We start from the raw sequence: 56,485 nt of genomic DNA, 5'->3' as shown, positions 1-56,485 counted from the left end.
TCTTCCGGCTGGTCATGGACTACGTCTTCCAGTTCGCCCGCTCATGGCAACCCGGCAAGGCGATGGTGGTCGTTCTGGAGGCCACCTACACTGTCACCGATCCACCGCTCAAGCTTCTGCGGCGGTTCATTCCGCCGCTGCGTCTCGGCGGCGTGGCGCTCGACCTGTCCTTCTTCGTACTGATGATCATCGTCTACATCCTGATCACCGTCGTGAGCCGGCTGTGAACGATACGGTCTTGCCGAATGCCGACGACTACGTTGAGGTGAAGAGATGCCGTTGACCCCCGAGGACGTGCGGAACAAGCAGTTCACGACCGTCCGCCTCCGAGAAGGCTATGACGAGGACGAGGTCGATGCCTTCCTCGATGAGGTCGAAGCCGAACTGACCCGCCTGCTCCGCGAGAACGAGGACCTGCGCGCCAAGCTGGCCGCGGCCACCCGCGCCGCCGCGCAGAACCAGCAGCAGGGCGGCATGCGCAAGGGCCCCGAGGGCGGCCCCCAGGACCAGCGCGGTCCCGGAGCCCCCGTGCCCGCCGCAATATCTGGTCCGCAGCCGGTGCCGCCGCAGCAGCAGATGGGCGGCCCGATGGGCGGTCCCCCCCAGCTTCCCGGTGGTGCCCCGCAGCTGCCCGCGGGCCCCAGTGGGCACGGCCCGCAGGGCGGTCCGCAGGGTCCGGGCCAGATGGGCCAGGGCCCGATGGGTCCCGGTCCGATGGGCCAGGGCCCCATGGGCCAGGGTCCGATGGGCCAGGGTTCGATGGGCGGCCCGATGGGCGGTCCCATGGGCGGCCACGGTCCGCAGATGCCCCAGCCCGGCCAGGGCCCCGGTGGCGACAGCGCCGCCCGTGTCCTCTCGCTCGCCCAGCAGACCGCCGACCAGGCGATCGCGGAGGCCCGTTCCGAGGCCAACAAGATCGTGGGCGAGGCCCGTTCGCGCGCCGAGGGCCTCGAGCGTGACGCCCGTGCCAAGGCCGACGCCCTGGAGCGGGACGCGCAGGAAAAGCACCGCGTCGCGATGGGCTCGCTTGAGTCCGCCCGCGCCACGCTTGAGCGCAAGGTCGAGGACCTGCGCGGCTTCGAGCGCGAGTACCGCACGCGTCTGAAGTCCTACCTGGAGTCGCAGCTGCGTCAGCTGGAGACCCAGGCCGACGACTCGCTCGCCCCGCCGCGCACCCCGGCGACCGCCTCGCTGCCGCCGTCCCCGGCGCCTTCGATGGCCTCGGCCGGTGCGGGTGCCCCGTCCTACGGCGGCAACCAGTCCATGGGCGGCAACCCGGCTCCGGGTGCCCCGTCCTACGGCGGGCAGCAGCAGATGTCGCCCGCGATGACGCAGCCGATGGCGCCGGTGCGGCCGCAGGGCCAGCCGCCGATGCAGCAGGCTCCGTCCCCGATGCGCGGCTTCCTCATCGACGAGGACGACAACTGACGGGCCACACCACGCCATAGGCGTCGGCAGCGTTCAGGGCGGAGCCCCCGGATTCCCGGGGGCTCCGCCCTTTTGTGTCTCCTGTCACGAGGGCGGACCGGGTGGGTGCGGCCCACGGTGGCGCGCGGGACATGACGAAGGCCCGGTCCCGCCAAGCTGCTTGGCGGGGCCGGGCCTTCGGTCGTCCGGGGTTACGCCTTGCGGAGGCGGAACGTCAGGTTCAGGGAGGCGTCCTTGACCGGCTCTCCGTAGCTGTCGTCCGCGTCGCCGGAGGCGAAGTCCGTGGCCAGGACCTCGTCGGCGATGAGGGCGGCGTGGTCCGTGAGGGCCGTGACCGTGGCCTCGTCCGCCGACGTCCAGCGCAGCGCGATGCGGTCCGCGACGTCGAGGCCGCTGTTCTTGCGGGCCTCCTGGATCATGCGGATCGCGTCACGGGCGAGGCCCGCGCGGCGCAGCTCGTCCGTGAGCTCCAGGTCGAGGGCGACCGTGGCACCGGAGTCGGAGGCCACCGACCAGCCCTCGCGCGGGGTCTCGGTGATGATGACCTCATCAGGGGCGAGCGTCACCGTCTCGCCGTCGACCTCGACGGACGCCGTGCCCTCGCGCAGGGCGAGGGAGAGCGCGGCCGCGTCGGCCTCGGCGACGGCCTTGGCCACCGCCTGGACGCCCTTGCCGAACCGCTTGCCCAGGGCCCGGAAGTTGGCCTTGGCGGTGGTGTCGACCAGGGAGCCCCCCACTTCGGAGAGCGAGGCGAGGGAGGAGACGTTGAGCTCTTCGGTGATCTGGGCGCGCAGTTCGTCGCCGAGGGCGTCGAAGCCGGTGGCGCCGACCAGCGCGCGGGACAGCGGCTGGCGGGTCTTGACGCCGGACTCCGCGCGCGAGGCGCGGCCGAGCTCCACCAGGCGGCGGACCAGGACCATCTGCCGCGAAAGCTCGGGGTCGATCGCGGACAGGTCGGCCTCGGGCCAGGTGGCCAGGTGCACCGACTCCGGGGCGTCCGGGACGACGGGGACGACCAGGTCCTGCCAGACGCGCTCGGTGATGAACGGCGTCAGCGGGGCGAGCAGGCGCGTGACCGTCTCGACGACCTCGTGCAGGGTGCGCAGCGCGGCGGCGTCGCCCTGCCAGAAGCGGCGGCGCGAGCGGCGGACGTACCAGTTGGAGAGGTTGTCGACGAAGACCGAGAGGAGCTTGCCCGCGCGCTGGGTGTCGTAGGCCTCCAGGGCCTGTGTCACCTGGTCGGTGAGCGCGTGCAGCTCGCTGAGCAGCCAGCGGTCCAGGAGCGGGCGGTCGGCGGGCGCCGGGTCGGCGTCCGAGGGGGCCCACTTCGACGTGCGGGCGTACAGCGCCTGGAAGGCGACCGTGTTCCAGTACGTCAGGAGCGTCTTGCGGACGACCTCCTGGATCGTGCCGTGGCCCACGCGGCGGGCCGCCCACGGCGAGCCGCCCGCGGCCATGAACCAGCGCACCGCGTCCGCGCCGTGCTGGTCCATCAGCGGGATCGGCTGCAGGATGTTGCCCAGGTGCTTGGACATCTTGCGGCCGTCCTCGGCGAGGATGTGGCCGAGGCAGACGACGTTCTCGTAGCTCGACTTGTCGAAGACGAGCGTGCCCACCGCCATCAGCGTGTAGAACCAGCCGCGGGTCTGGTCGATGGCCTCCGAGATGAACTGCGCCGGGTAGCGGCTCTCGAAGAGCTCCTTGTTCTGGTACGGGTAGCCCCACTGCGCGAACGGCATCGAGCCCGAGTCGTACCAGGCGTCGATGACCTCCGGTACGCGCACCGCTTCGAGGGCGCAGCCCTCGTGGGTGCAGGTGAAGGTGACGTCGTCGATGAACGGGCGGTGCGGGTCGAGGGCGTTCTGGTCGGTGCCGGTCAGCTCGGTGAGCTCCGCGCGCGAGCCGACGCAGGTGAGGTGGCCCTCCTCGCAGCGCCAGATGGGCAGCGGGGTGCCCCAGTAGCGGTTGCGGGACAGCGCCCAGTCGACGTTGTTGGTCAGCCAGTCGCCGAAGCGGCCGTGCTTGACCGAGTCGGGGAACCAGTTGGTCTTCTCGTTCTCCTCAAGGAGGCGGTCCTTGATGGCCGTGGTGCGGATGTACCAGGACGGCTGCGCGTAGTAGAGGAGCGCGGTGTGGCAGCGCCAGCAGTGCGGGTAGCTGTGCTCGTACGCGATGTGCCGGAAGAGCAGGCCGCGGTCGTCCAGGTCCTGGGTGAGCGTTTCGTCGGCCTTCTTGAAGAAGACGCCGCCTACCAGGGGGACGTCCTGCTCGAAGGTGCCGTCCGGGCGGACCGGGTTCACCACGGGCAGGCCGTAGGAGCGGCAGACCTTGAGGTCGTCCTCACCGAAGGCGGGGGACTGGTGGACGAGGCCGGTGCCGTCCTCCGTGGTCACGTAGTCGGCGTTGACCACGTAGTGGGCCTCGGCGGGGAACTCGACGAGCTCGAAGGGGCGCTGGTAGGTCCAGCGCTCCATCTCGGTGCCCGTGAAGGTCTGGCCCGTGGTCTCCCAGCCCTCGCCGAGGGCCTTCTCCACCAGGGGCTCGGCGACGACCAGCTTCTCCTTGCCGTCGGTCGCGACCACGTAGGTGACGTCCGGGTGGGCGGCTACGGCCGTGTTGGACACCAGCGTCCAGGGAGTCGTCGTCCACACCAGGAGGGCGGCCTCGCCCGCGAGGGGGCCGCCGGTGAGCGGGAAGCGGACGTAGACGGACGGGTCGACGACCGTCTCGTAGCCCTGCGCCAGCTCGTGGTCGGACAGGCCCGTGCCGCAGCGGGGGCACCAGGGGGCGACGCGGTGGTCCTGGACGAGGAGGCCCTTGTTGAAGATCTCCTTCAGGGACCACCAGACGGAGTCCACGTACTCCGGGTTCATGGTGCGGTAGGCGTCGTCCAGGTCGACCCAGTAGCCCATGCGGGTGGTGAGCTCGGCGAAGGCGTCGGTGTGGCGGGTCACGGACTCGCGGCACTTGGCGTTGAACGCGGCGATGCCGTACGCCTCGATGTCCTTCTTGCCGTTGAAGCCGAGCTCCTTCTCGACCGCCAGCTCGACGGGCAGGCCGTGGCAGTCCCAGCCGGCCTTGCGCGCCACGTGGTAGCCGCGCATGGTGCGGAAGCGCGGGAAGACGTCCTTGAAGACGCGGGCCTCGATGTGGTGGGCGCCCGGCATGCCGTTGGCGGTGGGCGGGCCCTCGTAGAACACCCACTCGGGGCGGCCCTCGGACTGCTCCAGGCTCTTGGCGAAGATCTTCTGCTCGCGCCAGAAGTCGAGCACGGCGTGCTCGAGGGCGGGCAGGTCGACCTGGGCGGGTACCTGGCGGTACTGCGGCGGCGTCATATCGCGCTTCCTCCGGCGGACGTGCGTTCCGTTCCGTCGGAGGGACGAGAGCCTTGTCGCGCTCCCGCGGTACCACCCTCCTTGGCCGTCGTGCGCAGGTCGCGCGCCGGACGGCCCCCTCATTGGGGTCGCGATGCCGGTTCTACTCGCCGCCGCCCGGCCCGGTGGGCGCTTGGCTGCGGCTTTCTTCCGGCGGCTCCGGGGTGATCTTCACGTCGCGCTCGCCCCCGGGCTCTCACCGTCCCCGGGTCGCTCAAGGCTGCGTACGCCGCTACTCGGCCCCATCCACGCTTCTCGCTCCAGCCAGTGTACGGCGCCCGGGGAGGGGCGGCCGACTGGTTTTCGGCGGGCGCCGTGGGGTGCGGGGCGCGGGAGCCGTACTGACCCGAATGGCGAGACGTGCGCCGACGCGTCCCGGTGCGCCCCGGACGGCGGATTACGGGGCGGGGAGCTGGGCACAACGCATGAAGGCTCGCCGCGCGGCGCCCGTGGGGCGGGTGCATCGGGCGGCGTGCCCCGTTGCCGCGGGCGTGGAGTCGATTTATCGTCCCAGCACGATTCGCGAGCAAGATCACAATATGTGAAGGGGCCGCGGCCATGGTGGCGAAGAAGACCGCCGTACAGCAGTCGGCGTCCAGCAGATCCACAGGCGCGGAGGGCGGCGGAGCGGCCGCGGGAGCGGGCGGCAAGGCCGCTCGCGCGGTGAAGTCCGTACGGGCGGGCAAGGCGGCGGGCGCCGCGGCCGACGGCCCCAAGAAGACCGTGGCCAAGTCCTCCGGAGAGGCGTCCGCGGGGAAGGCCGCCGCGGGGAAGACGGCCGCGGGCAAGAAGGCGGCCACCGCCAAGAAGACGCCAGCTAAGAAGGCACCCGCCGAGGAAGCGGCTCCCCAGAAGGGTGCCGCCAAGGCCACCAAGGCCACTAAAGCCACCAAAGCCGCCTCTAAGAAGACCGCTGCTGCGAAGACCACCTCTAAGAAGACCGCTGCCACGAAGGCCGCCCCTACGAAGGCCGCCGCCACCAAGAGCGAGGCCAAGGAGGCCGCCGTCAAGAAGTCGGCGGCCAAGAAGACGGCCGCCGCGAAAGAGGTGGCTTCCGAGGCGGGGTCCGGCCAGGTGGCACCCGCCTCCGCTGCGTCCAAGAAGACGGCGGCCGGCAGCAGGACCGCCGCGAAGGGCCCAGAGGCCAGGAAGCGTACGGCCAAGAAGACGGCCGCCCCCGCGGCCGAGGATGCGGCTCAGGCCGCGGAGACGACGGGAGCCACGACGGTGGTTGCGAAGAAGACTCCGGGCACGGCGACGACGGCGCGGCAGCCGGGAGCGGTGCCGAAGGCGCGGGCGGCCGCCGCGCCCGGCGAGCTCGCGGTGCGGCCCGGCGAGGAGCCGTGGACCCCGGCCGAGGTCGCCGAGGCGCGGACCGAGCTGATGGCCGAGTCGATGCGGCTGCGGGCCGAGATCGAGGCGTCCGAGACGTCCCTCGCGGGCCTGATGCGGGACTCCGGGGACGGCGCGGGCGACGACCAGGCGGACACCGGCACGAAGAACATCACGCGCGAGCACGAGATGGCGCTCGCCGCCAACGCGCGGGAGATGCTGGAGCAGACCGAGCGCGCCCTGGAGCGCCTGGACGCGGGCACGTACGGATTGTGCGAGAACTGCGGCAACCCGATCGGCAAGGCGCGCATGCAGGCCTTCCCGCGCGCGACCCTGTGCGTGGAGTGCAAGCAGAAGCAGGAGCGGCGCTCCTGAGGGCCTCCTGGGCACGCTGGCCCGTACGCGTGTGCCGTACCCTCGTCCCCAGTCAGGTACCTAGGTTGAGGGACTCACGTGGCAGAGGCGGAGCGCATCATCGGTACGCCGGATATCCCTGAGACGGCGGGGGACGAGCCCGAGCGGGCGGAGCGGCCCGGCTCCGAGGAGCCGGCGGCGGACGAGCCGAAGCCCAAGGGCAAGCGCAAGATCGCCGTGCTGTTCGGGGTGGCGCTGTTCGCGTACGCCCTCGACCTGATCAGCAAGATGATCGTGGTCGCCAAGCTGGAGCACCACGAGCCGATCGACGTGGTCGGTGACCTGCTGCGCTTCAACGCGATCCGGAACGCGGGCGCCGCCTTCGGCATGGGCGAGGCGTACACGATCATCTTCACGGTGATCGCCTCGGCCGTGATCGTGGTGATCGCCCGCCTGGCGCGCAAGCTGTACAGCCTGCCCTGGGCGATCGCGCTCGGCCTGCTGCTCGGCGGCGCGCTCGGCAACCTCACCGACCGGATCTTCCGCTCGCCCGGCGTGTTCAAGGGCGCGGTGGTCGACTTCATCGCGCCGAAGGGCTTCGCGGTCTTCAACCTCGCCGACTCCGCGATCGTCTGCGGCGGCATCCTGATCGTGCTGCTTTCCTTCCGCGGCCTCGACCCGGACGGGACCGTGCACAAGGACTGACCCGCTCCGCGGGGCCGTGCACAGAGCCGTGCGCGGGGCCTTTGGTACGGCAGTGTCGGACCCCTCCTGCATACTCGTGGGGTGAGCACGATTCCCGAGATCCGTACCCTGCCCGTGCCCGACGGCCTGGAGGGCGAGCGCGTCGACGCCGCCATCTCGCGCATGTTCGGGTTCTCCCGTACGAAGGCCGCCGAGCTCGCGGCCGCCGGCAAGGTGCTGGTCGACGGCGCGGTCGCCGGCAAGTCCGAGCGCGTGCACGGCGGCGCCTGGCTGGAAGTGGAGATGCCGCAGGCGCCCGCGCTGGTGCAGATCGTCGCCGAGCCCGTCGAGGGCATGGAGATCGTGCACGACGACGAGGACATCGTCGTGATCGTGAAGCCCATCGGCGTCGCCGCGCACCCGAGCCCCGGCTGGACCGGCACCACCGTGATCGGCGGCCTCGCCGCGGCGGGGTACCGCATCTCGACGTCCGGCGCCGCCGAGCGCCAGGGCATCGTGCACCGCCTGGACGTGGGCACCTCCGGCCTGATGGTCGTCGCCAAGTCCGAGCGGGCGTACACGTCGCTGAAGCGCCAGTTCAAGGAGCGCACGGTCGACAAGCGGTACAACGCACTGGTGCAGGGCCACCCCGACCCCATGAGCGGCACGATCGACGCCCCCATCGGCCGCCACCCGAACCACGACTACAAGTGGGCGGTCACCGCCGAGGGCAAGCCGTCGGTCACGCACTACGACCTGGTGGAGGCCTTCCGCTCCGCCTCCCTGCTCGACATCAAGCTGGAGACGGGCCGCACCCACCAGATCCGCGTCCACATGGCCGCCCACCGCCACCCGTGCGTCGGCGACATGACGTACGGCGCGGACCCCACGATCGCCAAGCGCCTGGGCCTGACCCGCCAGTGGCTGCACGCGGTGCGCCTCGGCTTCGAGCACCCCGGGGACGGCCAGTGGGTGGAGTTCGAGAGCACCTACCCCGACGACCTCCAGCAGGCCCTCGACCGGGTGCGGGCGGAGAGCCAGTGACCGCGGTGACCTGCCGGGTCGCGGCGGGCCAGGAGGACCTGGAGGCCTGCTTCGCGGTGCGCAAGGAGGTCTTCGTCACCGAGCAGGGCGTGCCCGAGGACCTGGAGTACGACGCGTACGACGCGGGGGCGGTGCACGTCCTCGCGGTGCGCGGCGACGACGGGAGCCCGGTCGGGACGGGGCGGCTGCTCACCGGCGAGGCGGCGGCCGTGAAGAACGGCGGGGACGCGGGCGTGGGCGCCCTGGGCCGCCTCGCCGTGCTGCGCTCCGCGCGGGGGCTCGGCGCGGGCGCCGCGCTGGTGGGGGCCATCGAGGCCGAGGCGGGCCGCCTCGGCCTGCACGCGGTCGACCTGCACGCGCAGACGCACGCCCTGGGGTTCTACGAGCGGCTGGGGTACGAGGTGTACGGTCCGGAGTTCCCCGACGCCGGAATCCCGCACCGGGCCATGCGGAAGGCGCTGCGCTAGCGTTTCGCGGTCAGCGCTGCGCTGGCTGCGCCTCGTGACGTCGTTGAGCGTCCGCGGGCCGCGCCGCGCCCTGCCGTTGAGCGGCCGCGGGCTCGTCGTGGCTGGTCGCGCGGTTCCTCGCGCCCCTTTGGGGCGCGGCCGTACCGCCTTGCGGCCGAGCGGGGAAGTGGGTGGTTTGCCCTATTTGCCGCGATCCATGGCACAGTTGGGGTCCTGATCGCCCAAGCCCCGGCCCCCGGAGTGCCCCATGGACCAACTGGCGCTGCTGCTCGTCCTGTTGCTGGGGGCCGTGGTGACCGTGCCGCTGGGGGACCGGCTCGGCCTGCCCGCGCCCGTCCTGATGACGCTCGGGGGCATCGTCCTCGCCTTCCTGGACTTCGTGCCCAACGTCGAGATCCCGCCGGAGTTCATCCTTCCGCTGGTGCTTCCGCCGCTGCTCTACGCCGCCGTGCAGCGCACCTCCTGGCGGCAGTTCGCGGCCAACATCCGGCCCATCCTGCTGCTCGCCGTCGCCCTGGTCTTCGTCACGACGGCGGCGGTCGCGGCCGTCGCGCACGCGGTCGTGCCGGGCCTGCCGCTCGCCGCGGCCCTCGCGCTCGGCGCGCTCGTCGCCCCGCCCGACCCGGTCGCCGCCACCGCCGTCGCCGGTTCGCTCGGGCTGCCCCGCCGCCTGGTGTCGATCCTGGAGGGCGAGGGGCTCTTCAACGACGTCACCGCCATCGTGCTCTACCACGTGGCCATCGCCGCCGCCGTCAGCGGCACCTTCTCCTGGCCGTCGGCGGCGGGCCAGCTCGTGCTCTCCGCGGTCGTCGCCGTCGCCGTCGGGCTCGCCCTCGGCTGGCTCACCAACAAGCTCATGGGCCTGCTCGCCGACGCCGTCCTGCAGACGGGCCTGACCCTGCTGGTGCCGTTCGTCGCGTACGTACTCGCCGAGGAACTGCACGGCTCCGGCGTCCTCGCCGTCCTGACCACCGCGCTCTACCTCGCCGAGCACGCCGTCGACGCCGACGACGTGCTCGGCCGGATCACCGGCCAGTCCTTCTGGCAGATCGTCGACACCCTCGTCACCGGCGTCGCCTTCGGGCTCATCGGGCTCGAACTGCACAACGTCTTCGGCACCTCCGAGGGCCGCGAGTGGCAGATGCTCGGCTGGGGCGCGGCGGTGGTGGCGGTCGTCGTCGGCGTCCGCCTGCTGTGGCTGCTGCCCGCGACCTGGCTCGCCAAGCGGCTGCACCAGCGGCGCGACGTCGACGAGGAGATCCCCACCACGTGGCGCGAGACCGTCGTCATGTGGTGGTCGGGGATGCGCGGCGTGGCGTCGGTCGCGCTCGCCCTCGCCATTCCGCTCAAGACGGACGACGGGGCGCCGTTCCCGGGGCGCGACGAGGTCGTCTTCATCGCCTTCTGCGTGATCATGGCGACGCTCGTCGTGCAGGGCCTCACCCTGCCGTGGCTGGTCAAGCGGCTCGGCGTGCGGGCGGACACCGACGCCGAGCGGGCCCTGGAGCGCGCGCTCGCCCTGCGGGCCGCCAAGGCCGCCAAGGCCCGCCTGCGGGAGATCGAGGAGGTCGAGGAGCTGCCCGAGGAGCTGTCCGAGCGCCTCCTGCGCGGCGCCTTCGACATCGGCGCCCGCATCAGCCCGGACATCGTCGACGACGAGCGGCGCGAGCGGTACGCCAAGCGCGCCGACCGCTTCAAGGCGGTCCAGCGCATCCAGCGCGAGATGATGTCGGCCGCCCGCCACGAGGTCCTCGCCGCGCGCAGCGAGCCCGGCTCCGACCCGGAGGTCGTGGACCGGGTGCTGCACCAGCTCGACGTGCGCAGCCTGCGCTGACGCCGGACGCCGGACGCCCTGGCGCCCGCGCGGGCCGCTGGTTCAGCGCTCAGCCACGTCCGGTGCGCGGTACCGGCGGCGGCGCCGGGCGCCCGGCGCCAGCCCCGTCCGCCCCGCCAGCCCCGTCCGGCGGCAGCTCCGCCCACGCGGTGTTGACCCGCGGCAGCGCGTACGGATGGTGCTCGGCCAGCCAGGCCACCAGCTGCTCACGGACCGCGACCCGCACCGCCCAGATGTCGTCGGCGTCCTTGGCGGTCATCAGCGCGCGCACCTGGATCGTGTTCGGCGTGGTGTCGGTGACCGCGAGGCCCCAGTCCCGGCCGTCCCAGGCGGCGCAGTCGCGCACGACCTCGTGCAGCTTCTCGCGCATCAAGGCGAGCGGCGCCGTGTGGTCCAGGTGGAAGAAGACCGTGCCGGTCATCTGGGCGCCGCCGCGCGACCAGTTCTCGAACGGCTTCGAGGTGAAGTACGAGACGGGCATCGTGATCCGCCGCTCGTCCCAGGTGCGCACGGCGAGGAACGTCAGCGTGATCTCCTCGACCGTGCCCCACTCGCCGTCCACGACGACCGTGTCGCCGATGCGCACCATGTCGCCGAACGCGATCTGCAGCCCGGCGAAGAGGTTGCCGAGCGTGGACTGCGCGGCGATGCCCGCGACGATGCCGAGGATGCCCGCCGACGCGAGCAGCGAGGCCCCGGCCGCCCGCATCGCGGGGAACGTGAGCAGCATCGCGGCGGCCGCCACCACGCCGACCACCGCGGCGACGACCCGCTGGATGAGCGTGACCTGCGTACGGACGCGGCGCACCCGGGCCGGGTCGCGGTGGACCGTGGCGTAGCGGGCGTACGAGGCCTCCACTATGGCCGCCGAGATCCGCACGGCGAGCCAGGCCACCGAGCCGATGAGCACCAGTGTCAGGAGCCTGCCGATGCCCGCGGAGTGGCTCTCGGCGATCTCCGCCTGTCTGTACGAGCCGCGCAGCAGCGCGGCGCACAGGACGAGTTGCAGCGGCAGGCGGCAGCGGCGCAGCAGGTTCCACAGCGCGCGCTCGGGCTGCCGGTCGCCGGCCCGGCGCAGCGCCGAGTCCACCAGCCAGCCGACGGCCAGGGTGAGCACGACCGAGGCGCCGACCACGATCAACGGGCGCAGGACGTTCTCCATGCCTTCGAGGGTAGGGGGACCCGACGGCGGAGCGCAGGGGGAGGCCCGGTGCTCAAGTGGCACGATGGGCTCATGAACATCGTGCTTTTCCATTCGACGTACGGGCTGCGGCCCGCGGTGCGCGCGGCGGCCGACCGGCTGCGCGAGGCGGGCCACCAGGTGTGGACCCCCGACCTCTTCGAGGGGCGCGTCTTCGACACCGTCGAGGAGGGCATGGCCCACCAGGAAGAGCTCGGCCGGGACGAGCTGCTGAAGCGGGCGGTCCTGGCCGCGGCGCCGTACTCCGAGCGGGGCCTCGTCTACGCGGGCTTCTCCTTCGGGGCCTCGGTCGCGCAGACGCTCGCCCTCGGCGACGACAAGGCGCGCGGCCTGCTGCTCCTGCACGGCACGTCCGACATCGCGGAGAACGCCTCGGTGGACGACCTGCCGGTGCAGCTGCACGTCGCCGAGCCCGACCCGTTCGAGACCGACGACTGGCTGAGCGCCTGGTACCTCCAGATGGGCCGGGCCGGGGCGGACGTCGAGGTCTACCGGTACGCCGGGGCCGGGCACCTGTACACCGACCCGGACCTCGACGACTACGACGCCACGGCCGCCGAGGCCACCTGGCGGACGGCCCTCGGGTTCCTGGAGACCCTCTAGCGGCTCCCTCTCACCGCACCCTCGGCCAGGGCCGCGCGCGGCCCTGGCCGTCGGCGTGTCAGCGCACCGGCGCGTGCACCCGCTCGACCTTCTGCGTGCCGCTGAGCGTGCGGTACGAACGCGCCCAGGACGACGTCGCCTTGGGGTCCTTGCGGTCGGACACGACGTAGTAGTCCATCTGCGAGCGCTCGGCGGTCACGTCGAGGACGCCGTAGCCGTGGGAGTCCATGTCCAGCCACTTCACATGGCGGTTGGCGGCCTTGACGGCGGCGGCCGCGACCAGCGACAGCGTGTGCGGCGGCACCTTCAGGTAGTCGTCGATGTTGTCGGACGTCACGGACGTGACGACGAACTCCGTCGCGGCCGTCGGCGAGGCCGGGTACGTGGCGGCCGTGACCGGCACGTCGTTGGCCCACGCCATGTGGATGTCGCCCGTCAGGAACACGGTGTTCCGTACGCCCTTGTCCCGCAGGTGCCCGATGAGCTCCTTGCGGTCGTGCGTGTAGCCGTCCCACTGGTCGGTGTTGACGGCCAGGCCCTCCTTGGGCAGGCCGAGCAGCTTCGCGAGCGGCGCCAGGAGGTACGCCGGGAGCGAGCCGAAGGCGACCGGCGAGATCATCACCGAGGTGCCGACGAGCTTCCAGGCGGCGTCGGACGAGGCCAGGCCCGCCTTCAGCCAGTCGAGCTGGGCGCGCCCGGTGAGGGTGCGCTCGGGCGAGTCCACGGCGCCGCTGCCCGGCTTCACCTGCTGGGAGCGGAAGGAGCGCAGGTCGAGCAGGTGCAGATCGGCGAGCTTGCCGAAGCGCAGCCTGCGGTAGACGGTGCCCTCGGTGGACGGGCGCACCGGCATCCACTCGAAGTAGGCCTGCTTGGCGGCCGCGACGCGCGCCGCCCAGGGGCCCTCGGTCTCCGGCTGGTGGTTCTCCGCGCCGCCCGACCAGGCGTCGTTGGCGACCTCGTGGTCGTCCCAGATGGCGATGACCGGGTGGGTGGCGTGCATCGCCTGCGCGTCCGGGTCGGTCTTGTGGGCGGCGTGCCGCACGCGGTAGTCGGCGAGCGAGACGATCTCGTGCTTCGGCTGGTGCTCGCGCACGAGGCCGCGGGTGGAGGCGTAGCCGCCGGACGCGTACTCGTACACGTAGTCACCGAGGTGAAGGACCGCGTCGAGCTCGGAGCGGGCCGCGAGGTGGCGGTACGCGGAGAAGTAGCCCGCCTCCCAGTTGGAGCAGGCGACCACGCCGAAGCGGACACCGGGCGCGGCGGCGTCGTGCGCGGGGGCGGTGCGCGTGCGGCCCACGGGGGAGTGCACCGTGGACCCGCCCTCTACGGAGAAGCGGTAGTAATAGGTGCTCGCCTGGTTCAGGCCCCTTACATCGGCCTTGACGGTGTGGTCGCTGGCCGCCTTCGCGGTGGTCGAGCCCCGGCCGACGACCCGGGTGAACCCCTTGTCCTCGGCCACTTCCCAACTCACCCGCACGTCAGGACCCTTGCCGGAGCCGGGCAGCGCGTCCGGGACCGGAGTGACGCGCGTCCACAGCAGGACGCCGTCGGGCAGCGGGTCCCCGGAGGCGACGCCGTGCAGGAAGGCGGGCCCCTCGGCGGCGTGCGCGGGCAGGGCGCCGGCGAGCGGGGCGGCGAGGGCGGCGGTGGCGGCCGCGGCCTTGACGACCGTGCGGCGGCGGGGCGTGAGCGCGGCGGCCCGGGGTCTCTCGGAATCCTCGGCGGGCGCGGCGGAGTTGTTGTCTATGCGACTGGTCACGAGGACGAACCCTACGCACCAGTAACGGCGAAGAGCGGGCGCCCCTCGAAAAGTTCGCCCGCTCTTCCGCAAGTCGTCTACTGCGCTTGCGTGATGAATCCCGGTCAGATGGCTCCCGGTCAGATGACTCCAGGTCAGCCCTTGAGCGCGGTGTTCACGGCCTTGTCGAAGTCCTTGACCGTCATCGGCGCGTTGCGGCCGTCGCCGCCCTTGAGCTGCTTGCCGTCCATGACGAACGCCGGGGTGCCCTCGACGCCGTCCTTGTTGTCCTGGAAGGCCTGCGACATCTCCAGGGCCCAGCGGTCGTACGTGCCGTTGTTGACAGCCTTCTTGAAGGCCGCGCTCTTCTTGAGCTCGGGCACCTCGCCCGCGACCTTGATCAGGTACGAGTCGTCCTTGAACTTGTCGTCCGACTCGGCCGGGTGGTTGTCGGCCGAGAACAGCGCCTTCTTGTAGGCGAGGAAGGCGTCCGGGGAGACGTTGAGGGCGGCGCCGAGCGCGCTCATCGCGTTGCGGGAGCCCTCGCCGGGGAAGTTGTTGTCGAGGAAGGTGGCGCCGACGAACTGGACCTTGTACTTGCCGTCCTTGATGTCCTTCTCGACGGTCGGGCCGACGCTTTGCTCAAAGCTGGCGCAGATCGGGCAGCGGGGGTCCTCGTAGACCTTCAGGGTCTTCTTGGCGCTGTCCTTGCCGATGACGACGGTCGTGCCGTTCTTGCCCGACGTGTTGGCGGGCTTGACCAGCTTCTGGTCCTTGGCGTCGTCCCAGTACCCGGGCTTGTTGTTCTGTACGACGGCGTAGCTGATGCCGCCCGCGATGGCGAGGACACCGACGATGGAGGCGCCGACGAGGATCGACCGCTTGCGCTTGTCGCGCCTGCGCTCGGCTTCCTGCTGCGCGCGGATCCGCTCGCGGGCCGCCTGCTTCGAGGCCTGGCTGTTGCGCTTGCTCATGGTGGTTCTCCGTGGGTGTGAAGGGTGTGGACGTGCGTACTCAGGCGACAGCGGCCGAGTACGGCGGTCCACGCCGTCCCACGTGGTGCACGAGCAGCCGGGTGCGCGCGGCCTTGGCGCGGGGCGCGGGCCGCGGCGCGCGCCCCGCGGGGGCGAGGTGGCCCGTGACCGCGGCGACGGCGATGAGCAGCGGCCGGAAGGTGGCGGCGGCCACCGCGCGGAGCAGCTGGGCGACGGCGCGCTCGCCGCGGCTCAGCCAGGCGGCGGCCAGCAGCCCCACGCCGATGTGCGCGCCGAGCAGCAGCCAGGCCGCGCCCGGGTCGGCGTCGGCGAGCAGCACGGCGGCCTGGCTCTCGCCGCCCGCCACGCGGGCCAGCGGGGTGCCGACGCTGCCGCCGCCGCACAGCACGTCGAAGCCGACGCTGCGCAGCGGTCCGGCGACCGGGCCGCCCGCCTGGCCGTAGCAGACGTGCTGGCCCGTGGTGAAGACCGTGTCGGCGGCGAGCTCCAGCGGGACGAGCAGCGCGGCGATCTTGCCGAAGCCGCGCTCGCGCCCGGCGAGGGCGTAGGCGATGACATAGACCCCGGCCGTGATCGCCAGGCAGGTGGTCAGCGGCAGCGGGGCCCGGGACAGCAGGATGTGCGACGCGGCGGACAGCAGCACGACGAGCGTCGTGAACAGTGCCGCGCGCACCACTCTGATCTGGGTCCCTGATATGTCCATCGCGCAAGCGAGTGTGCCATGAGCCGTCGTAAGAGACCCCTAAAGGGTCCCTATGAATCGCACGACGGCCCGGGCGGCCCCGCCCTCGCCCCCTACAGCCCCGGAATCCGCCCGTTGCGGAACAGGTCGACGAAGATCTGGTGGTCCGCGCGCGCCCGGGTGCCGTAGTCGTGCGCGAAGTCCACGAGCAGGTCCGCGAAGCCCTCCTCGTCGGCCGCGATGGCGGCGTCGATGGCCCGCTCGGTGGAGAACGGCACCAGGTCCGAGTGGCCGCTCTCGTCGTCCGCCGCCGCGTGCATCGTGGCGGTGGCCCGGCCGAGGTCGGCGACGACGGCGGCGATCTCCGCCGGGTCGTCGATGTCCGACCAGTCCAGGTCGACCGCGTACGGCGACACCTCGGCGACGAGCTGGCCCGCGCCGTCAAGATCGGTCCAGCCGAGCCAGGGGTCGGCGTGCGCCTGCAGGGCGCGCTGCGAGATGACCGTGCGGTGGCCCTCGTGCTGGAAGTAGTCCCGGATCGAGGGGTCCGTGACGTGCCGCGAGACCGCCGGGGTCTGGGCCTGCTTGAGGTAGATCACGACGTCGTTCTCAAGCGCGTCGCTGTTGCCCTCCAGGAGGATGTTGTACGAGGGCAGCCCGGCCGAGCCGATGCCGACGCCGCGGCGGCCGACCACGTCCTTCACGCGGTAGGAGTCCGGGCGGGTCAGGGAGGACTCCGGGAGCGTCTCCAGATAGCCGTCGAAGGCGGCGAGGACCTTGTAGCGGGTGGCGGCGTCCAGCTCGATGGAGCCGCCGCCCGGGGCGAAGCGGCGCTCGAAGTCGCGGATCTCCGTCATCGAGTCCAGGAGCTCGAAGCGGGTCAGCGAGCGGGCGGCGCGCAGCGCGCCGAGCAGCGGGCCCTGGGCGGTGTCCAGCGTGAAGGGCGGCACCTCCTCGCTCTTGGCGCCGGTGGCCAGGTCGTGGATCCGCGTGCGGTAGGCCGCCGCGTAGGTGCGCACCAGGCCGGTGATCTGCTCGTCGCTCAGCGCCTTCGTGTACCCGATCAGGGCGAGCGAGGCGGCGAAGCGCTTGAGGTCCCAGGTGAAGGGGCCCACGTACGCCTCGTCGAAGTCGTTCACGTTGAAGATCAGGCGGCCCTGGGAGTCCATGTACGTGCCGAAGTTCTCCGCGTGCAGGTCGCCGTGGATCCACACCCGGCCCGTGCGGTCGTCCACGTACGCACCGGTGTGCTGCTCGCGCTCCAGGTCGTGGTAGAAGAGGCAGGCCGTGCCGCGGTAGAACGCGAAGGCGGACGCCGCCATCTTGCGGAACTTCACGCGGAACGCGGCGGGGTCGGCGGCGAGCAGTTCGCCGAACGCGGTGTCGAAGACGGCGAGGACCTCTTCGCCGCGCTGCTCGGCGGTGGGCTGCGGGACCGGCATCGGGGGGTGCCTCCTGGTGCATGACATACGGGACAGATGTTCCGTCCTGTTCCAACGCCCGACCGTACTCCTGAGTGCCCGGCCGTTGTCAGCGCCCCGGACTAGACTTCCACGCTGTCCCCCCAGACTGCCCGCAGCCTGTCGCCCCGTGTTTCCCTTGGAGGCCAACGCCGTGTCGAAGCCGCCGTTCACGCACCTGCACGTGCACACCCAGTACTCGCTCCTGGACGGCGCGGCCCGGCTGAAGGACATGTTCCAGGCGTGCAACGACATGGGCATGACGCATATCGCCATGTCGGACCACGGCAACCTCCACGGCGCGTATGACTTCTTCCACACCGCCCAGAAGGCGGGCGTCACGCCGATCATCGGCATCGAGGCCTATGTGGCACCGGAGTCCCGGCGCAATAAGCGCAAGGTCCAGTGGGGCCAGCCGCACCAGAAGCGGGACGACGTCTCGGGCTCGGGTGGCTACACGCACAAAACGATCTGGGCGGCGAACAAGACGGGCCTGCACAACCTCTTCAAGCTGTCCTCGGACGCGTACGCCGAGGGCTGGCTCCAGAAGTGGCCCCGCATGGACAAGGAGACGATCTCCCAGTGGTCGGAGGGCCTGATCGCCTCCACCGGCTGCCCCTCCGGCGAGCTCCAGACCCGTCTTCGCCTCGGCCAGTTCGACGAGGCCCTGAAGGCCGCATCCGACTACCAGGACATCTTCGGCAAGGACCGCTACTTCCTGGAGCTGATGGACCACGGCATCGAGATCGAGCGCCGGGTCCGCGACGGCCTCCTGGAGATCGGCAAGAAGCTCGGCATCCCCCCGCTGGTCACCAACGACTCGCACTACACGTACGCGCACGAGGCGACCGCCCACGACGCCCTGCTCTGCATCCAGACCGGCAAGAACCTCTCGGACCCGGACCGCTTCCGCTTCGACGGCACCGGCTACTACCTGAAGTCCACGGACGAGATGTACGCCGTCGACTCCTCGGACGCCTGGCAGGAGGGCTGCCGCAACACCCTCCTGGTGGCCGAGCAGATCGACACCACCGGCATGTTCGAAAAGCGCGACCTCATGCCGAAGTTCGACATCCCGGAGGAGGGCTACACCAACACCACCTGGTTCAAGGAGGAAGTGCGGCGCGGCATGGCCCGCCGCTATCCCGGAGGTGTCCCCGAGGACCGCCAGAAGCAGGCGGACTACGAGATGGACATCATCATCCAGATGGGGTTCCCGGGGTACTTCCTCGTGGTCGCCGACTTCATCATGTGGGCCAAGAACAACGGCATCGCGGTGGGCCCGGGACGAGGCTCCGCGGCCGGTTCGATCGTGGCGTACGCCATGGGCATCACCGACCTCGACCCGATCGAGCACGGGCTGATCTTCGAGCGGTTCCTCAACCCCGAGCGCGTCTCCATGCCCGACGTCGACATCGACTTCGACGAGCGCAGGCGCGTCGAAGTGATCAGGTACGTGACCGAGAAGTACGGCGCCGACAAGGTCGCCATGATCGGCACGTACGGCAAGATCAAGGCGAAGAACGCCATCAAGGACTCCGCGCGCGTCCTCGGCTACCCCTACGCCATGGGCGACCGGCTCACCAAGGCCATGCCCGCCGACGTCCTCGGCAAGGGCATCGACCTCTCCGGTATCACCGACCCCAAGCACCCGCGCTACAGCGAGGCGGGCGAGATCCGGTCGATGTACGAGAACGAGCCGGACGTGAAGAAGGTCATCGACACCGCCAGGGGCGTCGAGGGCCTGGTCCGGCAGATGGGCGTGCACGCCGCGGGCGTGATCATGTCCAGCGAGCCCATCATCGAGCACGCCCCGATCTGGGTGCGGCACACCGACGGCGTCACCATCACGCAGTGGGACTACCCGCAGTGCGAGTCGCTCGGCCTGATCAAGATGGACTTCCTGGGCCTGCGCAACCTCACGATCATGGACGACGCCGTCAAGATGGTGGAGGCCAACAAGGGCATCAAGCTGGAGATGCTCTCCCTGCCCCTCGACGACCCCAAGACGTACGAACTGCTCTGCCGCGGTGACACGCTCGGCGTCTTCCAGTTCGACGGCGGCCCGATGCGCTCGCTGCTCCGCCAGATGCAGCCCGACAACTTCGAGGACATCTCCGCCGTCTCGGCCCTGTACCGGCCGGGCCCGATGGGCATGAACTCGCACACGAACTACGCCGAGCGCAAGAACGGCCGCCAGGAGATCACCCCGATCCACCCGGAGCTCGAAGAGCCCCTGAAGGAGACGCTGGGCCTCACCTACGGCCTGATCGTCTACCAAGAGCAGGTCCAGAAGGCCGCCCAGATCATCGCCGGGTACTCGCTCGGCGAGGCCGACATCCTGCGCCGCGTGATGGGCAAGAAGAAGCCCGAGGAGCTGGCGAAGAACTTCACCATCTTCCAGGAGGGCGCCCGGAAGAACGGCTTCTCGGACGCCGCGATCCAGGCCCTGTGGGACGTCCTGGTGCCGTTCGCCGGATACGCCTTCAACAAGGCCCACTCCTCCGCGTACGGCCTGGTCACGTACTGGACCGCGTATCTGAAGGCGAACTACCCGGCCGAGTACATGGCCGCGCTGCTCACCTCGGTGAAGGACGACAAGGACAAGTCGGCCGTCTATCTGAACGAATGCCGCCGCATGGGCATCAAGGTGCTCCCGCCGAACGTGAACGAGTCGGTCCACAACTTCGCCGCCCAGGGCGACGACGTGATCCTCTTCGGCCTCGAAGCGGTCAGGAACGTGGGCACGAACGTGGTGGACGCGATCATCCGCTCGCGCAAGGCCAAGGGAAAGTACGCCTCCTTCCCTGACTACCTGGACAAGGTGGAGGCCGCCGCCTGCAATAAGCGCACCACGGAGTCGCTGATCAAGGCCGGTGCCTTCGACACCATGGGGCACACCCGCAAGGGCCTGACCGCGCAGTACGAACCGATGATCGACAACGTGGTCGCGGTCAAGCGCAAGGAGGCCGAGGGCCAGTTCGACCTCTTCGGCGGGATGGGCGACGAGTCCGGCGGCGACGAGCCCGGCTTCGGCCTCGACGTGGAGTTCTCCGAGGACGAGTGGGAGAAGACGTATCTGCTCGCCCAGGAGCGGGAGATGCTCGGTCTGTACGTGTCCGACCACCCCCTGTTCGGCCTGGAGCACGTCCTCTCGGACAAGGCGGACGCGGGCATCGGCCAGCTGACCGGCGGTGACTTCTCCGACGGCGCGGTCGTCACCATCGGCGGCATCATCTCCGGCCTCCAGCGCAAGATGACCAAGCAGGGCAACGCCTGGGCCATCGCCACCGTCGAGGACCTCGCGGGCTCGATCGAGTGCATGTTCTTCCCGGCCACCTACCAGCTGGTGTCGACCCAGCTGGTCGAGGACGCCGTCGTCTTCGTCAAGGGCCGCCTCGACAAGCGCGAGGACGTGCCCCGCCTGGTCGCCATGGAGATGCAGGTCCCCGACCTGTCGAACGCGGGCACCAACGCGCCGGTCCTGATCACCATCCCGACCGTCAAGGTGAGCCCTCCGATGGTCACGCGTCTCGGCGAGATCCTCAGCCACCACCGGGGCAACAGCGAGGTGCGGATCAAGCTCCAGGGGGCGCAGAAGACCACGGTGCTCCGGCTCGACCGGCACCGCGTGAAGCCCGACCCGGCGCTCTTCGGCGACCTGAAGGTGCTGCTCGGCCCGTCCTGCCTGGCGGGCTGAGGCTGAGACTGGCCGGCTGAGACCCGGCGGGCCGCGCGGCCCGCGGCTCAAGGGCGAACTGAGGGGCGCACCCGGATCGGGTGCGCCCCTCAGCTGTGCCTGAGCCCGTGTCAGTTGTGGCCGAAACGGCGCTCGCGGTGCTTGCGGGCGACATCACCCGGGTTCGCCGCGGCGGCGGACTTCGCCTCGGCCTCCATCGCGGACGACCGGGCCTGCTCCGAGCCCTGCTGCGCCGCCGCCCGCTGCTGCTGGCCGCCCTGCTTGCGATTCTTGTTCTTGGCCATATTGATCTTCCTCCTGCGAAGGATCGGGGGGCCAGGACGGGACCAGACTCACATAATCGAACCAAGCTCGCATTTCGGGCAATCACCGTGCGTAATGCGGGTCACCGGGGGGTACGGAGCCGATACGCCACGCCGAAGATCGAGTTCGGGCCGTTAACCTCCGCGAGGTCGGGCAGACTCGAAGGAAACCCGAAGTGACTTCCAGTCCCCGGTTCTCGGCCACGGCGCGGAGGGGCCTTCCGGGGGAGCCGCGGGACCCTTCAGGCACAGCCAAGGAAACCGGGAGAGCCGGGTTCATCCGGCGAACCCGGGCAGACCATGGAAAGAGGGTGGATCGCATGGACCGCTGCGTCGTCCTGGTGGACGCCGGGTATCTGTTGGGAGCCGCCGCGAGCCTCCTCGCGGGCGAGCCGTCCCGGTCCCGGATCACCGTCGACCACACCGCCCTCATCCAGGGGCTGCGCGAGCGCGCCGAATCCGACACCGAGCAGCCCCTGCTGCGCATCTACTGGTTCGACGGCGCCCCCGACCGCGTGCCGCAGCCCGAGCACCGCAGGCTGCGCGTCATGCCGCGCGTGACCGTCCGCCTCGGCGCCCTGACCCGCAGCGACGGCCGGTGGGCGCAGAAGGGCGTGGACGCCGCCATGCACGCCGAGCTGACCGAGCTCGCCCGCAACCGCGCCTGCTCGGACGTCGTGCTCGTCACCGGCGACGGCGATCTGCTGCCCGGCATGATGGCCGCCAAGGAGCACGGCGTCGCCGTCCACCTGTGGGCCGTGCAGGCGGCCGACGGCGACTACAACCAGTCCGAGGACCTCGTCGCCGAGGCCGACGAGCGGCGCGTGCTCGACCGCGTCTGGATCACCAAGGCCGTCCGCGCCAAGGAACTCGGCGGCGTCTGCGCGCCCCCGCCCGCCCCGCGCCCGGAGATCGCCGCGATCCTCTCCGCGCCCCTGCCCGAGTCCGCGCTCACCGCCGCCCCCGAGCCCGCCGAGCAGCCCGCCGCCCCGCACGCGGTCGCCGCCCCGCGCGCCCAGGAGAACGGCGACCGGGCCGCCAAGGGCGTCCCCACCCCCAAGGACCTCGCCGCGCTGCGCGGCCCCGGCCCCGTCCAGACGGGCAAGGAGCAGCCGAGCGCCACCCTGCGCTGGTCCTCCGACAAGGGCTGGATCGACCGCCCCGGCACCCCCGCCGAGTCCGCCGAGGCCGCGGCGCTGCCCACGCTCGCCCAGCTCACCACGGCCGAGCAGCGCTGGGCCGACCGCGAGGAGGACATCACCACGGTCGGCGGCGATCCGTACGAGGTGGGGCAGGTCTTCGCGCGCCGCTGGATGGGGCGCCTGCCCGAGCAGCACAACCTGCAGAAGCTGTCCACGATGTACCCCCGCATCCCCCACCGCATCGACGGCGAACTGCTGCGGTACGCGGCACGCTTCGGCCTCCTCGCCCACAAGGACGACCAGATCGACGAGCACGACCGGTACGCGATCCGTGCCGGATTCTGGCGCGAAATCGACGTACGGACCGCCGCGGAGCACGTGCCCGCGGCGGAGTAGACGCCTTCGGAGCGGCGGAGTAGACGCCTTGGAAGGGCCCGCGCCACGCCCGGCCGGGGGGTGAGACACGCCCCGCGCGCCCCGCCGGACACCCGACCCCGTACCCTCGTCCTTCGTGAGTACGCGCGCGGCACAGGCAGTCCGAAGGGGGCTCCGGCAGGGGCACGGCAGTGATGCCGTCTGCGTGGTGCGCGACCTCGTCAAGGTCTATCCCGCCGCCCGGGGCCGGCGCGGCAGGCCCGCGACGCCCGAGGTACGCGCCAGCGACGGCGTCGACATCGAGGTCGGCCGCGGCGAGATCTTCGGGCTCCTCGGCCCCAACGGCGCCGGGAAGTCCACCCTCGTACGCCAGCTGACCGGCCTGATGCGGCCCGACAGCGGGGGCGTCGAGGTCCTCGGCCACGACATCGTGCGCCACCCCGAGCGGGCCGCGCGCCTGCTCGCCTACCTCGGCCAGGAGTCCACCGCCCTGGACGAGCTGACCGTCTCCCTCGCCGTGGAGACCACCGCGCGCCTGCGCGGCCTGGAGGCGGCCCCCGCGCGCGCCCAGCGCGACGCCGTCCTCGACGAGCTGGGGCTCACCGACCTCGCCGCGCGCCCCCTGAAGAAACTCTCCGGCGGCCAGCGCAGGCTCGCCTGCTTCGCCACCGCCCTCGTCGGCGAGCGGCGCCTGCTCGTGCTCGACGAGCCGACGACCGGCATGGACCCGGTCGCCCGGCGCGCCGTGTGGGGCGCCGTCGACCGGCGGCGCGCCGAGCGCGGCACGACCGTCCTGCTCGTCACCCACAACGTCATCGAGGCCGAGACCGTCCTCGACCGCGTCGCCGTCCTCGACCACGGCCGGGTCATCGCCTGCGACACGCCCGCCGGGCTGAAGGAGAAGGTCGCGGGCGAGGTGCGGGTGGAGCTCGTGTGGCGCGAGCGGGCACCCGTCGACGTGCCCGAGGTCGCCGCCCTGCGCTCGTCCGCCGTGGAGTCCGGTCGGCGCTGGACGCTTCGGCTCGCGCCGGACGAGGCCCGGGCCGCGGTCGCGGCGGTCACCGGCGGCAGCGCCTTCGCCGCGCTCGACGACTTCACGCTGGCCACACCCAGCCTGGAGGATGTCTACCTGGCCCTCGGCGGGCGCGGCGGGGACGGGCTGGTGAAGTCGTGAAGGGCCGCGGCGCGCGTGCGCGGGGCCGGGCAGTGAAGCGTCGGGACGTCTGCAGGAAGGTTGTCCGTTGAGTGCCGTTCCCCTGGAGGCCGTGGTCAGGGCCGAGGACGACCGCGCGGCGGTGACCGACGTCGCGGCGCCCCTCGGGGCGCGGGCCCGGCTGCTCCCGGCCCTCGCCGCGGTGTACCGCGCGCAGCTCTCGCGGGCCCGGGTCGCGCGGATACCGCTGCTCTTCGTGGCCACCTTCCAGTCCGTCGGGATCATGGTCCTGATGCGCGGCGTCGTCGACGGCGGCAGCGAGGCCCACGCGGTCGTGGCGGGATCCGCCGTCCTCGTCGTGGCCTTCGTCGCGCTCAACCTGCTCGCCCAGTACTTCGGCCAGCTGCGCGCCGACGGCGGCCTCGACCACTACGCCACGCTGCCCGTGCCGCCCGCCGCCGTCGTCCTCGGCGCCGCCGCCGCGTACGCCTCCTTCACGGTGCCCGGCACGATCGTCACGGCCGTCGTCGGGTGCGCGCTCTTCGGGCTGCCGCTGACGCACCTGTGGGTGCTCGCCGCGGTGATCCCGCTCGCCGGAGCCGCGCTCGCCGGGCTCGGGGCCGCGCTCGGGCTGCTCGCGCCCCGGCCCGAACTGGCCACCCTGCTCGGCCAGATGGGCATGTCCGCGGCACTGCTCCTCGGTGTGCTCCCGGCCGAGCGGATGCCGGAGCTCCTCCAGTACGGACGTGACCTGCTGCCGTCCACCTACGGCGTCGAGGCCCTCGCCCACACCTTCCGTGGCGACCCCGACTGGGGTGTCGTGCTGCTCGACCTCGGGGTCTGCGCCGCCGTCGGCGTGGCCTCGCTCGCCGTCGCCACCTGGGCGTACCGGCGCGCGGCCGTGCGCTGACGCCGATCCGCCGTCCGGTGGCGCGGTTCCCAGGTTCAGCTGGCACCATGTGTGCGTGACCGCACCGCTGACACCCTCCCAGCCGCCCCGCGACGAGCCCGAGCACGACCCCTGGCAGGCACCGCCGGCAGCCGCGGGACCGGCCGGGCCCGCGCCCGAAGCGCCCGACGCGTGGGGCGAGGACAGCGAGGAGGACGAGCCGGGCATGAGGCGTGAGATCACGCAGGCCGCGGTGATCGCCGCCGCGGTGGCGGTCAGCGGGGTGCTGCTCGGCCTGCTGTGGCTGTGGCTCGCGCCGCGGGTGCCGCTCATCGCCTCCAAGGAGGCGGTCTACCTCAAGGACACCGAGGGGGAGCAGGCCATCGGGGTGGACGGAACGTTCACTCTGCTGGGGCTCGCCTTCGGGCTCGTCACCGCGGTCGTCGTCTTCCTGGTGCGGCGGCGGGGCGGGATTCCGCTGGTCGTCGGGCTTGCCGCGGGGGCGCTGCTCGGGGCGGTGCTCGCCTGGAAGGTGGGGGTGTGGCTCGGGCCCGAGACGGACGTGGTGGCGCACGCGAAGTCCGTGGGGCAAGGGGTGGTGTTCGACGCGCCCATGGAGCTGAAGGCCAAGGGGGTCCTTCTGGCGTGGCCCGCCGCGGCGATGGTGGTGCACCTGGTGCTGACCGCGCTGTTCGGGCCCCGGGATCCGGAGCCGTTCGCCTCTTATGAGGTGCGGCAGGACGTGGCCTGAGGCCCTCGCGGGGCGCCCCAGGCCCGCCCCTTCCCGAACCGGGGGCGGCTGCCCCCGTTCCCCCGCTCAACTGCGTTGGCGCTTCGCGCCTTGTCCTCAAACGCCGGACGGGCTGAATCTCGCGCTGGAACCTACGCTGGGCGACGGCCGTGGTTGGACTTGGATTTCCTTACGCGCCACTTCCGCTTCCGTGTTTTTTTCGACATGGGTGTGGTCCTAGTCGAGGAACGCGGAGCCGTCGAGGGCTCATTCACGCCCGATGGGGGCGAGAACCGCCCCGGTGAGCGCCGCCAGGTCGGCGGGGGCGAGCTCCACCTCCAGGCCCCGGCGGCCCGCCGAGACGCAGATCGTGGCGTGGGCCGACGCCGAGTCGTCCAGGACGGTGCGGAGCCGCTTGCGCTGGCCCAGGGGGGAGATGCCGCCGCGCACATAGCCCGTCGTGCGCTCCGCGGCGGCCGGGTCGGCCATCGTGGCGCGCTTGCCGGCCACCGCCGCGGCCAGCGCCTTCAGGTTCAGGGTGCCCGCGACGGGGACCACGGCCACGGTCAGCTCGCCGTCGACGTCGGCGACCAGGGTCTTGAAGACGCGGTCGGGGGACACCCCCATCGCCTCGGCGGCCTCCTCGCCGTACGAGGGATGGGCCGGGTCGTGCTCATAGGCGTGGACCGTGAAGGCGGTGCCCGCCGCCGTCAGCGCGACCGTCGCCGGGGTGCCGCCCGCCTGGGACTTCTTCTGCTTCTTCGCCACCGCTCGTCGGCCTCCGGCCTGGTCAGTTGAGACTCGTCGTGCCGCGGGTCAGCTCCGTCGCGGGCAACGACGGCAGATTACGGATGATCGCGGTCTCGGCGCGCAGCAATTTCAGCTCCTCGCGCAGCCGGGACGCGGTGTCCTCGGCCTCAAGGAGCCGCTGCTTCGTCGGGGTGTCCAGGACGGCGGCGGCCGCCACCAGGTACGACACCACCGACGGGTCGTCCGGCAGCTCCGTGCCGGTCGACAGCGAGCGCTCCCGGGCTCCCGCGAGGCGCTTCTGATACGAGCGGAACGCCCGCAGGACACCCTCGGCCAGGGCCCCGGCCTCGTCGCCGGGCTCCTCCGGCAGCTCTTCGAGCTCCGCGGTCAGATACGCGCCGGAGGCGTCCACCGAGCGCAGCCGCATCCGGCGGGTACCGGTGGCCAGGACCTCGAAGCCGCCGTCCTCGCGCTCGCGGATGGTCGCCGCCTCCGCCACGCAGCCCACCGCGTGGAAGGCGCGCATCGGGTCCTCGCCGAAGCCCGCGGCGGGGCCCCGCTCGGGCCGGGCCGTCTGGTCGGGCAGGCCCGGCGCGCTCGGCGCGACCTCGCTGCCGTCGCGGATCGCCACGACGGCGAACCGCTGCTCCTCCTCGTCGGGAGACTTCAGCAGGTCGCGCATCATGGCGCGATATCGCTCCTCGAAGACGTTCAGGGGCAGCACGAGCCCCGGGAACAGCACCGAGTTGAGCGGGAAGAGCGGGAGCCGGACGGTCGTCACGAGCCGAAAGCCTAACGGCCGTCGGCTTCCTTTCCCGCCGCGCGCCCGCGCCCGGACCGCAGCGGGGTGCGCGAGGCCACCTCTATGCGGATGCCGTCGCGCAGCTCGAGGAACTGGCCGAGGGGGTCGTCGGCGATCCGGTCCCAGGGGAAGGAGGTCGCGTACGGGCCGATCAGGCGCAGCTGGTCGAGGGCCTCCTGCCAGCGCTCCAGGCGGACCAGGACGTAGGCGAGGAGGTTGCGGACCTCGGCGGGCCACGGGTCGGCGGGCACATAGGAGGCCGAAAGGGCGATGGCGAGGTCCGCGGCCGCGTCCAGGCGCTCGCGCGGCAGCCGCCCGCCGGTGCTGGTCAGGTACGCGAACGCGGCGCGCACCGGCAGGGCCTGGATGAGCGAACCGGGCAGCGCGTCCGCGGCGGCGCGCTCGGCGAACTGGAAGCACTCGGCGTGCGAGCCGTACCAGTCCGCGGACAGGTACATCAGGGCCGAGGCGTGACAGCCGTAGTGGTACGAGGAGCGGCGCACCGCCTGGGCCCACAGCTCCTCGAAGTCGGAGTGCGAGGCGTGGGTGCCGCGGGCGTGGTCCAGGGCGATGCGCCACGGCACCGGGTCGCGCGGGTCGGCGTCGGCGGCGGCCGTGAGCAGCGGGCTCACCTCGCGGAGCAGCTCGGCGCGGGCGGGCGACTCCCAGCCGCGGACGACCGCGAGCTCGGCCTTGAGCAGCAGCGCGTCCGGGTCGTGCGGGGCCGCGGCCAGCCAGTCGTCGAACCACTCGGACCGGGAGCGGGCGAAGGCGGCGAGGCGCGTCGCGTACCGGTCGCGGTTCTCCCACTCGGCGGCCTCGCGGGTGGTGGCGAGCAGCTTGGCGGCCGGGCCGTACTCGCCGCGGCCCGCGGCGACGAGGGCGGGGCCGAGGCGGTCGTCGGGGACGTCGAGGAGCACCTCGTCGTCCGGGGGGAGGCCGTCGGACAGGGCGGGGGTGTGTCTGATCATGCGGGCGGTGCGGATGAGGGCGCGCAGGAGCGGCATGGCGCGGTCCCCCTCTTTTTGTACGGCTACGGCTGGGTGGTCTGGTGCGGTCGTTGTGTGTTGACGGGTGGAATGGGGGGATGGTTGTGCGGGGGCGGGTAACGGTTCGGCCGCGAATTCCTGGCCCTCGCGGGGCGCCCCAGGCCCGCCCCTTCCCGCTCCGGGTGCTGGCCGCCCCCGTTCCCCCGCTCACAGACATTGGCGCTTCGCGCCTCGTCCTCAAACGCCGGACGGGCTGGAACCTCAGTTCCGTCGCAGGAGGCGTGTCGCGCCCGCTGCCACCGTCGTGGCCAGGACCCAGCCCAGGAGGATCAGGACCGCTGCCAGCCACTGCCAGCCGCCGCGCAGTTGCCAGTAGCTGTCCTGGCCGAGGTTGATCACCGGCAGGAGCAGGTCCAGGGCGAACAGGGACGGGTTCCAGTTGGGGTGTTCGCCCTCCTTGAGGGGCGGGTGGTCGGCCCGGGAGAAGGCGATCGCGCTGGCCGCCCACAGCACCGCCATCCACAGCGCGGCCCGCCCGGGCCGATAGCCGTACGCCACGGTCCAGTCCTGCGCGTACCCCCACAGCTTGGCCGCGAGCGGCAGCGTCTCGCGGCGGCGGCGCTGCTTGGCCAGGAGCACCTCGCGGGCGTCGGCGTCCTCGCCGCCGGTGCGGAGCACGGTCGCGAGCTTCTCGTACGGCTCCGGGTTGTACTCGGCGGTGGCCGCGGCCACCCACTGCAGGCGCCGCGACAGCGGGAACGTGCCCTGCGGGATGAGGTTCTCGTACGTGAAGCCGCCCATCTGGAGGCCGCCGGGGCCCGGCCAGCTCGACGCGCGGTCCATCAGGTTGACGACGCGGGCGCCGGACAGGACGACCTTGCCGCGCTGCGGGGCCTCGCCGAGGAAGCGCAGCTCGGGCGTCTGCACGCGGCGCAGCGACACCTCCTGGTCGTTGTGGAGCGTGAAGCGGGCCTGGCCGAAGTCCACCGCGTCGCCGAAGCGCCCGTCGTCGAGCCGGACGCCGCCCTCGCAGGTGAAGCGCTGTACGCGGGTGCCGCGCGCGGGGGTGGTGCCGCTGGTCTGCGGCGGATTGCCGACCCCGGCGGGGGTCAGGTACAGGGTGCGCTCGACAGTGAGCTGCGGGGCGTTCAGGGCGTAGCGGCCGTAGGGGTTGGCCAGGCGGCTGCCGCGCAGGCTCAGGCTGACGCCGATCTTGGCGCCGCGCAGCCGCAGCTCACCGTGCGACTCCATCATCTCCGCCTGCAGGTCCTGGCCGACGGTCATGCCGTCGGCCATCACCGAGCGGGCGCGCCGGTCGCGGTAGACCACGGCCTGGTTGAGCAGCAGGTCCGTGCCGATGTGCGCGTCGGTCAGACGGACGCCGTTGTGGATCCGGCAGCGCGGCAGATGCAGATCGCCCTCGGTGTGCAGGCGGGCGCCCTCCAGGCGCGGAATGGAGCAGTCCACCATGCGCAGCGTGGTGAACCGGGACTCCGGAAGCAGGATCTCCTTCTCGAAGCGGCAGGCCTTCAGCTCCGTGTACGGCACGACGGTGCCGCCCGCCACGTCCAGGACGCCGGTGATCCGCACCCCGGCCAGCTTCAGGGACGACACCCGCCCGGCGAGCGCGGGCGGCCCGTCGAGCAGCAGCCAGCACACGATGCGGGCCCGCACGCTGCGCTCCGGTCCCCAGGGGTGGGCGCCGTGCGGGTCGTCGACCGTGGCGTCGCCGGACCGCAGGTCGTACACCGAGCCGTTGCGGAACGCCTGCCACATGCCGATCTCGGTGGCGGTCAGCCCGTCCGGCGGGTCCCCGGTGCCGCTGTCGTCGACCACTGCTGTCGTCCTCCCGTGGATGTCCGAGGATTTTCCGTGGATTGCCGTGGATGTCTGGCGCGGTTCTGGCGCGTACGTGTTTCGTACACCTGTTCATGCCCGCTCCGTGACCGCCTGAACGCTAGTGGTGAACGTGGACTTCCGTTAACCCGGGCCAGGCCGCCCCGCCGTCGTCCAGCCACTCGGAATCAGGGCCTCCGTCGCGGCCCGGCGGCGGGCCCCGAGGTATCAGTGAGTGATACGGGCGACCGGCGGCCGATGGCCGTCTGCGAGAATTGGCCATGTGATCTCTCGAATCGATCTGCGCGGCGACGCCCTCCCCGAGGGCAATGCCCTGCGCGCCCTGCTGCCCCGTGCCGACTTCGACGTCGCGGCCGCCCTGGAGAAGGTGCGGCCGATCTGCGAAGACGTGCATCATCGCGGCGACGCGGCGCTGATCGAGTACGCGGAGAAGTTCGACGGCGTGCAGCTGGAACGGGTCCGGGTGCCCGCCGCCGCGCTCACCGAGGCCCTGGCCGGCCTCAACCCGGACGTGCGCGCCGCCCTGGAGGAGTCCATCCGCCGCGCCCGCGTCGTCCACCGCGCCCAGCGCCGGGCCCCGCACACCACCCAGGTCGTGCCGGGCGGCTCGGTCACCGAGAAGTGGGTGCCGGTCGAGCGCGTCGGCCTGTACGCGCCGGGCGGGCGCTCCGTCTACCCGTCCTCGGTGATCATGAACGCGGTGCCCGCGCAGGAGGCCGGAGTCGCCTCCATGGCGCTCGCCTCGCCGCCGCAGAAGGAGCACGGCGGGCTGCCGCACCCGACGATCCTCGCCGCCTGCGCCCTCCTCGGCATCGACGAGGTGTACGCGGTGGGAGGCGCGCAGGCCGTCGCGATGTTCGCGTACGGCACCGACACCTGCGCCCCGGCCAACATGGTCACCGGGCCCGGCAACATCTGGGTCGCCGCCGCCAAGCGCTACTTCACCGGCCGCATCGGCATCGACACCGAGGCGGGCCCGACGGAGATCGCGGTCCTCGCCGACGACACCGCCGACCCCGTGCACGTGGCGTCCGACCTGATCAGCCAGGCCGAGCACGACCCGCTGGCCGCCGCCGTCCTGGTCACCGACTCCGTGGCGCTCGCCGACGCGGTCGCCAGGGAACTCGAACCGCAGGTCGCCGCCACCAAGCACGTCGAGGACCGGATCGCCCCCGCCCTGAGCGGCCGCCAGTCCGCGATCGTGCTCGTGGACGGCCTGGAAGAGGGCCTGCGCGTCGTCGACGCCTACGGCGCCGAGCACCTGGAGATCCAGACCGCCGACGCGGCCGCCGTGGCCGACCGGGTCAAGAACGCGGGCGCGATCTTCGTCGGCCCCTGGGCCCCGGTCTCCCTCGGCGACTACTGCGCCGGCTCCAACCACGTCCTTCCCACCGGCGGCTGCGCCTGCCACTCCTCGGGCCTCTCCGTCCAGTCCTTCCTGCGCGGCATCCACATCGTGGACTACACCCGCGACGCCCTCGCCGAGGTCGCCCACCACGTGGTGACCCTCGCCGAGGCGGAGGACCTGCCCGCGCACGGCGCCGCCATCAAGGCGCGTTTTGCCGGAGGCGAACAAGACAAGCACAGTGGGTGGAAGGTGCCCGGCCAGTGAGCGACGTGAGCATCGACGACCTGCCCGTACGCGACGAGCTGCGCGGCAAGTCCCCCTACGGCGCGCCCCAGCTGGACGTCCCCGTACGCCTGAACACCAACGAGAACCCCTACCCGTTGCCCGAGCCCCTCGTCGAGCGCATCGCCGAGCGGGTCCGCGCGGCCGCCCGCGACCTGAACCGCTACCCCGACCGGGACGCCGTCGAGCTGCGCACCGAGCTGGCGCGGTACCTCACCCGCACCGGCGGGCACGAGGTGGCGGCCGCCGGCGTCTGGGCGGCGAACGGCTCGAACGAAATCATCCAGCAGCTCCTCCAGGCCTTCGGCGGCCCCGGCCGCACCGCCATCGGCTTCGAGCCCTCGTACTCGATGCACGCCCTGATCGCGCGCGGCACCGGCACGCACTGGATCTCCGGGCCGCGCCGCGAGGACTTCACGATCGACGTGGCGGCCGCGGCGAAGGCCATCGCCGAGAACCAGCCGGACGTCGTCTTCATCACGACGCCCAACAACCCCACCGGCAACGCCGTCCCGCGCGAGGCCGTCATCGCCCTTTACGACGCCGCGCAGGCCGCCAAGCCGTCCATGGTGGTGGTCGACGAGGCGTACGTGGAGTTCAGCCACGGCGCCTCGCTGCTGCCCCTGCTCCAGGGCCGTCCGCACCTCGTGGTCTCGCGCACCATGTCCAAGGCGTTCGGCGCCGCGGGCCTGCGCCTCGGCTATCTGGCCGCCGACCCCGCGGTCGTGGACGCCGTGCAGCTGGTGCGCCTGCCGTACCACCTGTCGGCCGTCACCCAGGCGACCGCGCTCGCCGCCCTGGAGCACACGGACACCCTCCTCGGATACGTGGAGCAGCTGAAGGCCGAGCGCGACCGGCTCGTCACCGAGCTGCGCGCCCTCGGCTTCGAGGTGACCGCGTCCGACGCCAACTTCGTCCAGTTCGGGCGCTTCGACGACGCCCACCGGGCCTGGCGCGAGATCCTCGACCAGGGCGTCCTCGTCCGGGACAACGGGGTACCGGGGTGGCTGCGCGTCACCGCCGGGACCCCCGCCGAAAACGACGCGTTCCTCGATGCGGTGCGCGCGCTGAAGAAGGAACAGAAGAAGGAGCAGGGAGCATGAGCCGCCTAGGCCGTGTCGAACGGACCACCAAGGAGACCTCGGTCGTCGTCGAGATCGATCTCGACGGCACCGGAAAGGTCGACGTGTCGACCGGGGTCGGCTTCTACGACCACATGCTCGACCAGCTCGGCCGCCACGGCCTGTTCGACCTCACGGTCAAGACCGAGGGCGACCTGCACATCGACTCCCACCACACCATCGAGGACACCGCCCTCGCGCTCGGCGCCGCCTTCAAGCAGGCCCTCGGCGACAAGGTGGGGATCTACCGCTTCGGCAACTGCACCGTCCCCCTGGACGAGTCGCTCGCCCAGGTCACCGTCGACCTCAGCGGCCGCCCGTACCTGGTGCACACGGAGCCCGAGAACATGGCGCCGATGATCGGCGCGTACGACACGACGATGACCCGGCACATCTTCGAGTCCTTCGTCGCCCAGGCGCAGATCGCGCTGCACATCCACGTGCCCTACGGGCGCAACGCCCACCACATCGTGGAGTGCCAGTTCAAGGCCCTCGCCCGGGCCCTGCGCTACGCCGCCGAGCGCGACCCGCGCGCGGCCGGAATCCTCCCCTCCACGAAGGGTGCGCTGTAAGCCATGAACGGCATCTCCACCCTGCTGCTCTTCGTCGGGCTCTTCCTCCTCGGCGGCGTGTACTCGTTCGTCAAGCAGAAGCAGTCCAAGAGCCTCATCACGCTGCTCTCCATCGGCGCGGGCATGTGCATCCTCGCGGGCGTCGTCCGCCTGGAGGTATGGAATTGACCGCCGCCTTCGCCCGTAAGCGCGTCGTCGTCTTCGACTACGGCTTCGGGAACATCCGCTCCGCCGAGCGCGCCCTGGCCCGCGTCGGCGCCGACGTCGAGATCACCCGTGACTTCGACACGGCGATGAACGCCGACGGACTGCTCGTGCCCGGCGTCGGCGCCTTCGCCGCCTGCATGAAGGGGCTGCGCGCGGTCCGCGGCGACTGGGTCGTCGGCCGCCGTCTGTCCGGCGGCCGCCCGGTCATGGGCATCTGCGTCGGCATGCAGATCCTCTTCGAGCGCGGCATCGAGCACGGCGTTGAGACCGAGGGCCTCGACGAGTGGCCCGGCACCGTCGAACCGCTGAAGGCCGAGGTCGTGCCCCACATGGGCTGGAACACGGTCGAGGCCCCCGAGGGCACCGAGCTGTTCCGGGGCCTGGACGCGGACGAGCGCTACTACTTCGTGCACTCCTACGCCGTCCACGACTGGTCCCTGGAGATCACGAACCCCGCGATGCGCGCCCCCAAGGTCACCTGGGCCACCCACGGCTCGCCCTTCGTGGCGGCCGTCGAGAACGGCGCCCTGTGGGCCACGCAGTTCCACCCCGAGAAGTCCGGCGACGCCGGAGCGCAGCTCCTTAAGAACTGGATCGGAACCCTCTGATGGCCCCTGTCACGGCCCCGAAGCTCGAACTCCTGCCCGCCGTCGACGTCCGCGACGGCCAGGCCGTCCGCCTCGTGCACGGCGAGTCCGGCACGGAGACCTCCTACGGCTCCCCGCTGGAGGCCGCCCTCGCCTGGCAGCGCGCGGGCGCCGAGTGGCTGCACCTGGTCGACCTCGACGCCGCCTTCGGCACCGGCGACAACCGCGCCCTGATCGCCGAGGTCACGGCCGCCATGGACATCAAGGTCGAGCTCTCCGGCGGCATCCGCGACGACGACACCCTCGCCGCCGCCCTCGCCACCGGCTGCACCCGCGTGAACCTGGGCACGGCCGCCCTGGAGACCCCCGAGTGGGTCGCCAAGGTCATCGCCGAGCACGGCGACAAGATCGCCGTCGGCCTGGACGTGCGCGGCACGACGCTGCGCGGCCGCGGCTGGACCCGCGACGGCGGCGACCTCTACGAGACCCTGGAGCGCCTCAACGCCGAGGGCTGCGCCCGCTACGTGGTCACCGACATCGCCAAGGACGGCACGCTCCAGGGCCCGAACCTGGAGCTCCTGCGCACCGTCTGCGCGGCCACCGACCGCCCCGTCGTCGCCTCCGGCGGCGTCTCATCCCTGGCCGACCTGCGGGCGATCGCCGAGCTCGTGCCGCAGGGCGTGGAGGGCTCCATCGTCGGCAAGGCCCTGTACGCGAAGGCGTTCACCCTCGAAGAGGCCCTGGCGGCCGTGTCCCGATGAGCGGCGCACGGCGCGTGCGGTCGGGGAGTCCCTGGGAGGACGCCTTCGGTCCCGCACGTGCCGTCCGGTCACCGAAGTAGCAAAGGAGCACCATCGTGACGCTCGCCGTCCGAGTCATCCCCTGCCTGGACGTCGACAACGGCCGGGTCGTCAAGGGCGTCAACTTCCAGAACCTGCGCGACGCGGGCGACCCCGTCGAGATGGCGAAGGTCTACGACGCCGAAGGCGCCGACGAGCTGACCTTCCTGGACATCACCGCCTCCTCCGGCAACCGCGAGACCACCTACGACGTGGTCCGCCGCACCGCCGAGCAGGTCTTCATCCCGCTCACCGTGGGCGGCGGGGTGCGCACCGCAGACGACGTCGACAAGCTGCTGCGCGCGGGCGCCGACAAGGTCGGCGTGAACACCGCCGCGATCGCCCGGCCCGAGCTCATCCGCGAGATCGCCGAGCGCTTCGGCCGCCAGGTCCTCGTCCTGTCGGTGGACGCACGCCGCACGGACGCGGGGTCCTTCGAGGTCACCACCCACGGCGGCCGGAAGTCCGCCGGGATCGACGCCGTCGAGTGGGCCCACCGGGCCGCCGAGCTCGGGGCGGGCGAGATCCTGCTCAACTCGATGGACGCGGACGGCACGAAGGACGGCTACGACATCGAGATGATCGAGGCCGTACGCAAGCACGTCACCGTCCCCGTCATCGCCTCCGGCGGCGCGGGGCGCCTGGACCACTTCCCGCCCGCCGTCGCCGCGGGCGCGGACGCGGTCCTCGCGGCGTCGGTCTTCCACTTCGGGGACCTGCGCATCGGCGAGGTCAAGGACGCCCTGCGAGGTGCCGGGCACCCGGTTCGCTGAGCCCTGCCGGGGGCCTCCCCCACCCCGCCCCTTCCCGAAACCAAGGGGCTCCGCCCCCTGGACCCCCGTAATCGCCGCTCCGCGGCTCGTCCTCAAACGCCGGACGGGCTAGAAGCGGCCAGTTTCAGCCCGTCCGGCGTTTGAGGACGAGGCGCGAAGCGCCAACGAGGGGGCGCAGCCCTAGGAAGCCGGCCTAAAGACCAAGCTGCTGCGTCTCAAGGAGCTTGGTCACCGCCGCCTTCTCGCCGTCGAGTTCGACGTCCGCCGCCTCCTGGCGGCCGAACGCGAACATCAGCAGCTCGGAGGGCTCCCCGGTGACCGTGACGACGGGCGCGCCGCGGTGGGCCACGGCCGTCTGCCCGTCGCGGCGGCGAAGGACCAGGCCCACGGGGGCCTTGCGGCCGATGACGCGGGCCATGCGCTCGAGCCGCGACCAGAGCGCCTCGGAGAAGACCGGGTCCAGCTCGCGCGGCGTCCAGTCGGGCTGCGCCCGGCGCACGTCCTCGGCGTGGACGTAGAACTCGACGGCGTTCGACGCCTCGTCGACCTGCTTCAGGTTGAAGGGGGAGAAGCGCGGCGGGCCCGTACGGATGAGCTGGATCAGCTCCTCGTACGGCTTCGCGGCGAACTCCGCCTGCACCCGCTCCAGACGCGACGCGAGCTGCTTGATCAGAATCCCGCCCGCGGCGTCCGCCCGGCGCTCGCGCACGACGACGTGCGCCGCGAGATCACGGGCGTTCCAGCCGTCACACAGGGTCGGCGCGTCCGGTCCCGCCGCCTCCAAGAGGTCCGCGAGGAGGAGTCGTTCACGCTTGGCATGGGTCGACATGGGTGCAAGCGTACGACCGGGGCGCCGGTCCGGACAGTGGACCTCCGCCGGGCGCGCCGCGCAGGCGCGGCACAATGGCCGTCATGACCAGCACGCCTCCCGCCAGCAGCCTCGACCCGAAGATCGCCGCCCGCCTCAAGCGCGCCGCCGACGGGCTCGTCCCCGCGATCGCCCAGCAGTACGACACCGGTGAGGTGCTGATGCTCGGCTGGATGGACGACGAGGCGCTGCACCGCACCCTGACGACCGGGCGCTGCACGTACTGGTCGCGCAGCAGGCGGGAGTACTGGGTGAAGGGCGACACCTCGGGCCACTACCAGTACGTGAAGTCCGTCGCGCTCGACTGCGACGCCGACACCGTCCTCGTCAAGGTCGACCAGGTCGGCCCGGCCTGCCACACGGGCACCCGGACCTGCTTCGACACCGACGTGCTCCCGCTCGGCCAGTAGGGTCGCCCCATGGATCTGGAGACCTTCCGCAAGCTCGCGGCCGACCGCCGCGTGATCCCCGTCAGCCGCAGGCTCCTCGCCGACGGCGACACCCCGGTCGGGCTCTACCGCAAGCTCGCCGCCGAACGGCCCGGCACCTTCCTCCTGGAGTCCGCGGAGAACGGCCGCTCCTGGTCCCGCTACTCGTTCGTCGGCGTGCGCAGCGCCGCCACGCTGACCGTGCGCGAAGGCGAGGCCCACTGGCTGGGCACCCCGCCCGTCGGCGTGCCCACCTCCGGCGATCCCCTCGCCGCGCTCCGCGCCACGATCGAGGCCCTGCACACGCCGCACGAGGAGGGCCTGCCGCCCTTCACCGGCGGCATGGTCGGCTACCTCGGCTACGACATCGTGCGCCGCCTGGAGAAGATCGGCCCCGGCGAGGTCGACGACCTCCGCCTGCCCGAGCTGACGATGCTCCTGACCAGCGACCTCGCCGTGCTCGACCACTGGGACGGCTCGGTCCTGCTCATCGCCAACGCCATCAACCACAACGACCTCGACACCGGCGTCGACGAGGCACACGCCGACGCCGTGGCGCGGCTCGACGCCATGGAGGCCGACCTGTCGCGGCCGGTCGTCCAGCCTCCGGCCGCGCTCCCGCCCTCCGAACTGCCCGAGTTCACCGCCCGCTGGGGCGGCCCCGACTACCAAGTGGCCGTCGAGGACATCAAGGAGCGCATCCGCGCGGGCGAGGCCTTCCAGGTCGTGCCCTCGCAGCGCTTCGAGACCCCGTGCCACGCCACGGCCCTCGACGTCTACCGGGTGCTGCGGGCCACCAACCCGTCGCCGTACATGTACCTCCTGCGCCTCGACGGCTTCGACGTCGTCGGCTCCAGCCCGGAAGCCCTGGTCAAGGTCGAGGACGGGCGCGCCATGGTGCACCCCATCGCCGGGACCCGCCCGCGCGGCGCCACGCCCAAGGAGGACCAGGAGCTCGCCGAGGAACTCCTCGCCGACCCCAAGGAGCGCGCCGAGCACCTCATGCTCGTCGACCTCGGGCGCAACGACCTCGGCCGGGTCTGCACGCCGGGCTCCGTCGAGGTCGTGGACTTCATGTCCATCGAGAAGTACTCGCACGTCATGCACATCGTGTCCACGGTCACCGGCACCGTCGCCCGCGGCCGCACCGCCTTCGACGTGCTCACCGCCTGCTTCCCCGCGGGCACCCTCTCCGGCGCCCCCAAGCCCCGCGCCATGCAGATCATCGACGAGCTCGAACCGGCCAGGCGCGGCCTGTACGGCGGCTGCGTCGGCTACCTCGACTTCGCGGGCGACTCCGACACCGCCATCGCCATCCGCACCGCCCTGCTGCGCGACGGCACCGCGTACGTGCAGGCCGGGGCCGGGGTCGTCGCCGACTCCGACCCCGTCGCCGAGGACACCGAGTGCCGCAACAAGGCCGCCGCCGTGCTGCGCGCCATCCATACCGCGAACCGCCTGCACGGCGCCGCGGGCCGTGAGGGATAGTGGACAGGTGACTTCAGCAGTACCGACGCCCCGTACCGACACCGCGCCCCAGGCCGCCGCGGCCCGACCCGCGCGCGGCGGACGGCGCAGCCTCGCCGCCGCCCTGCTGCTCGGCGCCGCGGGCGCGGCCCTCGCGCTCCTCGCGTCCCGGCAGTCCTGGGCGCACGGCTCGGCGGCCGTCGCGGGCGGCGACTTCCCGCTGACCGCCAAGGGCGGCGACGTCACGGGGGTGCCCGCGGCGCTCGCGATAGTCGGCCTGGCCGCGCTCGTCGCGGTCTTCGCCGTCCGCCGCGCCGGGCGGCTGCTCGTGTCGGCGCTGCTCGCGCTGAGCGGCGCGGGCATCGTCGTCGCGGCGCTGATCGGCGCCAAGGACAGCGGGGCGCTCGACGAGAAGGCGGCGGACGCCTCCGGCGACACCGCGGCCCGGGCCGTCGAGCTCAGCCACACCGGCTGGCCGTACGCGGCCGCCGCCGCCGGCGCCCTCATCCTGGCCGCCGGTCTGCTCGCCCTGGTGCGCGGCCGCTCCTGGCCCGCGATGTCCGGCCGCTACGAGCGCGCGTCCGCCGCCCGCCCCCGGGCCGCGCGCGCCCCCGACCCCGACCGCCCCGAGGAGCTCTGGAAGGCGATCGACCGGGGCGAGGACCCGACGTAGCCGCGCCACGCGGCGAGGGACACCCCGGCACGGGGCACGGGAGCGCATGCGGGACAATGATCGCAGCGTCCACACACGCACAGTCACAGCTAACGAGGAGCAAGTCATGGCGGGACATGGCCACGGACACACCCCGGCCGCCTGGACCGGTGTCATCATCGCCTTCATCGGTTTCTGCGTCGCGGGTGCCTTCATGGTGATGGCCGAGCCCGTCGGCTTCTGGGCCGGGATGGGCATCATCATCGTGGGCGGGCTCGTCGGCTTCGCCATGCGCCTCGCCGGCCTCGGCCAGAAGCCGCAGGCCCGGGTGGTCCGCGCCGAGGGCTGACCGAAGCGCGTACGCCGATGGGGCGGCCGGGACACACCCGGCCGCCCCATCGGCGTACCAGCGGGTGGCGGAGCGCCCTCCGGGGGGAGAATGCCCGGGTGAACGCCGAACAGGAGACCGCCGCGCCCTCCGGCGCTGGGCAGGGCGCGCGCCGCCTCGCCGTGCCGCTCGGCGTGCTCGGCGCCGTCGCCGCCGCCTTCGCCTACGTCGGCACCGTCGACCCGAACGAGCCCGGCCACTACCCGGCCTGCCCGCTGCTGTACTACACGGGGGTCTACTGCCCCGGCTGCGGCGGCCTGCGCAGCGCGCACGCCGTCGCCCACGGCGACCTGACCGGGGCGCTCGGCGCCAACGCCGTCGCCGTCGCCGGATACGGCCTCTTCGCCGTCCTGTGGACGCTGTGGGCCCTCAGAGCGGCGCGCGGCAGGCCCCTGGGCCTCGACCTCGGCCGCGCCCAGCTCTGGGCCGTCGGCGTGGTCCTCACGCTCTTCACCGTCGTACGCAATCTGCCGTTCGGGTCCTGGCTGCATCCGTAGCGCGGCTGTGGACACCGCGCGGGGGACCGGTGAAAGTCCAGGTAGTGAGAGCATCGTCAACCGGATGCGAGTCCTACGCCGTCCTGCGGATACCATCGCAGTGACCAGCGGAACGCAGGGGACAACGCAGGGAAAGGTACCGCTCGCGTGAGTGTGCTCGACGAGATCATCGACGGAGTCCGTGCCGACCTCGCGGAGCGGCAGGCGCGCGTCAGCCTCGACGAGCTCAAGGAGCGCGCCGCGAAGGCCCCGGCGGCCAAGGACGGCGTGGCCGCCCTGCGCGGCGACGGCGTCACGGTGATCTGCGAGGTCAAGCGCTCCAGCCCGTCCAAGGGCGCGCTCGCCGCGATCGCCGACCCGGCGGGGCTCGCCGCCGACTACGAGGCGGGCGGCGCCGCCGTCATCTCCGTGCTCACCGAGCAGCGCCGCTTCGGCGGCTCCCTCGCCGACCTGGAGGCCGTGCGCGCCAAGGTCGACATCCCGGTGCTCCGCAAGGACTTCATCGTCACCTCGTACCAGCTGTGGGAGGCCCGCGCCTACGGCGCCGACCTCGCCCTGCTGATCGTCGCCGCCCTCGACCAGCCCGCCCTGGAGTCGCTGATCGAGCGCGCCGAGTCCATCGGCCTGACCCCGCTCGTGGAGGTCCACGACGAGGAGGAGGCCGAGCGCGCCCTCGACGCGGGCGCCCGGGTGATCGGCGTGAACGCCCGCGACCTGAAGACCCTCAAGGTCGACCGGAGCACGTTCGAGCGCGTCGTGACGGAGCTGCCCGACAGCGTCGTCAAGGTCGCCGAGTCCGGCGTGCGCGGCCCGCACGACCTCATCGCCTACGCGAACGCGGGCGCCGACGCGGTGCTCGTGGGCGAGTCCCTCGTCACCGGGCGCGACCCGAAGGCCGCGGTCTCCGACCTGGTCGCCGCGGGCGCCCACCCGGCCCTGCGGCACGGCCGGAGCTGATCCCGCCATGTCCCTCTGCGCCCGCCTCGCCCCCGGCTGCCGCCCGCCCGTCTCCCTCCACCACCCTCAACCGAGGCGCTGCGCGCCGCCCCCCTGGTCGCGCGGCTGCCGGGCGCCCGCGCGGCGCGTGCACGGGCGGCGGGTGCGGTACGTCATCGGGGACGAGCCCGGACAGGTGAACGGGATGCGATGGCGCGGGCGCTGCGTGCGCGCCCTCCCTCACTAGCGCCGGATCGGCACCGCCGGGCCGGTACGTGGGGGGTGCTCGCCGTCGCGGCGGATTCTTGCTTCCCCAAGCCCGCCCCTTCCCGAGACCGGGGGCTTCGCCCCCTGGACCCCCGGGGGACTGTGTGGTGAACGGGTGGGTGGGAAGCATCCGCCGCGAAGCGGCGGGCTAGGGCGTGCAGACGACTCCAGACCACGTTCGCCCAAGAGGACATGAGGTATCCACATGCCCAGCGAGTTCTTCATCCCCGACCCCGAGGGTCAAGTCCCCAGTGCCGAGGGCTACTTCGGCGCCTTCGGCGGCAAGTTCATCCCGGAAGCCCTGGTCGCGGCGGTCGACGAGGTGGCCGTCGAGTTCGAGAAGGCCAAGGCCGACCCCGCGTTCGCGCGCCAGCTCGACGATCTGCTCGTGAACTACACGGGCCGCCCCAGCGCCCTCACCGAGGTGCCGCGGTTCGCCGAACACGCGGGCGGCGCCCGCGTGTTCCTCAAGCGCGAGGACCTGAACCACACCGGGTCCCACAAGATCAACAACGTGCTCGGCCAGGCCCTGCTCACCCAGCGGATGGGCAAGACCCGCGTCATCGCCGAGACCGGGGCGGGGCAGCACGGCGTGGCCACCGCCACCGCCTGCGCGCTCTTCGGGCTCGACTGCACCATCTACATGGGCGAGATCGACACCCAGCGCCAGGCCCTCAACGTCGCCCGCATGCGGATGCTCGGCGCGGAGGTCATCGCCGTGAAGTCCGGCAGCCGCACGCTGAAGGACGCCATCAACGAGGCCTTCCGCGACTGGGTCGCCAACGTCGACCACACCCACTACCTGTTCGGCACCGTGGCCGGTCCGCACCCCTTCCCGGCGATGGTGCGCGACTTCCACCGCGTGATCGGCGTGGAGGCGCGCCGCCAGATCCTGGAGCGCGCCGGACGCCTGCCCGACGCGGCCGTCGCCTGCGTCGGCGGCGGGTCCAACGCCATCGGCCTCTTCCACGCCTTCATCCCGGACGCGGACGTCCGCCTCATCGGGTGCGAGCCCGCCGGGCACGGCGTCGAGACCGGCGAGCACGCGGCCACCCTCACCGCGGGCGAACCCGGCATCCTGCACGGCTCCCGCTCCTACGTCCTGCAGGACGAGGAAGGGCAGATCACCGAGCCCTACTCGATCTCCGCCGGGCTCGACTACCCGGGCATCGGCCCCGAGCACGCGTACCTGAAGGACAGCGGCCGCGGCGAGTACCGGGCCGTCACCGACGACGCGGCGATGGGGGCCCTGCGCCTGCTGTCCCGCACCGAAGGCATCATCCCGGCGATCGAGAGCGCGCACGCCCTCGCCGGGGCCCTGGAGGTCGGCAAGGAGCTGGGGCCCGACGGCCTGCTCGTCGTCAACCTCTCCGGGCGCGGCGACAAGGACATGGACACCGCCGCCCGCTACTTCGGCCTCTACGACGACGCTTCCCAGGGGGACTCCCAGTGAGCGGCAACATCCAGCTCCTGAGCGACACGCTCGCCAGCGCCAAGGCCGAGGGCCGCGCCGCCCTCATCGCGTACCTGCCCGCCGGGTTCCCCACCGTGGACGGCGGCATCGCGGCCATCAAGGCCGTCTTCGACGGCGGCGCCGACGTCGTGGAGGTGGGTCTGCCGCACAGCGACCCCGTCCTCGACGGCCCCGTCATCCAGACCGCCGACGACATCGCCCTGCGCGGCGGCGTCAAGATCAAGGACGTGCTGCGCACGGTCCGCGAGGCCCACGCCGCCACCGGCAAGCCCGTCCTCGTCATGACGTACTGGAACCCCATCGACCGCTACGGCGTCGAGCGGTTCACCGCCGAGCTCGCCGAGGCGGGCGGCGCGGGCTGCATCCTGCCCGACCTGCCCGTCCAGGAGTCGGCGCTGTGGCGGGAGCACGCCGCCAAGCACGACCTGGCCACCGTCTTCGTCGTCGCCCCGAGCAGCAAGGACGAGCGGCTCAGGACGATCACGGCGGCGGGCTCCGGCTTCGTGTACGCCGCCTCCCTGATGGGAGTCACCGGCACCCGCGCCTCCGTCGGCGAGCAGGCCGCCGACCTGGTCCGTCGCACCCGCGCGTGCACCGAACTGCCGGTCTGCGTCGGCCTCGGCGTCTCCAACGCCGACCAGGCCGCCGAGGTCGCGGGCTTCGCCGACGGCGTCATCGTCGGCTCCGCGTTCGTACGGCGGATGCTCGACGCGGACGGCGAGCAGGCCTCGCTCGCCGCGGTGCGCGAGCTCGCCGGTGAGCTGGCCAGGGGCGTGCGCGCGGGCGCGGAGAACCGCCGGTAGCTCGTACGGGTGGACCTGGACCGGGGAGGCGCGCTCGCGCCTCCCCGGTTCGTTTGGTCCGGTATGAGCGAGAAGAACCGTGAGGGTAAGCGAACGGCCAGGGAGCGCATGGCCGAAGAGCGCGAGCGGCAGAAGAGAAGCGACAAACGGCGCCGCGCGCTGTTGGTGAGCGCCGCCGTCGTCGGCGTGCTCGGCCTGGCCACGGTCGGCGGCCTGCTCGCGGCGAACGCCGGGGACGACAAGAAGAAGGACACCTCGGGCCCGGTCGTCGCGCCCAAGGGCGCGAGCGACAAGGAAGGACCGGCCATCCCGGTCGGCGAGGACGGCGCCAAGTCCGCCCTCACCATCTGGGAGGACTTCCGCTGCCCGGCCTGCAAGCAGTTCGAGGACGGGTACCGCTCGACGATCCACGAGCTCACCCGCGCGGGCCAGCTGAAGGTCGAGTACCACCTCGCGACCCTCATCGACGACAACATGGGCGGCTCCGGCTCCCTGCGCGCCGCCAACGCCGCGGCCTGCGCCCAGGACGCGGGCAAGTTCGCGCCGTACCACGACGTGCTGTTCCAGAACCAGCCCCCGGAGCCCGACGACGCCTTCGCGGACGACGACAAGCTGATTGAGTTCGCGGGCAAGGTCAAGGGCCTGGACACGGCCGCCTTCAAGAAGTGCGTGAAGGACGGCACGCACGACAGCTGGGTCGCCAAGTCCGACAAGGCCTTCGAGGACGCCGGTCTGCGCGGCACGCCGACGGTTCTGCTCGACGGCAAGGACATCTTCGCCGACCAGAAGAACCCGCTCACGCCCGCCAAGCTGAAGGCCGCCGTGGAGAAGGCCAACAGCTAGGGCCGTCGGGCGGCGGGCCGATCGCGACCCGCCGCCGGGCCCCTGTTACGGACCCGTTGTCGGGCTGGTTGCCGTCGGCCCGGCCCGGCAGGGTAGCGTCGACCCTGCCATGGAATTTGCCTACATCCCCAGCCCGTCGCGCGGAGTGGTCGACCTCGGCCCCATTCCGCTGCGCGGCTACGCGTTCTGCATCATCATCGGCGTGTTCGTGGCCGTGTGGCTCGGCAACAAGCGGTGGGTCGCCCGCGGCGGGCAGCCGGGCACCGTGGCCGACATCTCCGTGTGGGCGGTGCCCTTCGGCCTCGTCGGCGGCCGCCTCTACCACGTGATCACGGACTACCAGCTCTACTTCGGCGACGGCCGCGACTGGGTCGACGCCTTCAAGATCTGGGAGGGCGGCCTCGGCATCTGGGGCGCCATCGCCTTCGGCGCGGTCGGCGCGTGGATCGGCTGTCGCCGCCGCGGCATCCCGCTGCCCGCGTGGGCCGACGCGCTCGCCCCCGGCATCGCCTTCGCGCAGGCCATCGGCCGCTGGGGCAACTGGTTCAACCAGGAGCTGTACGGCCGCGAGACCGACGTTCCATGGGCACTGAAGATCACCAGCTCCACCGACGGCCGCGTCCCCGGCACCTACCACCCGACGTTCCTGTACGAGTCGCTGTGGTGCGTCGGCGTCGGCGTGCTCGTCATCTGGGCCGACCGCCGCTTCAAGCTCGGCCACGGGCGGGCCTTCGCGCTGTACGTCGCCTCGTACTGTGTCGGGCGCTTCTGGATCGAGTACATGCGCGTCGACGACGCGCATGAATTCCTCGGCCTGCGGCTGAACAACTGGACCGCCCTCGTGGTCTTCCTGCTCGCCGTCGTCTACCTGGTCATCTCGGCCAGGACGCGTCCGGGCCGCGAGGAAGTCGTGGAGCCGCGCGCGGTCACCTCCGGCGACGGGGACACGGCCGGGGCCAAGGACGCGGCCAAGGAGCCCGTGGACGTCCTGAAGAAGGCCGCGCCCTCGGACGCCCCCGCCGCGCCCGAGTCCGGCGGCGAAGCCGGGGCCGCGCCCACGGCGCCCAAGGGCTGAGCCGGACCCGGCGCGCTCACGGGGTCCTGCGGGACAGCTCCAGGGTTCTGCGGGCCTCCTCCACCACCGCCCGGTCCACGAAGCGGCCGTCGGGCAGCGCCTGCGCCCCCTCGTCCGTGGCCGCCGCCTTGAGGACCGTCTCCGCCCGCTCGACCTCCTGTGCGGTCGGCAGGTACGCGCGCTCGATGACCGGCAGCTGGCGCGGATGGATGGCCGCGCGGCCGAGGAGGCCCAGGTCACGGCCGCGGGCGCAGGACTCGGCCAGGCCCGCTACGTCCCGTACGTCGGGGTAGACAGACTGGGCGGGCGGCGGAAGGCCCGCCGCCCGGGCCGCCACGACCACGCGGGAGCGGCACCAGCCGAGGCCCGCCTCGTCCCGTACGCCGAGGTCGGCCCGTAGATCCGCCTCGCCGAGGGCGAGGCCCCGCAGCGCCGGGTGGGCGCTCGCCACGGCGAAGGCCCGCTCCACGCCGAGGGCCGATTCGAGCAGCGCGTACAGGGCGGGGGCGCCGCCGTCCCGGGGCGCGGCCCGCTCGGCGGTACGGATCACGTCCGCGACGGACGTGACCTTCGGCAGCCTGAGGCCCGCGAGCCCCGGCAGCGGCGCGAGGACCGCCAGGTCCGCGTCGGACAGGGCGGTGCCGAGCGCGTTCACGCGCACGTGCACCGGCACCTGCGGCACCTCGCCGAGCAGCTCCGCGGTGGCCGCGCGGGCGTACTCCTTGCGGTCGGGCGCCACCGCGTCCTCCAGGTCCACGATCACCACGTCCGCGCCCGCCACCAGCGCCTTGGCGACCACCTCGGGGCGGTCCCCGGGGGCGTACAGCCAGGTCAGGGGGTGTGGTCTCACAGGGCGCCCTCGCTGCGGAGCGCGCTGATCTCGCCCTCGGACAGACCGAGCTCGGTGAGGACCGCGTCGGTGTCCGCGCCGTGCGGGCGGCCCGCCCAGCGGATCGCGCCGGGCGTCTCGGAGAGCCGGAAGAGCACGTTCTGCATGCGCAGCGGGCCGAGCTCGGGATCGGGGACCGTGGTGATCGTGCGCAGGGCCGCGTACTGGGGGTCCGTCATCACGTCCCGTACGTCCTGGACGGGGGCCACCGCCGCCTCCGCCTTCTCGAAGGCCTCGGTCACCTCGGTGCGGGTGCGGTCCGCGATCCAGGCGCCGACCGCGTCGTCCAGGACGTCGGCGTGCGCCGCGCGCCCGGCGCCCGTCGTGAACCAGGGTTCCTCGGTCAGCTCGGGGCGGCCGACCAGGCGCATGACCCGCTCCGCGATCGACTGCGCCGAGGTGGACACGGCGACCCAGCCGCCGTCGGCCGTGCGGTAGGTGTTGCGGGGCGCGTTGTTCGTGGAGCGGTTGCCCGTGCGCGCCTGGACGTGGCCCAGCTGGTCGTACCAGAGCGGCTGCGGGCCGAGGACCGTGAGGATCGGCTCGATGATCGCCATGTCGACGACCTGGCCGCGGCCCGTGTGGTCGCGGGCCGCGAGGGCCGTCATCACCGCGTACGCCGTCGCGAGGCCCGCGATCGAGTCCGCGAGCCCGAACGGCGGCAGCGTGGGCGGCCCGTCCGGCTCGCCGGTGACCGCCGCGAAACCGCTCATCGCCTCGGCGAGCGTGCCGAAGCCGGGGCGGCGCGCGTACGGACCGAACTGGCCGAAGCCCGTGACGCGGGCGAGCACCAGGCGCGGGTTCGCGGCCCGCAGCTCCTCCCAGCCGAGGTCCCACTTCTCCAGGGTGCCGGGGCGGAAGTTCTCCACGATCACATCGGCCCCGGCGGCCAGGCGCAGGAGCGTGGCCTGCCCGCCGGGGGTGGACAGGTCGAGGGTCATCGCGCGCTTGTTGCGGCCGAGCAGCTTCCACCACAGGCCGACGCCGTCCTTGGCGGGGCCGTGGCCGCGCGAGGGGTCCGGGCGCCTGGGGTGCTCGACCTTGACGACGTCCGCGCCGAAGTCGCCCAGCAGGGTCGCGGCGAGGGGGCCCGCGAAGAGGGTGGCGAGGTCGAGGACGCGCAGGCCGTCGAGGGGCTTCACGCCGTGACCTCCGCCGCCGCGTCGATCTCCGCGCGGTACGGCATCGACGCCGCCGCCCCCGCCCGCTGGACCGAGAGCGCCGCCGCCGTCGACGCCCAGGCCAGCGCGTCCGGCACGGGCCTGCCCTCGCCGAGCGCCGTCGCGAGCGCGCCCACGAACGTGTCGCCCGCGCCCGTGGTGTCCACCGCCGTGACACGGGGCGCGGGCACCGTCACGGTCTCGGCGTCGCGCGCCGCGTACAGGCTCCCGTGCGCGCCGAGCGTGACGACGACCTCCGGGACGTGGGCGAGCAGCGCCCGGGCGGCGCCGCCCGGGTCCGTGCTGCCGGTGAGCGCGGTCGCCTCGTGCTCGTTGGGGATCAACAGGTCGGTGGCGGCGAGGAGTTCGGGCGGCAGGGCCTGGGCGGGCGCCGGGGTGAGGACGGTGCGCACGCCGTGCTCGCGGGCGTACCGAGCGGCGGCGGTGACCCCGTCCAGGGGCGTCTCCAGCTGGAGCAGCAGCAGACCGGCGGAGGCGATCAGGGCCTCGTCGCCGTGGGAGAGGGCGGTGAGCGCGGCGTTGGCGCCGGGCACGACGACGATCGCGTTGCCGCCCTCGTCGTCGACGACGATGTGCGCGGTGCCGGTGGCGCCCGCCACGGTGCGCAGCAGATCGGTGTCCACGCCCGAGTGGTCGAGGGCGGTGCGCAGCTGGGTGCCGAAGGCGTCGGTGCCGACCGCGCCGATCATCGAGACCGTGGCGCCCGCGCGGGCCGCGGCGACGGCCTGGTTGGCGCCCTTGCCGCCGGGGAAGGTGCGGAACTCGCGGCCGGTGACGGTCTCGCCGCGCTGCGGCGCCCGCGGCACGTACGCGACGAGGTCCATGTTGGTGCTGCCCAGGACGACGATGTGGGGGGTCATCGGGGGAGGGTCTCCTCTTCAGGCTTCAGGCTTCAGGCTTCAGGCTTCATGCTTCATGCTTCATGCTTCAGGGTGATGGTTCGTCAGGTCGGCGGTGAGGGCGGCGAGTTCGTCGAAGCCGATGCCGTCGAAGGCGGCGACGGAGGTGGCGAGGCGGTTCTTGAGGGGGGCCGTCCAGCGCTCGGGGAGCGCGTCCGGGTGGCCGTGGAGCAGGCCCGCGACCGACCCGGCGGTCGCGCCGTTGGAGTCCGTGTCCCAGCCTCCGGACACCACACGCGTGATGGAGCCGGTGAAGTCGCCGTCGGCGTGGGTGAGGGCGGCGGCGAGCAGGGCCGCGTTGGGCACGACGTGGACCCAGTGGTAGCCGCCGTACGCGGCGTGCAGCTGGTCCACGACGTCGTCGAAGTCGGCGGCCGCGCGGGCCAGTTCGATGCCGTGGACGACCGCGCGGGCGAGCCGGGACTCCGCCGGGATCACCCCGAGGCCCGCCGCGAGGCACTGGTGGACGTCGGCGGTCCCCGACGCCGCCCGCGCGATCGTCGCCGCCGCGAACATCGCTCCGTACACGCCGTTGCCGGTGTGGCTCAGGCACGCGTCCCTGCGGGCCTGCTCGGCGGCCGCTTCGGGGGCGCCGGGGTTGGTCCAGCCGTGCGCGTCGGCGCGGATCAGGGCGCCGATCCACTCGCGGAACGGGTTGCGGTGGCGGGCCGTGCGGGGCGGGGCGACGCCGTTGAGGAGGTTGCGGTACGCGACGCGCTCGGCGGTGAAGGTGCGGGCCGCGGGGAGCTCGTCCAGCCAGACGGCGGCCACGTCCGCGGGGGTGAAGGACGGGCCGTGGCGCTGGAGCAGGAGGAGGTTCAGGAGCGGGTAGTTGAGGTCGTCGTCCTCCGGCATGCCGTCGATGTTCTCGGCGAGGGAGGTGGCGGCGGAGCGTCTGTTCCAGGGGTAGCGGGCGGTGAGCTCGGGCGGGACGCCTCTTGCCGTGAACCAGGTGTGCAGGGGCCAGTTGCCGGTGGCTCGGGCCAGGCTGCGGATGCCCGCCAGGGGGAGCTTCTCCACGGGTTTGCCTAGCAGGCAGCCGGCGGCTCTGCCCAGCCAGGCGGCGTGTAGGCGGTCGCGGTGCCCTCGCGGGGCGCCCCAGGCCCGCCCCTTCCCGAACCGGGGGCTGCCGCCCCCGTTCCCCCGCTCAACTGCGTTGGCGCTTCGCGCCTCGTCCTCAAACGCCGGACGGGCTGAAATGTCCAGCTCGTCCAGGAGGTGTTCCGCCAGGGCCCGGAGGTGGGGTGGGGCCGGGTGGGGGGACGTGCCCCCGGCCGGTGGGGTGGGGGTGCCTCCTGCCTGTTCCCAGCGGGCCCGGGCCTCCGTGACGTCTCTGCCCTCCTCCCTCGCCTGGCGGAACTCGTGGGCGATGAGGTCCTCGGGCTGGAGCCAGGTCAGGCGCATGGCGGGCCTTCGGTGAGGGTCGTGAACGCGCTCTCGTGGGCGCGGCGGCGGGCGCGGTCGCGGGCGTGGACCTCCTCGGCGACCGCCGTCAGGGTCAGGGCCGGGGCGCGCAGGTCGAGGCGGCTGGCCTCGGCGACCTTCTTGGACCAGTCGGACGGGATCGGGGCCTCGCCGCGCAGCGCGCCCGCGAGAGCGCCGCCCATCGTGGCGATGGAGTCGCAGTCGCGGCCGTAGTTCACCGCGCCGAGCACGGTGGCGCGGTAGTCGCCGTCGCCGATCAGCAACATGCCGAGGGCGATGGGGAGTTCCTCGATGGCGTGCAGCCGGGAGGGGCGGCGGGCGCCGAGACAGGGGGCGCGGTAGTCGGGGCCGACGGTGTCGAAGGGGGCGATCGCCGCGCGCAGGGGCCGCAGGGCCGTCTCGTACGCGCGGTGCCGGGCCGCGGCGACGGCCACCGCCTCGATCGCCGCCCGCGTGCCGTCCTTGGCAAGGGCCAGACAGGTGTCGATGACGGTGGTGGGGGTGGCGCCGGGGGCGCAGGCCGCGGCGACCGCCGCCGCGAAGACGCCCGCGGCCTCCCGCCCGTACGACGACTGGTGCGCGCCCGCGACGTCGAGGGCCTCGGCGTACGCCGCCCGCGGGTCGGCCGCGTTGACCAGGCCGACCGGCGCCATGTACATCGCCGCGCCGCAGTTGACGATGTTGCCCGCGCCCGCCTCACGCGGGTCCGCGTGGCCGTAGTGGAGGCGCGCCACGAGCCACTTCTCGGCGAGGAACAGACGCTGGAGGGGGAGCGCCTCGGCCTCAAGCTCCGGGATCCAGCGCGGGGTGGTCATCAGGTCCGGGACCAGGTGGTCGGCGATCGCGTACGCGTCGAGGTGGTCGCGCACGGTGGCGTACACGCGGACCAGGGCGTGCGTGAGGAGGGTGTCGTCGGTGACGTGTCCGTCGCCCTTGTGGTACGGGGCGATGGGCCGAGCGGTGCGCCAGGCCTCGCCGTGCCAGGGGCCGACGATGCCCTGGACGGGGCCGCCGTGGCGGTCGGCGATCTGCTCGGGGGAGTAGCCCTCCACCGGGCCGCCGAGCGCGTCGCCGACGGCCGCGCCGACGAGGCTGCCGGTGACGCGGTCCGCCAGCGGGGAGCGAGGGGGCGTATGCGGGTCTTTCATGGCGTGCGTGCCTCCAGGGCGGTGGGTGCGGTCAGTGCTTGGCGTACGTCTCCGCGAGGTGTCCGGCGAGTTCCACCAGGTCGGTGCCCGCGAGCCGGGGCAGGGCGCAGCCGGAGAGCGCCCTGCAGGACGCGCGCCAGCTGTCGGGGATCGCGGCGGCCGTGCCGAGGACGCCGGTCAGGGCGCCCGCGAGCGCGGGCGCCGAGTCCGAGACCCGCGACAGGCAGGCGGCCGCGGGCACCGCCTCGTGGACGCGGCCGCGGGCGGCGGTCGCGAGGGCGAGGGCGACGGGCACGGTCTCGGCGGCCGCGATGCCGTAGCTGTAGACGTGGTCGACGATCTCGTGTTCCAGGAGCGGCACCAGGGCGAACGTGGCGTCGCGCGCGGGGGCGCAGGTGCGGGCGAGCTTCACCGCGTGGCGGGCGTTGCGGCCGATCTCGGTGTGCGCGGGCAACTGGTCGAGGGCGGCGGCCACGGCGTCGTCGGGCGCGGCGCCGCCGAGGGCGGCCGCGATCGCCGCGGCCATCGCGCGGGCGCCGTGCACGCCGTCGCCGTCCTGGGTGTAGCGGGCGTCGAACTCGGCGAGCGCGGCGGCCCGTTCGGGGTCTCCCGGGTGGACCAGGGCCAGGACGCAGGCGCGCACGCAGGCCGCGTCGTCGAAGAAGTGCGGGTTGTCGTGGCCGGTGGCGGGCGGCGCCAGGCCCGCGGCGAGGTTGCCCAGGCCCGCCCGCACCGAGATGCGGGCGCGCAGCGGCAGCACCGCGGACTCCACCTCCGGGGCCCGGGCCGCGGCCGCGGCGACCTCGCTGGCCAGGGTGTTCCAGGACAGGGCGAGCGTGGCGCGGGTGCGGCGGTCGCGGGTCAGGGCGGGGTCGAGGGTGCCGTCGGCGGCGGTCAGCACGGACTCCGCGGTGAACGCGGCCCACTCGGCGTCGTCGGAGGGGCCGAGGCGCAGGGGTTCCGGGGGCTGGTTCAGGGCGATGGGCACCGGCAGGGTGGTGGTCGCGTTGTGCTCCGCGAAGGTGTCGAGTTCGCGGGTGAGACGGCGGGTCCAGTCGGGCATGCGGGCCGCTCGGTGGCGGGCGGAGGGCCAGCCCGCGGCGTCGCCCGCCGCTAGGCCTAGGAGCAGGCCTTCCACTTGGGGCCTGGTGGGGGCTCCCCCAACCCGCCCCTTCCCGAGACCGGGGGCTGCCGCCCCCGGGCCCCCGCGCCTGGTTTCACGGTTGCCCGGCGGCTTTGGTGCTGTGCCCGCCCGTTCCGCCCTCTGGGCGGACCAGCCGCCCACAGAAATGTCGTCCGGGGTTAGTAGGTCAGCGATGTCCAAGACGTGGTGGCCCCTCATCGACGGCAGGCAGGAGCCCCTGGCCGGGCCGATGGCTCTCGACCACTCCTCGGGGATCGCTTCCGCGCCGCGCGTCGCTCCCGCGAGGGCGCCCGCCACCGCCGCCGTCGTGTCCGCGTCGCGGCCCATGTTGACGGCCGTGAGGACCGCCGTCGCGAAGTCGCCGTCGGCGGCCGCGTACGCGCCGAAGGCCAGGCCGACCGCCTCGGGGGCCAGGTCCGTCCAGGGGTAGCCGCCGATGACGACCGCCGAGCGGACCGCGCGTTCGCCGCGGTGCGCGACGGCGGCCGCGCGGCGCAGCGAGCGTGAGGTCCAGGAGTCGTACGGGATGACGGACAGGGCGGCCGCGACCACCGCCTGGACCGGCGCCCCGGCCATCGCCGCCGCGACGCCCGCCGCCACCGCCTGCCCGCCGTAGATGCCCTCGCCGTCGTGGCTGACGGTGCCGTCGACGGCGACCAGGCGGGCCGCCTCCTCGGGGCGGCCCGCGGCGAAGACGCCGAAGGGCGCGGCGCGCATGGCCAGGCCATCGCTCCAGGCGTGCCGGTGCTGGGCCGAGATGGGCGCGGCCAGGCCCCGGCGGAGGTTCTCCAGGGTGCCGCGCTCGCTGAACCCCGCGCCCCGGAACGGGCCTTCGTCGAGGTCGGCGATCCACTGGTGCCAGGCGTGCTCGACGTGCGCGACGGTGAGCGCCGAGCCGTGCCGGGCGAGCAGCAGCCCCGAGAAGATCGCGTACTCGGTGTCGTCCGTGCCGCAGGGGCGCTCGGCGACGTACCCGGTGATGCGGCCCCAACGGCGGCGGATCTCCGAGGGCTTCAGGTTCTCCGCGGGCGCGCCGAGCGCGTCGCCGACCGCGAGGCCGAGCAGGGCCCCGCGGGCCCGGCCGCGGCGGCCGCCCGCGTCGCCTGGCGCCGGTACCGGGGGAACGCATGCGACGGACACCATGCCGCGCCTCCCATCGCGCTGACTGCCGGGTGGCAGTGCCTTGGAGCATCCCTGCCACCCGAGGCCACTCATGTGAGCATCCCCGCGCTCGGAGTCACCCCTTCGGCATGCTCGCGGGGCGCCGCGGGGAGGTCGTCACACGGGTGTGTTTTCGCAGGTAAGTACGGCCTTCCTTGCTGGCGGGAGCGATTTTTCGCGCGTACTTTCGAGATCGCTACCGACTGATTCCACCGTTACGACCAGGGGGCCGCACCATGGCGATCATCGAGACCGAGGCGGCGCTGCACGAAGCGCACCGCGACAACCACAGCCACCGCGACGTCAACGGCGGCTGGCTGCGCCCGGCCGTCTTCGGCGCCATGGACGGCCTGGTGTCGAACCTCGCGCTGATGACGGGCGTCGCGGGCGGCGCCGTGTCGCAGCAGACCATCGTCATCACCGGTCTGTCCGGGCTCGCGGCGGGCGCGTTCTCCATGGCCGCGGGCGAGTACACCTCCGTCGCCTCGCAGCGCGAGCTGGTGCAGGCCGAACTGGACGTCGAGCGCCGCGAGTTGCGCAAGCACCCGGTGGACGAGGAGCGCGAGCTCGCCGCGCTCTACGTCTCCCGCGGCGTCGAGCCGGACCTCGCCCGCGAGGTGGCGCGGCAGCTGTCGCGCGACCCCGAGCAGGCCCTGGAGATCCACGCCCGCGAGGAGCTCGGCATCGACCCGGGCGACCTGCCCTCGCCGACCGTCGCGGCCGTGTCGTCCTTCGCGTCCTTCGCCCTGGGCGCGCTGCTCCCCCTGCTGCCGTATCTGCTGGGGGCGAGCGCCCTGTGGCCCGCGGTGCTGCTCGCGTTGGCCGGATTGTTCGCCTGCGGTGCCGTGGTGGCGCAGGTGACCGCGCGGTCGTGGTGGTTCAGCGGGCTGCGGCAGCTGGCGCTCGGCGGGGCCGCGGCCGGTGTGACGTACGCCCTGGGCAGCGTGTTCGGTACGGCCGTAGGATGAGCGACCGCAGGTGTATGCGGGATATCGCATAAGTAGCCGTTACCGTGCGGTTTCGATTCCGCGACCGCGGGGCATGAGCCGTAAGCGCTGCGGGCAATGAGGCCTGTGTCGCTTCGGACCGACGGCCACCGATCTGTCCGCTCCGGTCCCTCTTCGCCGCTCTCCGAACCCCAGGGCGCTGTCCAGATACTGGAATGAAGTATCCGCTTTTCGAGAAGCGGCCCATCATGTAACCTGCACGAAATTTCGCCAGGGCCAACGTCGTCCCTCGCCGCCCGCGCCCCCCGAGCCTGGGAGGTGCCTCACCACGACGACGGGAGTGCCGATGCGTATCGACGCCTGGTCGCCCATGGACGGTCGCCCCGCCCCGCAGGGCATGTACGACCCCCGCAACGAGCGCGACGCCTGTGGTGTCGGGTTCGTGGCCACCCTCACCGGTGAGGCGAGCCATGAGCTCGTCGAGCAGGCGCTGACCGTACTGCGCAACCTGGAACACCGCGGCGCCACCGGCTCCGAGCCCGACTCCGGGGACGGCGCGGGCATCCTGCTCCAGGTGCCGGACGCGTTCCTGCGCGAGGCCGCCGGATTCGAGCTGCCCGCCCCCGGCGCCTACGCCGTCGGCATCGCCTTCCTGCCCGCCGCCGGCACGGACGAAGCCGTCTCACAGATCGAGACGCTCGCCGCCGAGGAGGGCCTGACCGTCCTCGGCTGGCGCGAGGTGCCCGTCGCCCCGACGCTGCTCGGCGCGAGCGCCCGCTCGACGATGCCCGTCTTCCGGCAGCTGTTCGTCGCGGACGGCGAGAGCGCAGGGCTTGCCCTGGACCGCAAGGCGTTCGTCCTGCGCAAGCGCGCCGAGCGCGAGGCCGCCACGTACTTCCCCTCCCTCTCGGCCCGCACGATCGTGTACAAGGGCATGCTGACCACCGGCCAGCTCGAGCCCTTCTTCCCGGACCTGTCCGACCGCCGCTTCGCCACGGCCCTCGCGCTCGTCCACTCCCGCTTCTCCACGAACACGTTCCCGAGCTGGCCGCTCGCGCACCCCTACCGCTTCGTCGCGCACAACGGCGAGATCAACACGGTCAAGGGCAACCGCAACTGGATGCGCGCCCGCGAGTCCCAGCTGGTCTCCGACCTGTTCCCCGGCCAGGGCACGCTGGAGCGGATCTTCCCGGTCTGTACGCCGGACGCCTCCGACTCCGCCTCCTTCGACGAGGTCCTCGAACTCCTCCACCTCGGCGGGCGCTCGCTGCCGCACTCGGTCCTGATGATGATCCCGGAGGCGTGGGAGAACCACACCTCCATGGACGCCGCCCGGCGCGCCTTCTACCAGTACCACTCCACGATGATGGAGCCCTGGGACGGCCCCGCCTGCGTCACCTTCACCGACGGCACCCAGGTCGGCGCCGTCCTGGACCGCAACGGCCTGCGCCCGGGGCGCTACTGGGTCACCGACGACGGCCTCGTCGTGCTCGGCTCCGAGGTCGGCGTCCTCGACATCGACCCGGCCAAGGTCGTCCGCAAGGGCCGCCTCCAGCCCGGCCGGATGTTCCTCGTCGACACCGCCGAGCACCGCATCGTCGAGGACGACGAGATCAAGGCCGCCCTCGCCGCCGAGAAGCCGTACCAGGAGTGGCTGGAGGCCGGTGAGATCGAGCTCTCCGACCTGCCCGAGCGCGAGCACATCGTGCACACGCACGCCTCCGTCACCCGCCGCCAGCAGACCTTCGGCTACACCGAGGAAGAGCTGCGCGTGCTGCTCGCCCCGATGGCCACGGCCGGCGCGGAGCCGATCGGCTCCATGGGCACCGACACCCCGATCGCGGCCCTCTCCGAGCGCCCGCGACTGATCTTCGACTACTTCACGCAGCTGTTCGCCCAGGTCACCAACCCGCCCCTGGACGCCATCCGCGAGGAGCTCGTCACCTCCCTGCACTCCTCGCTCGGCCCGCAGGGCAACCTCCTCGACCCGACCGCCGCGTCCTGCCGCAGCGTCACACTGCCCTTCCCGGTCATCGACAACGACGAGCTCGCCAAGCTCATCCACATCAACGCCGACGGCGACATGCCGGGCATGAAGGCCGCGACGCTCTCCGGCCTGTACCGGGTGCACGGCGGCGGCGACGCGCTCGCCGCCCGCATCGAGGAGATCTGCGCCGAGGCCGACGCCGCCATCGAGGCCGGCGCCCGCCTGATCGTGCTCTCCGACCGGCACTCCGACGCCGAGCACGCCCCGATCCCCTCGCTCCTTCTCACCGCGGCCGTCCACCACCACCTGATCCGCACCAAGCAGCGCACCCAGGTGGGCCTGCTCGTCGAGGCGGGCGACGTGCGCGAGGTCCACCACGTCGCGCTGCTCAT

At 72.7% G+C, this 56,485-nt stretch carries 52 protein-coding genes and 1 pseudogene (2 of these 53 only partly in view); 33 read left to right on the top strand and 20 right to left on the bottom strand.

Annotated features, from left to right (window positions below):
* Both AC07A4_RS34370 and AC07A4_RS34365 read left to right on the top strand, forming a co-directional pair.
* Window positions 1-227 carry the 3' portion of a YggT family protein gene (locus AC07A4_RS34370; protein WP_478606492.1) on the top strand. It extends 58 nt beyond the left edge of the window, so the window shows 227 of its 285 coding nt (coding positions 59-285); its start codon lies off the left edge, out of view; its stop codon occupies window positions 225-227.
* Window positions 228-273: 46 nt separating this feature from the next.
* Window positions 274-1,428 carry a DivIVA domain-containing protein gene (locus tag AC07A4_RS34365; protein ID WP_478606489.1) on the top strand — a complete coding sequence of 385 codons (1,155 nt, stop codon included), beginning with the start codon at window positions 274-276 and terminating at the stop codon, window positions 1,426-1,428.
* A gap of 191 nt (window positions 1,429-1,619) precedes the next feature.
* Here AC07A4_RS34365 and ileS read toward each other — a convergent pair whose 3' ends face one another.
* Window positions 1,620-4,763, bottom strand: a complete 3,144-nt coding sequence (gene ileS, locus AC07A4_RS34360) for an isoleucine--tRNA ligase (RefSeq protein WP_478606486.1) — start codon at window positions 4,761-4,763, stop codon at window positions 1,620-1,622.
* 597 nt (window positions 4,764-5,360) lie between these two features.
* Here ileS and AC07A4_RS34355 point away from each other — a divergent pair.
* From AC07A4_RS34355 to AC07A4_RS34335, 5 genes are all read left to right on the top strand, one after another.
* A complete protein-coding gene (locus tag AC07A4_RS34355) occupies window positions 5,361-6,509 on the top strand; it encodes a TraR/DksA family transcriptional regulator (protein ID WP_478606484.1) in 1,149 nt (382 codons plus the stop codon).
* 78 nt (window positions 6,510-6,587) lie between these two features.
* Window positions 6,588-7,193: a signal peptidase II gene (gene lspA, locus AC07A4_RS34350; RefSeq protein ID WP_478606482.1), complete on the top strand. Its 606-nt coding sequence runs from the start codon at window positions 6,588-6,590 to the stop codon at window positions 7,191-7,193.
* Window positions 7,194-7,274: 81 nt separating this feature from the next.
* Window positions 7,275-8,216 (top strand): RluA family pseudouridine synthase, encoded by a 942-nt coding sequence (locus AC07A4_RS34345; RefSeq protein ID WP_478606479.1) that lies wholly within the window; start codon window positions 7,275-7,277, stop codon window positions 8,214-8,216.
* A complete protein-coding gene (locus AC07A4_RS34340; protein WP_478606476.1) occupies window positions 8,213-8,683 on the top strand; it encodes a GNAT family N-acetyltransferase in 471 nt (156 codons plus the stop codon). Before AC07A4_RS34345 ends, AC07A4_RS34340 begins: the two co-directional genes overlap by 4 nt.
* Window positions 8,684-8,930: 247 nt before the next feature.
* Window positions 8,931-10,517 (top strand): Na+/H+ antiporter, encoded by a 1,587-nt coding sequence (locus tag AC07A4_RS34335; RefSeq protein ID WP_478606474.1) that lies wholly within the window; start codon window positions 8,931-8,933, stop codon window positions 10,515-10,517.
* A 49-nt stretch (window positions 10,518-10,566) separates the two neighbouring features.
* On the opposite strand, the gene AC07A4_RS34330 is transcribed toward AC07A4_RS34335, so the two are convergent.
* A complete protein-coding gene (locus tag AC07A4_RS34330) occupies window positions 10,567-11,679 on the bottom strand; it encodes a mechanosensitive ion channel family protein (RefSeq protein ID WP_478606472.1) in 1,113 nt (370 codons plus the stop codon).
* Window positions 11,680-11,751: 72 nt separating this feature from the next.
* Between AC07A4_RS34330 and AC07A4_RS34325 the strand changes: the two genes are divergently transcribed.
* Window positions 11,752-12,321, top strand: a complete 570-nt coding sequence (locus tag AC07A4_RS34325; RefSeq protein ID WP_478606470.1) for a dienelactone hydrolase family protein — start codon at window positions 11,752-11,754, stop codon at window positions 12,319-12,321.
* A gap of 58 nt (window positions 12,322-12,379) precedes the next feature.
* Here the strand turns inward: AC07A4_RS34325 and AC07A4_RS34320 are convergent, their stop codons facing one another.
* The 4 genes from AC07A4_RS34320 to AC07A4_RS34305 form a co-directional block, all read right to left on the bottom strand.
* Complete coding sequence (locus AC07A4_RS34320; RefSeq protein WP_478606763.1) at window positions 12,380-14,068, bottom strand: alkaline phosphatase D family protein; 1,689 nt, start codon at window positions 14,066-14,068, stop codon at window positions 12,380-12,382.
* Between the two features lie 146 nt (window positions 14,069-14,214).
* Window positions 14,215-15,033, bottom strand: coding sequence for a thioredoxin domain-containing protein (locus tag AC07A4_RS34315; RefSeq protein WP_478606467.1), 819 nt, complete (start codon window positions 15,031-15,033; stop codon window positions 14,215-14,217).
* Window positions 15,034-15,073: 40 nt separating this feature from the next.
* Window positions 15,074-15,757 carry a hypothetical protein gene (locus AC07A4_RS34310; RefSeq protein WP_478606464.1) on the bottom strand — a complete coding sequence of 228 codons (684 nt, stop codon included), beginning with the start codon at window positions 15,755-15,757 and terminating at the stop codon, window positions 15,074-15,076.
* Window positions 15,758-15,849: 92 nt separating this feature from the next.
* Entirely contained in the window at window positions 15,850-17,178 is a 1,329-nt protein-coding gene (locus AC07A4_RS34305) for a DUF2252 domain-containing protein (RefSeq protein WP_478606462.1), read from the bottom strand.
* 172 nt (window positions 17,179-17,350) lie between these two features.
* On the opposite strand from AC07A4_RS34305, the gene dnaE reads away from it, so the two are divergent.
* A complete protein-coding gene (gene dnaE, locus AC07A4_RS34300) occupies window positions 17,351-20,896 on the top strand; it encodes a DNA polymerase III subunit alpha (protein WP_478606760.1) in 3,546 nt (1,181 codons plus the stop codon).
* 110 nt (window positions 20,897-21,006) lie between these two features.
* On the opposite strand, the gene AC07A4_RS34295 is transcribed toward dnaE, so the two are convergent.
* Window positions 21,007-21,180, bottom strand: coding sequence for a hypothetical protein (locus AC07A4_RS34295; protein WP_478606459.1), 174 nt, complete (start codon window positions 21,178-21,180; stop codon window positions 21,007-21,009).
* Between the two features lie 338 nt (window positions 21,181-21,518).
* On the opposite strand from AC07A4_RS34295, the gene AC07A4_RS34290 reads away from it, so the two are divergent.
* From AC07A4_RS34290 to AC07A4_RS34275, 4 genes are all read left to right on the top strand, one after another.
* On the top strand, window positions 21,519-22,736 hold the full coding sequence (locus tag AC07A4_RS34290) for an NYN domain-containing protein (RefSeq protein WP_478606456.1): 1,218 nt from the start codon (window positions 21,519-21,521) through the stop codon (window positions 22,734-22,736).
* Between the two features lie 115 nt (window positions 22,737-22,851).
* A complete protein-coding gene (locus AC07A4_RS34285) occupies window positions 22,852-23,889 on the top strand; it encodes an ABC transporter ATP-binding protein (protein WP_478606454.1) in 1,038 nt (345 codons plus the stop codon).
* Between the two features lie 82 nt (window positions 23,890-23,971).
* Entirely contained in the window at window positions 23,972-24,778 is an 807-nt protein-coding gene (locus AC07A4_RS34280; RefSeq protein ID WP_478606759.1) for an ABC transporter permease, read from the top strand.
* Between the two features lie 55 nt (window positions 24,779-24,833).
* The gene (locus AC07A4_RS34275; RefSeq protein ID WP_478606451.1) at window positions 24,834-25,508 is read left to right on the top strand and encodes a DUF2567 domain-containing protein; all 675 of its coding nucleotides are present in this window, start codon (window positions 24,834-24,836) and stop codon (window positions 25,506-25,508) included.
* Window positions 25,509-25,639: 131 nt separating this feature from the next.
* On the opposite strand, the gene AC07A4_RS34270 is transcribed toward AC07A4_RS34275, so the two are convergent.
* The 5 genes from AC07A4_RS34270 to AC07A4_RS34250 form a co-directional block, all read right to left on the bottom strand.
* Window positions 25,640-25,714, bottom strand: a complete 75-nt coding sequence (locus tag AC07A4_RS34270; RefSeq protein WP_467095488.1) for a hypothetical protein — start codon at window positions 25,712-25,714, stop codon at window positions 25,640-25,642.
* Between the two features lie 40 nt (window positions 25,715-25,754).
* Window positions 25,755-26,255: a Cys-tRNA(Pro) deacylase gene (gene ybaK, locus AC07A4_RS34265; protein ID WP_478606448.1), complete on the bottom strand. Its 501-nt coding sequence runs from the start codon at window positions 26,253-26,255 to the stop codon at window positions 25,755-25,757.
* Between the two features lie 22 nt (window positions 26,256-26,277).
* Complete coding sequence (locus AC07A4_RS34260; RefSeq protein WP_478606446.1) at window positions 26,278-27,018, bottom strand: LON peptidase substrate-binding domain-containing protein; 741 nt, start codon at window positions 27,016-27,018, stop codon at window positions 26,278-26,280.
* An 11-nt stretch (window positions 27,019-27,029) separates the two neighbouring features.
* Entirely contained in the window at window positions 27,030-28,046 is a 1,017-nt protein-coding gene (locus AC07A4_RS34255; protein ID WP_478606443.1) for a hypothetical protein, read from the bottom strand.
* A gap of 243 nt (window positions 28,047-28,289) precedes the next feature.
* A complete protein-coding gene (locus AC07A4_RS34250) occupies window positions 28,290-29,804 on the bottom strand; it encodes an oxidoreductase (protein ID WP_478606755.1) in 1,515 nt (504 codons plus the stop codon).
* Between the two features lie 343 nt (window positions 29,805-30,147).
* Here AC07A4_RS34250 and hisD point away from each other — a divergent pair, with 343 nt between their 5' ends.
* The 7 genes from hisD to hisF all read left to right on the top strand — a co-directional run bounded on the left by hisD (window position 30,148) and on the right by hisF (window position 35,614).
* Window positions 30,148-31,497: a histidinol dehydrogenase gene (gene hisD, locus AC07A4_RS34245; protein WP_478606440.1), complete on the top strand. Its 1,350-nt coding sequence runs from the start codon at window positions 30,148-30,150 to the stop codon at window positions 31,495-31,497.
* Window positions 31,494-32,618, top strand: coding sequence for a histidinol-phosphate transaminase (locus AC07A4_RS34240; RefSeq protein ID WP_478606439.1), 1,125 nt, complete (start codon window positions 31,494-31,496; stop codon window positions 32,616-32,618). Before hisD ends, AC07A4_RS34240 begins: the two co-directional genes overlap by 4 nt.
* The gene (hisB, locus tag AC07A4_RS34235) at window positions 32,615-33,208 is read left to right on the top strand and encodes an imidazoleglycerol-phosphate dehydratase HisB (RefSeq protein ID WP_478606437.1); all 594 of its coding nucleotides are present in this window, start codon (window positions 32,615-32,617) and stop codon (window positions 33,206-33,208) included. The genes AC07A4_RS34240 and hisB overlap by 4 nt, the downstream gene beginning before the upstream one ends.
* A gap of 3 nt (window positions 33,209-33,211) precedes the next feature.
* Window positions 33,212-33,376, top strand: coding sequence for a hypothetical protein (locus AC07A4_RS34230; RefSeq protein WP_478606435.1), 165 nt, complete (start codon window positions 33,212-33,214; stop codon window positions 33,374-33,376).
* A complete protein-coding gene (gene hisH / locus AC07A4_RS34225) occupies window positions 33,367-34,023 on the top strand; it encodes an imidazole glycerol phosphate synthase subunit HisH (protein ID WP_478606433.1) in 657 nt (218 codons plus the stop codon). The genes AC07A4_RS34230 and hisH overlap by 10 nt, the downstream gene beginning before the upstream one ends.
* Window positions 34,023-34,763 carry a bifunctional 1-(5-phosphoribosyl)-5-((5-phosphoribosylamino)methylideneamino)imidazole-4-carboxamide isomerase/phosphoribosylanthranilate isomerase PriA gene (gene priA / locus AC07A4_RS34220; RefSeq protein WP_478606430.1) on the top strand — a complete coding sequence of 247 codons (741 nt, stop codon included), beginning with the start codon at window positions 34,023-34,025 and terminating at the stop codon, window positions 34,761-34,763. Before hisH ends, priA begins: the two co-directional genes overlap by 1 nt.
* A 95-nt stretch (window positions 34,764-34,858) precedes the next feature.
* Window positions 34,859-35,614 carry an imidazole glycerol phosphate synthase subunit HisF gene (gene hisF, locus AC07A4_RS34215; protein WP_478606427.1) on the top strand — a complete coding sequence of 252 codons (756 nt, stop codon included), beginning with the start codon at window positions 34,859-34,861 and terminating at the stop codon, window positions 35,612-35,614.
* A gap of 193 nt (window positions 35,615-35,807) precedes the next feature.
* Here the strand turns inward: hisF and AC07A4_RS34210 are convergent, their stop codons facing one another.
* On the bottom strand, window positions 35,808-36,443 hold the full coding sequence (locus AC07A4_RS34210; RefSeq protein WP_478606425.1) for a TIGR03085 family metal-binding protein: 636 nt from the start codon (window positions 36,441-36,443) through the stop codon (window positions 35,808-35,810).
* A gap of 83 nt (window positions 36,444-36,526) precedes the next feature.
* Between AC07A4_RS34210 and hisI the strand changes: the two genes are divergently transcribed.
* The 11 genes from hisI to lgt all read left to right on the top strand — a co-directional run bounded on the left by hisI (window position 36,527) and on the right by lgt (window position 45,312).
* The gene (gene hisI / locus AC07A4_RS34205) at window positions 36,527-36,892 is read left to right on the top strand and encodes a phosphoribosyl-AMP cyclohydrolase (protein WP_478606422.1); all 366 of its coding nucleotides are present in this window, start codon (window positions 36,527-36,529) and stop codon (window positions 36,890-36,892) included.
* A gap of 9 nt (window positions 36,893-36,901) precedes the next feature.
* On the top strand, window positions 36,902-38,398 hold the full coding sequence (locus tag AC07A4_RS34200) for an anthranilate synthase component I (RefSeq protein WP_478606421.1): 1,497 nt from the start codon (window positions 36,902-36,904) through the stop codon (window positions 38,396-38,398).
* Between the two features lie 7 nt (window positions 38,399-38,405).
* The gene (locus AC07A4_RS34195) at window positions 38,406-39,050 is read left to right on the top strand and encodes a TIGR02234 family membrane protein (protein ID WP_478606419.1); all 645 of its coding nucleotides are present in this window, start codon (window positions 38,406-38,408) and stop codon (window positions 39,048-39,050) included.
* A gap of 106 nt (window positions 39,051-39,156) precedes the next feature.
* The gene (locus AC07A4_RS34190) at window positions 39,157-39,378 is read left to right on the top strand and encodes an HGxxPAAW family protein (RefSeq protein ID WP_478606417.1); all 222 of its coding nucleotides are present in this window, start codon (window positions 39,157-39,159) and stop codon (window positions 39,376-39,378) included.
* Window positions 39,379-39,476: 98 nt separating this feature from the next.
* Window positions 39,477-39,914: a DUF2752 domain-containing protein gene (locus AC07A4_RS34185; protein ID WP_478606415.1), complete on the top strand. Its 438-nt coding sequence runs from the start codon at window positions 39,477-39,479 to the stop codon at window positions 39,912-39,914.
* A 147-nt stretch (window positions 39,915-40,061) separates the two neighbouring features.
* On the top strand, window positions 40,062-40,871 hold the full coding sequence (gene trpC, locus AC07A4_RS34180; RefSeq protein WP_478606412.1) for an indole-3-glycerol phosphate synthase TrpC: 810 nt from the start codon (window positions 40,062-40,064) through the stop codon (window positions 40,869-40,871).
* A 7-nt stretch (window positions 40,872-40,878) separates the two neighbouring features.
* Window positions 40,879-41,097, top strand: coding sequence for a tryptophan biosynthesis modulator TrpM (trpM, locus tag AC07A4_RS34175; RefSeq protein WP_478606409.1), 219 nt, complete (start codon window positions 40,879-40,881; stop codon window positions 41,095-41,097).
* 225 nt (window positions 41,098-41,322) lie between these two features.
* Entirely contained in the window at window positions 41,323-42,570 is a 1,248-nt protein-coding gene (trpB, locus tag AC07A4_RS34170; protein WP_478606406.1) for a tryptophan synthase subunit beta, read from the top strand.
* Window positions 42,567-43,394, top strand: coding sequence for a tryptophan synthase subunit alpha (gene trpA / locus AC07A4_RS34165; protein WP_478606404.1), 828 nt, complete (start codon window positions 42,567-42,569; stop codon window positions 43,392-43,394). Before trpB ends, trpA begins: the two co-directional genes overlap by 4 nt.
* Window positions 43,395-43,457: 63 nt before the next feature.
* Window positions 43,458-44,237: a DsbA family protein gene (locus tag AC07A4_RS34160; protein WP_478606401.1), complete on the top strand. Its 780-nt coding sequence runs from the start codon at window positions 43,458-43,460 to the stop codon at window positions 44,235-44,237.
* 109 nt (window positions 44,238-44,346) lie between these two features.
* Window positions 44,347-45,312: a prolipoprotein diacylglyceryl transferase gene (gene lgt, locus AC07A4_RS34155; RefSeq protein ID WP_478606399.1), complete on the top strand. Its 966-nt coding sequence runs from the start codon at window positions 44,347-44,349 to the stop codon at window positions 45,310-45,312.
* A gap of 16 nt (window positions 45,313-45,328) precedes the next feature.
* Here the strand turns inward: lgt and AC07A4_RS34150 are convergent, their stop codons facing one another.
* The 7 genes and pseudogenes from AC07A4_RS34150 to AC07A4_RS34120 form a co-directional block, all read right to left on the bottom strand.
* Window positions 45,329-46,162, bottom strand: coding sequence for an HpcH/HpaI aldolase/citrate lyase family protein (locus AC07A4_RS34150; protein WP_478606397.1), 834 nt, complete (start codon window positions 46,160-46,162; stop codon window positions 45,329-45,331).
* Window positions 46,159-47,343, bottom strand: coding sequence for a CaiB/BaiF CoA transferase family protein (locus AC07A4_RS34145; RefSeq protein WP_478606395.1), 1,185 nt, complete (start codon window positions 47,341-47,343; stop codon window positions 46,159-46,161). The genes AC07A4_RS34150 and AC07A4_RS34145 overlap by 4 nt, the downstream gene beginning before the upstream one ends.
* Window positions 47,340-48,242 carry a ribokinase gene (rbsK, locus tag AC07A4_RS34140; protein ID WP_478606393.1) on the bottom strand — a complete coding sequence of 301 codons (903 nt, stop codon included), beginning with the start codon at window positions 48,240-48,242 and terminating at the stop codon, window positions 47,340-47,342. Before rbsK ends, AC07A4_RS34145 begins: the two co-directional genes overlap by 4 nt.
* Before the next feature lie 60 nt (window positions 48,243-48,302).
* Window positions 48,303-49,685: an ADP-ribosylglycohydrolase family protein gene (locus AC07A4_RS34135; protein ID WP_478606390.1), complete on the bottom strand. Its 1,383-nt coding sequence runs from the start codon at window positions 49,683-49,685 to the stop codon at window positions 48,303-48,305.
* A complete protein-coding gene (locus tag AC07A4_RS34130; protein WP_478606387.1) occupies window positions 49,676-50,854 on the bottom strand; it encodes an ADP-ribosylglycohydrolase family protein in 1,179 nt (392 codons plus the stop codon). The genes AC07A4_RS34135 and AC07A4_RS34130 overlap by 10 nt, the downstream gene beginning before the upstream one ends.
* A gap of 31 nt (window positions 50,855-50,885) precedes the next feature.
* Window positions 50,886-52,139, bottom strand: a complete 1,254-nt coding sequence (locus AC07A4_RS34125; RefSeq protein WP_478606753.1) for an ADP-ribosylglycohydrolase family protein — start codon at window positions 52,137-52,139, stop codon at window positions 50,886-50,888.
* 6 nt (window positions 52,140-52,145) lie between these two features.
* Window positions 52,146-53,141: pseudogene (locus AC07A4_RS34120) on the bottom strand (ADP-ribosylglycohydrolase family protein); the annotation flags it as partial.
* A 254-nt stretch (window positions 53,142-53,395) separates the two neighbouring features.
* Between AC07A4_RS34120 and AC07A4_RS34115 the strand changes: the two are divergent.
* Window positions 53,396-54,127, top strand: coding sequence for a VIT1/CCC1 transporter family protein (locus AC07A4_RS34115; protein ID WP_478606386.1), 732 nt, complete (start codon window positions 53,396-53,398; stop codon window positions 54,125-54,127).
* 376 nt (window positions 54,128-54,503) lie between these two features.
* Window positions 54,504-56,485, top strand: the start of a protein-coding gene (gltB, locus tag AC07A4_RS34110; RefSeq protein WP_478606752.1) for a glutamate synthase large subunit. 2,536 nt of this gene lie beyond the right edge of the window; 1,982 of the gene's 4,518 nt are visible here — the first part of the coding sequence; it begins with the start codon at window positions 54,504-54,506; the stop codon falls past the right edge of the window.

It is taken from the genome of Streptomyces sp. NPDC043996 (genome assembly GCF_056435225.1).
Note: the sequence above shows the minus strand (reverse complement) of the source record. Positions and strands in the feature narration are given on the sequence as shown.

Bases quoted from the DNA above. Each gene is read 5' to 3' on its own strand.
- AC07A4_RS34115 (WP_478606386.1), top strand. From the start codon at position 53,396: ATGGCGATCATCGAGACCGAGGCGGCGCTGCACGAAGCGCACCGCGAC.
- rbsK (WP_478606393.1), bottom strand. From the start codon at position 48,242: ATGACCCCCCACATCGTCGTCCTGGGCAGCACCAACATGGACCTCGTC.
- AC07A4_RS34160 (WP_478606401.1), top strand. From the start codon at position 43,458: ATGAGCGAGAAGAACCGTGAGGGTAAGCGAACGGCCAGGGAGCGCATG.
- AC07A4_RS34315 (WP_478606467.1), bottom strand. From the start codon at position 15,033: ATGAGCAAGCGCAACAGCCAGGCCTCGAAGCAGGCGGCCCGCGAGCGG.
- ileS (WP_478606486.1), bottom strand. From the start codon at position 4,763: ATGACGCCGCCGCAGTACCGCCAGGTACCCGCCCAGGTCGACCTGCCC.
- AC07A4_RS34330 (WP_478606472.1), bottom strand. From the start codon at position 11,679: ATGGAGAACGTCCTGCGCCCGTTGATCGTGGTCGGCGCCTCGGTCGTG.
- AC07A4_RS34335 (WP_478606474.1), top strand. From the start codon at position 8,931: ATGGACCAACTGGCGCTGCTGCTCGTCCTGTTGCTGGGGGCCGTGGTG.
- AC07A4_RS34365 (WP_478606489.1), top strand. From the start codon at position 274: ATGCCGTTGACCCCCGAGGACGTGCGGAACAAGCAGTTCACGACCGTC.
- AC07A4_RS34290 (WP_478606456.1), top strand. From the start codon at position 21,519: ATGGACCGCTGCGTCGTCCTGGTGGACGCCGGGTATCTGTTGGGAGCC.
- priA (WP_478606430.1), top strand. From the start codon at position 34,023: ATGGCCCCTGTCACGGCCCCGAAGCTCGAACTCCTGCCCGCCGTCGAC.
- hisB (WP_478606437.1), top strand. From the start codon at position 32,615: ATGAGCCGCCTAGGCCGTGTCGAACGGACCACCAAGGAGACCTCGGTC.
- AC07A4_RS34135 (WP_478606390.1), bottom strand. From the start codon at position 49,685: ATGCGCCTGACCTGGCTCCAGCCCGAGGACCTCATCGCCCACGAGTTC.
- AC07A4_RS34230 (WP_478606435.1), top strand. From the start codon at position 33,212: ATGAACGGCATCTCCACCCTGCTGCTCTTCGTCGGGCTCTTCCTCCTC.
- AC07A4_RS34200 (WP_478606421.1), top strand. From the start codon at position 36,902: ATGGATCTGGAGACCTTCCGCAAGCTCGCGGCCGACCGCCGCGTGATC.
- AC07A4_RS34325 (WP_478606470.1), top strand. From the start codon at position 11,752: ATGAACATCGTGCTTTTCCATTCGACGTACGGGCTGCGGCCCGCGGTG.
- trpM (WP_478606409.1), top strand. From the start codon at position 40,879: ATGTCCCTCTGCGCCCGCCTCGCCCCCGGCTGCCGCCCGCCCGTCTCC.
- AC07A4_RS34295 (WP_478606459.1), bottom strand. From the start codon at position 21,180: ATGGCCAAGAACAAGAATCGCAAGCAGGGCGGCCAGCAGCAGCGGGCG.
- lgt (WP_478606399.1), top strand. From the start codon at position 44,347: ATGGAATTTGCCTACATCCCCAGCCCGTCGCGCGGAGTGGTCGACCTC.
- AC07A4_RS34305 (WP_478606462.1), bottom strand. From the start codon at position 17,178: ATGCCGGTCCCGCAGCCCACCGCCGAGCAGCGCGGCGAAGAGGTCCTC.
- AC07A4_RS34255 (WP_478606443.1), bottom strand. From the start codon at position 28,046: ATGCCGCTCCTGCGCGCCCTCATCCGCACCGCCCGCATGATCAGACAC.
- AC07A4_RS34355 (WP_478606484.1), top strand. From the start codon at position 5,361: ATGGTGGCGAAGAAGACCGCCGTACAGCAGTCGGCGTCCAGCAGATCC.
- AC07A4_RS34130 (WP_478606387.1), bottom strand. From the start codon at position 50,854: ATGAAAGACCCGCATACGCCCCCTCGCTCCCCGCTGGCGGACCGCGTC.
- trpB (WP_478606406.1), top strand. From the start codon at position 41,323: ATGCCCAGCGAGTTCTTCATCCCCGACCCCGAGGGTCAAGTCCCCAGT.
- hisH (WP_478606433.1), top strand. From the start codon at position 33,367: ATGGAATTGACCGCCGCCTTCGCCCGTAAGCGCGTCGTCGTCTTCGAC.
- AC07A4_RS34210 (WP_478606425.1), bottom strand. From the start codon at position 36,443: ATGTCGACCCATGCCAAGCGTGAACGACTCCTCCTCGCGGACCTCTTG.
- AC07A4_RS34190 (WP_478606417.1), top strand. From the start codon at position 39,157: ATGGCGGGACATGGCCACGGACACACCCCGGCCGCCTGGACCGGTGTC.
- AC07A4_RS34250 (WP_478606755.1), bottom strand. From the start codon at position 29,804: ATGTGGCAGGCGTTCCGCAACGGCTCGGTGTACGACCTGCGGTCCGGC.
- AC07A4_RS34310 (WP_478606464.1), bottom strand. From the start codon at position 15,757: ATGGACATATCAGGGACCCAGATCAGAGTGGTGCGCGCGGCACTGTTC.
- hisI (WP_478606422.1), top strand. From the start codon at position 36,527: ATGACCAGCACGCCTCCCGCCAGCAGCCTCGACCCGAAGATCGCCGCC.